Annotated in this window: 40 protein-coding genes and 5 pseudogenes (1 of these 45 running past the window's edge); 21 read left to right on the top strand and 24 right to left on the bottom strand. The window is 60.8% G+C overall.

The features are described 5' to 3' along the window. Positions 1-815: 815 nt before the first annotated feature. The 6 genes from ade to OKQ63_RS22550 form a co-directional block, all read right to left on the bottom strand. Entirely contained in the window at positions 816-2,606 is a 1,791-nt protein-coding gene (gene ade / locus OKQ63_RS22575) for an adenine deaminase (RefSeq protein WP_264214088.1), read from the bottom strand. Positions 2,607-2,620: 14 nt separating this feature from the next. Next, positions 2,621-3,553, bottom strand: coding sequence for an ABC transporter permease (locus OKQ63_RS22570; RefSeq protein WP_264214087.1), 933 nt, complete (start codon positions 3,551-3,553; stop codon positions 2,621-2,623). Continuing rightward, positions 3,546-4,616 (bottom strand): ABC transporter permease, encoded by a 1,071-nt coding sequence (locus OKQ63_RS22565; protein ID WP_264214086.1) that lies wholly within the window; start codon positions 4,614-4,616, stop codon positions 3,546-3,548. Before OKQ63_RS22565 ends, OKQ63_RS22570 begins: the two co-directional genes overlap by 8 nt. Beyond that, complete coding sequence (locus OKQ63_RS22560) at positions 4,613-6,121, bottom strand: ABC transporter ATP-binding protein (RefSeq protein WP_264214085.1); 1,509 nt, start codon at positions 6,119-6,121, stop codon at positions 4,613-4,615. Before OKQ63_RS22560 ends, OKQ63_RS22565 begins: the two co-directional genes overlap by 4 nt. Positions 6,122-6,175: 54 nt before the next feature. Next, complete coding sequence (locus OKQ63_RS22555; protein ID WP_264214084.1) at positions 6,176-7,189, bottom strand: BMP family lipoprotein; 1,014 nt, start codon at positions 7,187-7,189, stop codon at positions 6,176-6,178. Between the two features lie 85 nt (positions 7,190-7,274). Continuing rightward, the gene (locus OKQ63_RS22550) at positions 7,275-9,038 is read right to left on the bottom strand and encodes an adenine deaminase C-terminal domain-containing protein (RefSeq protein WP_264214272.1); all 1,764 of its coding nucleotides are present in this window, start codon (positions 9,036-9,038) and stop codon (positions 7,275-7,277) included. Between the two features lie 192 nt (positions 9,039-9,230). On the opposite strand from OKQ63_RS22550, the gene OKQ63_RS22545 reads away from it, so the two are divergent. Further along, complete coding sequence (locus tag OKQ63_RS22545; protein WP_264214083.1) at positions 9,231-10,082, top strand: helix-turn-helix domain-containing protein; 852 nt, start codon at positions 9,231-9,233, stop codon at positions 10,080-10,082. Positions 10,083-10,670: 588 nt separating this feature from the next. Here the strand turns inward: OKQ63_RS22545 and OKQ63_RS22540 are convergent. Together OKQ63_RS22540 and OKQ63_RS22535 are read right to left on the bottom strand one after the other, a co-directional pair. After that, positions 10,671-12,914: an N-6 DNA methylase gene (locus tag OKQ63_RS22540; RefSeq protein WP_264214082.1), complete on the bottom strand. Its 2,244-nt coding sequence runs from the start codon at positions 12,912-12,914 to the stop codon at positions 10,671-10,673. 273 nt (positions 12,915-13,187) lie between these two features. After that, a complete protein-coding gene (locus OKQ63_RS22535; protein ID WP_350356314.1) occupies positions 13,188-14,060 on the bottom strand; it encodes a LysR family transcriptional regulator in 873 nt (290 codons plus the stop codon). Between the two features lie 207 nt (positions 14,061-14,267). Between OKQ63_RS22535 and bla the strand changes: the two genes are divergently transcribed. From bla to OKQ63_RS22515, 5 genes and pseudogenes are all read left to right on the top strand, one after another. Further along, complete coding sequence (gene bla, locus OKQ63_RS22530) at positions 14,268-15,146, top strand: class A beta-lactamase (protein ID WP_434086068.1); 879 nt, start codon at positions 14,268-14,270, stop codon at positions 15,144-15,146. A 530-nt stretch (positions 15,147-15,676) separates the two neighbouring features. Continuing rightward, positions 15,677-16,099, top strand: a complete 423-nt coding sequence (locus OKQ63_RS26060; protein ID WP_286672693.1) for a tyrosine-type recombinase/integrase — start codon at positions 15,677-15,679, stop codon at positions 16,097-16,099. Positions 16,100-16,194: 95 nt separating this feature from the next. Next, a pseudogene (locus OKQ63_RS22520) lies at positions 16,195-16,317 on the top strand (IS91 family transposase); the annotation flags it as partial. Next, a pseudogene (locus OKQ63_RS26265) lies at positions 16,302-16,472 on the top strand (IS91 family transposase); the annotation flags it as partial. The pseudogenes OKQ63_RS22520 and OKQ63_RS26265, both read left to right, overlap by 16 nt. Positions 16,473-17,158: 686 nt before the next feature. Beyond that, positions 17,159-18,826, top strand: coding sequence for an ABC transporter substrate-binding protein (locus OKQ63_RS22515; protein ID WP_264214081.1), 1,668 nt, complete (start codon positions 17,159-17,161; stop codon positions 18,824-18,826). A gap of 59 nt (positions 18,827-18,885) precedes the next feature. Here OKQ63_RS22515 and OKQ63_RS22510 read toward each other — a convergent pair whose 3' ends face one another. Next, complete coding sequence (locus OKQ63_RS22510) at positions 18,886-19,815, bottom strand: LysR substrate-binding domain-containing protein (protein WP_264214080.1); 930 nt, start codon at positions 19,813-19,815, stop codon at positions 18,886-18,888. Between the two features lie 234 nt (positions 19,816-20,049). On the opposite strand from OKQ63_RS22510, the gene OKQ63_RS22505 reads away from it, so the two are divergent. The 4 genes from OKQ63_RS22505 to OKQ63_RS22490 are packed head-to-tail and all read left to right on the top strand — an operon-like array spanning position 20,050 to position 25,649. Next, positions 20,050-21,654: a fatty acid--CoA ligase gene (locus tag OKQ63_RS22505; RefSeq protein ID WP_264214270.1), complete on the top strand. Its 1,605-nt coding sequence runs from the start codon at positions 20,050-20,052 to the stop codon at positions 21,652-21,654. Continuing rightward, positions 21,651-22,337 (top strand): dimethylsulfoniopropionate lyase, encoded by a 687-nt coding sequence (locus OKQ63_RS22500; protein WP_264214079.1) that lies wholly within the window; start codon positions 21,651-21,653, stop codon positions 22,335-22,337. The genes OKQ63_RS22505 and OKQ63_RS22500 overlap by 4 nt, the downstream gene beginning before the upstream one ends. Before the next feature lie 10 nt (positions 22,338-22,347). Further along, entirely contained in the window at positions 22,348-24,468 is a 2,121-nt protein-coding gene (locus OKQ63_RS22495) for a 3-hydroxyacyl-CoA dehydrogenase NAD-binding domain-containing protein (protein ID WP_264214078.1), read from the top strand. After that, positions 24,465-25,649, top strand: coding sequence for an acetyl-CoA C-acyltransferase (locus tag OKQ63_RS22490; RefSeq protein ID WP_264214077.1), 1,185 nt, complete (start codon positions 24,465-24,467; stop codon positions 25,647-25,649). Before OKQ63_RS22495 ends, OKQ63_RS22490 begins: the two co-directional genes overlap by 4 nt. Positions 25,650-26,135: 486 nt before the next feature. On the opposite strand, the gene OKQ63_RS22485 is transcribed toward OKQ63_RS22490, so the two are convergent. From OKQ63_RS22485 to OKQ63_RS22440, 10 genes are all read right to left on the bottom strand, one after another. After that, a complete protein-coding gene (locus OKQ63_RS22485; protein ID WP_264214076.1) occupies positions 26,136-27,332 on the bottom strand; it encodes an IS91 family transposase in 1,197 nt (398 codons plus the stop codon). Positions 27,333-27,344: 12 nt separating this feature from the next. Continuing rightward, positions 27,345-28,223 (bottom strand): tyrosine-type recombinase/integrase, encoded by an 879-nt coding sequence (locus OKQ63_RS22480; RefSeq protein ID WP_260094651.1) that lies wholly within the window; start codon positions 28,221-28,223, stop codon positions 27,345-27,347. 615 nt (positions 28,224-28,838) lie between these two features. Further along, the gene (locus tag OKQ63_RS22475) at positions 28,839-29,981 is read right to left on the bottom strand and encodes an amidohydrolase (protein WP_264214075.1); all 1,143 of its coding nucleotides are present in this window, start codon (positions 29,979-29,981) and stop codon (positions 28,839-28,841) included. 104 nt (positions 29,982-30,085) lie between these two features. Beyond that, positions 30,086-30,883: an ABC transporter permease gene (locus OKQ63_RS22470; RefSeq protein ID WP_264214074.1), complete on the bottom strand. Its 798-nt coding sequence runs from the start codon at positions 30,881-30,883 to the stop codon at positions 30,086-30,088. Next, positions 30,880-31,740, bottom strand: a complete 861-nt coding sequence (locus OKQ63_RS22465) for an ABC transporter permease (RefSeq protein WP_264214073.1) — start codon at positions 31,738-31,740, stop codon at positions 30,880-30,882. The genes OKQ63_RS22470 and OKQ63_RS22465 overlap by 4 nt, the downstream gene beginning before the upstream one ends. Before the next feature lie 67 nt (positions 31,741-31,807). After that, positions 31,808-32,968, bottom strand: a complete 1,161-nt coding sequence (locus OKQ63_RS22460) for an ABC transporter substrate-binding protein (RefSeq protein ID WP_264214072.1) — start codon at positions 32,966-32,968, stop codon at positions 31,808-31,810. Positions 32,969-32,990: 22 nt separating this feature from the next. Continuing rightward, entirely contained in the window at positions 32,991-34,046 is a 1,056-nt protein-coding gene (locus OKQ63_RS22455) for an ABC transporter ATP-binding protein (RefSeq protein WP_264214071.1), read from the bottom strand. After that, complete coding sequence (locus OKQ63_RS22450) at positions 34,046-36,103, bottom strand: hydantoinase/oxoprolinase family protein (RefSeq protein WP_264214070.1); 2,058 nt, start codon at positions 36,101-36,103, stop codon at positions 34,046-34,048. Before OKQ63_RS22450 ends, OKQ63_RS22455 begins: the two co-directional genes overlap by 1 nt. Before the next feature lie 2 nt (positions 36,104-36,105). Further along, a complete protein-coding gene (locus OKQ63_RS22445; RefSeq protein WP_434086067.1) occupies positions 36,106-37,794 on the bottom strand; it encodes a hydantoinase B/oxoprolinase family protein in 1,689 nt (562 codons plus the stop codon). Positions 37,795-37,923: 129 nt separating this feature from the next. Then, entirely contained in the window at positions 37,924-40,563 is a 2,640-nt protein-coding gene (locus tag OKQ63_RS22440) for a LuxR C-terminal-related transcriptional regulator (protein WP_264214068.1), read from the bottom strand. A 262-nt stretch (positions 40,564-40,825) separates the two neighbouring features. Here OKQ63_RS22440 and OKQ63_RS22435 point away from each other — a divergent pair. Both OKQ63_RS22435 and OKQ63_RS22430 read left to right on the top strand, forming a co-directional pair. After that, a pseudogene (locus tag OKQ63_RS22435) lies at positions 40,826-42,214 on the top strand (IS3 family transposase). A 389-nt stretch (positions 42,215-42,603) separates the two neighbouring features. After that, positions 42,604-43,161: pseudogene (locus tag OKQ63_RS22430) on the top strand (transposase family protein); the annotation flags it as partial. A gap of 23 nt (positions 43,162-43,184) precedes the next feature. On the opposite strand, the pseudogene OKQ63_RS26260 reads toward OKQ63_RS22430, so the two are convergent. Beyond that, positions 43,185-43,301, bottom strand: a pseudogene (locus OKQ63_RS26260) (plasmid partitioning protein RepA); the annotation flags it as partial. 303 nt (positions 43,302-43,604) lie between these two features. On the opposite strand from OKQ63_RS26260, the gene OKQ63_RS22425 reads away from it, so the two are divergent. The 4 genes from OKQ63_RS22425 to OKQ63_RS22410 all read left to right on the top strand — a co-directional run bounded on the left by OKQ63_RS22425 (position 43,605) and on the right by OKQ63_RS22410 (position 47,813). Then, positions 43,605-45,161: a trimethylamine methyltransferase family protein gene (locus tag OKQ63_RS22425; RefSeq protein WP_264214067.1), complete on the top strand. Its 1,557-nt coding sequence runs from the start codon at positions 43,605-43,607 to the stop codon at positions 45,159-45,161. Between the two features lie 67 nt (positions 45,162-45,228). Then, on the top strand, positions 45,229-46,332 hold the full coding sequence (locus tag OKQ63_RS22420) for a mandelate racemase/muconate lactonizing enzyme family protein (RefSeq protein WP_264214066.1): 1,104 nt from the start codon (positions 45,229-45,231) through the stop codon (positions 46,330-46,332). A gap of 15 nt (positions 46,333-46,347) precedes the next feature. Next, complete coding sequence (locus OKQ63_RS22415; RefSeq protein ID WP_264214065.1) at positions 46,348-47,082, top strand: SDR family NAD(P)-dependent oxidoreductase; 735 nt, start codon at positions 46,348-46,350, stop codon at positions 47,080-47,082. After that, positions 47,079-47,813 carry an SDR family NAD(P)-dependent oxidoreductase gene (locus OKQ63_RS22410; RefSeq protein ID WP_264214064.1) on the top strand — a complete coding sequence of 245 codons (735 nt, stop codon included), beginning with the start codon at positions 47,079-47,081 and terminating at the stop codon, positions 47,811-47,813. Before OKQ63_RS22415 ends, OKQ63_RS22410 begins: the two co-directional genes overlap by 4 nt. Before the next feature lie 91 nt (positions 47,814-47,904). Here the strand turns inward: OKQ63_RS22410 and OKQ63_RS22405 are convergent, their stop codons facing one another. From OKQ63_RS22405 to OKQ63_RS22390, 4 genes are read right to left on the bottom strand one after another with little or no spacing between them, the layout of a single operon-like run. Beyond that, positions 47,905-49,245: an NAD(P)/FAD-dependent oxidoreductase gene (locus OKQ63_RS22405; RefSeq protein WP_264214063.1), complete on the bottom strand. Its 1,341-nt coding sequence runs from the start codon at positions 49,243-49,245 to the stop codon at positions 47,905-47,907. Then, entirely contained in the window at positions 49,242-50,741 is a 1,500-nt protein-coding gene (locus OKQ63_RS22400) for an aldehyde dehydrogenase (RefSeq protein ID WP_264214062.1), read from the bottom strand. Before OKQ63_RS22400 ends, OKQ63_RS22405 begins: the two co-directional genes overlap by 4 nt. 3 nt (positions 50,742-50,744) lie before the next feature. Next, positions 50,745-51,662, bottom strand: coding sequence for a dihydrodipicolinate synthase family protein (locus OKQ63_RS22395; protein WP_264214061.1), 918 nt, complete (start codon positions 51,660-51,662; stop codon positions 50,745-50,747). A gap of 8 nt (positions 51,663-51,670) precedes the next feature. Beyond that, positions 51,671-52,381 carry a GntR family transcriptional regulator gene (locus OKQ63_RS22390; protein ID WP_264214060.1) on the bottom strand — a complete coding sequence of 237 codons (711 nt, stop codon included), beginning with the start codon at positions 52,379-52,381 and terminating at the stop codon, positions 51,671-51,673. A 159-nt stretch (positions 52,382-52,540) separates the two neighbouring features. Between OKQ63_RS22390 and OKQ63_RS22385 the strand changes: the two genes are divergently transcribed. The 5 genes from OKQ63_RS22385 to OKQ63_RS22365 all read left to right on the top strand — a co-directional run. Continuing rightward, on the top strand, positions 52,541-53,623 hold the full coding sequence (locus OKQ63_RS22385) for a quaternary amine ABC transporter ATP-binding protein (RefSeq protein ID WP_264214059.1): 1,083 nt from the start codon (positions 52,541-52,543) through the stop codon (positions 53,621-53,623). A 12-nt stretch (positions 53,624-53,635) separates the two neighbouring features. Continuing rightward, positions 53,636-54,571 carry an ABC transporter permease gene (locus tag OKQ63_RS22380; RefSeq protein WP_264214058.1) on the top strand — a complete coding sequence of 312 codons (936 nt, stop codon included), beginning with the start codon at positions 53,636-53,638 and terminating at the stop codon, positions 54,569-54,571. A 39-nt stretch (positions 54,572-54,610) separates the two neighbouring features. Continuing rightward, positions 54,611-55,600: a glycine betaine/L-proline ABC transporter substrate-binding protein ProX gene (proX, locus tag OKQ63_RS22375; RefSeq protein ID WP_264214057.1), complete on the top strand. Its 990-nt coding sequence runs from the start codon at positions 54,611-54,613 to the stop codon at positions 55,598-55,600. Positions 55,601-55,672: 72 nt separating this feature from the next. After that, positions 55,673-56,623, top strand: coding sequence for a GlxA family transcriptional regulator (locus OKQ63_RS22370; RefSeq protein ID WP_264214056.1), 951 nt, complete (start codon positions 55,673-55,675; stop codon positions 56,621-56,623). Between the two features lie 211 nt (positions 56,624-56,834). Next, on the top strand, positions 56,835-57,671 hold the 5' portion of the coding sequence (locus OKQ63_RS22365; RefSeq protein WP_264214055.1) for a LysR substrate-binding domain-containing protein. It continues 78 nt past the right edge of the window; 837 of the gene's 915 nt are visible here — the first part of the coding sequence; it begins with the start codon at positions 56,835-56,837; its stop codon lies beyond the right edge, outside the window.

The raw sequence follows: 57,671 nt of genomic DNA, 5'->3' as shown, positions 1-57,671 counted from the left end.
AAATGCGGGTAGCCGAGTGGCTGGTTTCTCCTGAAGCCGCCGGCCTCAAGGAAATTTCCAGCGCAGACAGGGGCAACATGCCAGCCCCGGCAACGGCCTACACTTTCTCATGCTGGCACCCGTGCCCTTGGCCTTCCGGGTCAATACAGGCCGATGTCAGTGAACTCCTTGCCGAGCAGTGGACGGGATTCAGAAAGGAAATGAAACCGCTTTTCGCCGTATGTGCAGTCCAGGTCGCCCCGTGCGGCAGCGATGCGTGAACAAGCGCCCATTGCAAGCTTGGCCGTTTGACGCAACCGACCGAGGTTTTATGGTGCGGCGCAGCCGGCAGATCCTGCCGTTCGCTGCGGCTGCGAAGCTTTGAAACTGATGAACTCACACATTGCCGGACGGAGCCGCCTTGTGCTCTTGCAGCTATTGCTGCCGCAGAAAACCCGCGCTCACGCAGCACGAAATTTTCGGCAGCGCTGCCAACTTCCCATTTGTGGTCATTCGGCCTGATGCTCCTTCAGCATGCCTGTAATCTGCGCTTCGCTGAAACGGTTTATGAGCATTGTTTGTCTCCTGGCTTGGAGAGCAGGTTAACTTCAAACTGTAGACGTTTGAGGCGAGCAGCTCACGCTGAATTCTCGTTGATCGCAGGCGCAGCGAAAGTTTGCTGCACCCGCTCTCAATTCGCGCTGCGGTAGTAGGGAATTCAGCAGTTTATTTCCTTCGCAATGAAGACCGGAAGCCAATCTCATAGAACACAGAACCAAGTGAGTATTCGCTGCGGGTTCCAGAAGGGTGGGTACGGTAACCGTTCTCCTCCTGATTCAGATGAACAGACCGACCTTTTCGAACTTTGAGACGTCAATGATCCCCAAATCTGAAATCCGGATTTCGGGGATCACAACCAGCGCCATCAGCGAATGCTGCATATAGGCGTTGTTCAGCTTGCAGCCGCATGTGCCCATAGCGGCGACCATCGCCGCGGCTTTCTCGGCGACCATCTCCGCGCGTTCCTCTGACATCAGGCCGGCAATGGCCAGTTCAACGGTTGCCAGTTCCTTGCCTTCGGAGAAGACGGTGATACCCCCGCCGACTTTTCCCAGGTGATTGGCCGCTGCCGCCATGTCCTCCTTGGAGGTGCCAACAACAATCATATGGTGGCTGTCATGTGCGACAGTCGAGGCCACCGCACAGGGTTTGTCGTAACCGAAACCGGATACGAAGCCATTCACCACACCGCCGGTACCTCGGTGGCGCTCGACCAGCGCGATCTGACAGACATCTTTTCCGGCATCCATACTGACCAACCCGTTCTCGACGCTGAGATTGGCCTCCAGTGCCCGTGTCGGGGCTTGGTTTTCAATGACGCCAATGACCCGGGCTCTCACCTCTGCCGCGCCTTCAGGGGCATAAATGTCAAAGTCATCCGCAGCCAGGCGCTTGCCAAGGTTGACGGTGTTCTTGGCAAGTTCCGGGTAGTCGTTGACGGGAATATCTGCTGTAAGCCTGCCGTCTTCCGCCAGCACCTCGCCAGCGGCCATTACAAGTTCCACCGGAAGGGTCGGCAGGTCGGAGGTCAAGATAATGTCAGCCCGGCGACCAGGGGAGATGGAGCCGATGTCCCTTTCCATGCCGAAATGCTGGGCGGTGTTAAGAGTGGCCATCTGAATGGCGGTGATGGGCTTCAACCCCTGCTGGATGGCATGGCGGACCACACGATTCATATGGCCGTCGTTCACCAGCGTTCCGGAGTGGCTATCGTCGGTGCAGAGGAGAAAGTTCCGCGGGTCCATTCCGTCCTCTGTGACCGCCTTGATCTGCTCGGCCACGTCATACCAGGCCGAGCCAAGCCGGAGCATGGCGCGCATGCCCTGACGGATGCGGGCGGCGGGATCTTCCTTGCGGGTGCCCTCATGATCGTCCGCCGGGCCGCCGGCCACATAGCCGTGGAACATCAGCCCAAGATCCGGCGAGGCGAAATGACCGCCAACCGTCTTGTCGGCCAGTTGAGTGGCGCCGATTTCGCCGATCATCTTGGGATCATTCATGGCGACGCCGGGGAAATTCATCATTTCACCAAGGCCGCAGGTCTGTGGCCACCCAAGCGCCTCGGTTACATCCCTGATGCTGAACTCTGCGCCTGCGTTCTCCAACCCAGGTGCCGAGGGCACGCAGGAGGGCACCTGCACCTGTACATTGATCGGCAGGCTGGCGGCATCGTCATGCATCAGCCGAACTCCAGCCAGGCCCAACACATTAGCGATCTCATGCGGATCTATGAACATTGAGGTGGTGCCGTGCGGGATTACCGCGCGGGCGAACTCAGTCACTGTGACCATGCCGCTTTCGACGTGCATATGCGCATCGCACAGACCCGGCACCATGTAGCGGCCCTTGGCCTCGATTACCTTGGTATTTGCGCCGACCGCGTGGCTTGCGTCCGGGCCGACATAAGCTATCCGTCCGGCGGCGATGGCAATATCTGTGTTAGGGATGATCTCGCCCGAGTACACATTCACCCATTTGCCGCCGCGGATGACACTGTCGGCTGGGGTACGTCCCATTGCGGTGTCGATCAGGCGCGGTGCGGATTCTGTCCAGGAAGGAATAGACATGGGAACTCCTGTCATTAGTGCTTGAGATAGGGGACGCCAAGTTTTGCAGGCTGGCCTGAGCGGCTGCGGATCATCACCAGCAGCAAGATCGAGGCCACGTAAGGCAGCATCAGGAAGAACTGATAAGGAATGTCGACACCAACGCCTTGCGCATGGACTGCAACACTGTCCAGGAAGGCAAAGATCAGCACCGCGATCATGGTGCGGACCGGGCGCCAGTTGCCGGCAATGACCGCCACAATAGCCAGCCAGCCCCGGCCGCCGGAGATGTCCGGGCGGAACTGATCCGCAAAGGCCATCATCAGGAAGGCGCCACCTAGGGCAGTCAACGCCGAACCGAACAGCAGCGCGCTGTACTGGCGGGTCGCTACCGACAGGCCTTTGGCCTCCAAGAACTGCGGGTTTTCGCCCGCGGCGCGAGTTTCCAACCCGTAGGTAGTCCGCCGCAGGAAGAACGCGATGAAGGGTACGCTCAGGAAAGCGGCGTAGGTCAGCAGGTGCTGGTCAAACAGGATCGGACCGATCACTGGAATGTCAGACAAAAGCGGCACCGGAAACTCATTGATTGTCGAATAACCGGGCGGTTTGCCGCCGCCCACATAGCTGCGGAACCAGAACAGTGTCAGGCCGCTGGCCAGAAGATTGAAGCCAAGACCGGTGACAAAGTGATCTACTCGCAGGGTTACGGTCATGACGCCGATCAGCAATCCGGCCGCCAGCCCGGAGGCCATTGCCACCATGGCTGCAAGGACGGGAGAGCCGGTTTCCGCCATTACCAGATAGGCGATCAGGCAGCCGAAAAGCATGGTTCCTTCGACACCCATGTTCCAGATGCCTGAGCGTTCGGTTACCAATTCGCCCAGAGCGGCCAGCAGGATCACCGTGGCCACACCCATAGCGGCGGTTATGATCGACATAAGGATATCGGGGGCAAGCAGCTCAGACATGAACAGGCCTCACAATGCTGATTGAGTAACGGACCAGAACTGATGCGCTGAGGAAGAAAAGCAGCAGGATGCCCTGCATTGCAGGCACCAGAGACGGAGGGATGTCGGACAGCACGCTCATGTACAGTGAACCGTTGGCCAAGGCGCCGAACAAGAGCGCTGCGATCACTGCGCCAATGGGGTTCAGCCCACCAATCATGCCGACGATGATGCCGGTAAAGCCAAGGCCTGCCATCACATCGCCGCGCAAACGGTAGTTGACGCCAAAGATCTCGGAAACCCCTGCCAGCGCTGACAACGCACCGCTGAGGCACATGACAATCAGCACGGTGCGGGTGACGTTTACGCCCTTGAACCGCAGCGCGGTGGGGTTGAAGCCAAGGGCGCGGATCTCAAAGCCCAGCGGCGTTTTCTTGATGATCACCCAGCACACCGCGGCCGCGGCCAGGGCGAGCGGGAAACCGATATGCAGCTTCACACTGCCGACCAAAAGCGGCAGGTGGAAGTTTTCATCAAACACCGGCGTCTGGTGGTAAGAGGTGGAACCTTCTGCAGTCCACGGCCCGCCTGCCAGCAAATACGAGAGCAGATAGACGACCACATAGTTCAGCATCACGGTTGAGATGATCTCATTGACACTGAATCGGGTCTTCAGCCAGCCGCACAGCCCGCCGAGAGCGCCGCCGCCGACCATCGCGGCCAGGATGATAATTGGAATTGCGATCAGCCACGGGGCGCCGCCCAGATACAGACTGGCCCAATAGCCGCACATGGCACCGGCAAACATTTGCCCTTCCTGGCCGATACTCCAGATCTCAGCCCGGAAGGCAATCACGGTAGCCAGGCCAGTAAATATCAGCGGCGTCGCTGCAACCAAGCTTTGCAGCACTGCCTCCCAGCTGCCAAAGGCGCCTTCGTAAAGCGCACCAAACCCTTCGGAAACGCTGGCGCCGCTTGCGGTTATCAGCAGGGCCGAAGCGCCAAAGCCCAGGAGCAGCGCCAGAACATAGGCTGCAAGCTGCGCCTGCCAGCCTGCGGATGTGCGGGGGGTAATGGTGATCATGCGGCCTCCTCCATCGCTTGGCCTGCCATCAGCAGGCCGATTTCTTCGAGATTGGTTTTTCCGGCCTCGACGATCCCCATTAGGCGGCCCTGAAACAGCACTCCGATCCGGTCGCAAAGGTTCATCAAGTCTTCCAATTCGGAAGAGGCAATCAGCACCGCAACGCCTTCAGCGCGCTTCTCCAGAAGTTTGGTGTGGATGTATTCGATGACACCTACATCCAGCCCGCGTGTCGGCTGGTTGGCGAGCAGCACTCGTGTCGCAAGCCGCTTTTCCCTGGCCAGGATCACCCTCTGGGCGTTACCGCCCGACAGGTTCCCTGTAGGAGTTTCCGCGGAGGGGGCCGAGATCTGGTATTCCCTGATCATCCGCTCCGCGCTCATACGCATCTTGGGGAAATCAAGCAGCCCGCCGCGGGCATAGAAACCGCGGTGATCGCCTAGGATCAGGTTCTCCTCGATCGAGAGTTCTGGCACCAGCCCTTCGACAAAGCGGTCGTCGGGGATGTGCCCCAGCCCCATGTCTTTAATGACGCGAGCATTTAAGCCGCTAATCTCGGCCCCATCCAGAGTGATCCGCCCGGAAGCAGGTACGCGCACCCCGGCGATCACCTCCATCAGCGGGTTCTGGCCATTGCCGGCAACGCCGGCGATCCCGAAGATCTCGCCTTGATGGATTGTTAGCGAAATATTGCTCAGTTCCGGCTTCTGCCCCTTCTGACCAACAGTGACATTCTCGAGCATCAGCCGTGCCGGGCCGACAGGAGAGGCCTGCCGTACCTTCGGCTCCAAATCGCGTCCAACCATCATCCTGGTCAGCTCTTCGGGGGAGGTCTCAGAAGTGGAGCGGATGCCGGCCACCTCCCCCTGGCGAAGAACGGCCACCCGGTCAGACTGCATCACCTCGTCAAGGAAATGCGAGATCAGGATAAGCGCCGCGCCATCTGCCTTGAGCTTTTCGATGATACGGAACAGCTTTTTGGAGTTCTCGATGTCGAGCGTGGCGGTCGGTTCGTCCAGGATCAGCAGGTCAGCATCAAAATATAGCGCCTTCAGCAGTTCGGCCCATTGCTGCTCGCCTACCGAAAGGTCCCGCACCAGCGCATTGGGGTCGATATCGATGCCGTAGGTCTCACAGATCTGCCGAAGCTTGGCTTCCGCCTCGCCGTAGTTAACCACCAGCCGCTTTTCCGATCCGATGACAATGTTCTCCAGCACGGTGAAGTCCGGCACCAGCACAAAGTGCTGATGAACCAGCCCTATCCCTGCGCGAATAGCATCGGCAGCCGAGCTCATCTTGAGCGGTGCGCCCTTGTAGATAATCTCGCCTTTGTCCGGCGGGAACAGGCCGGTCAGACAGGCCGAAAGCGTTGATTTCCCGGCGCCGTTCTCGCCAAAGAGGCACAGTAGTTCCCCGGCGTGCACAGAAAAGCTAATGTCATGGTTGGCGCGGACCGGGCCAAAACTTTTGCAAAGCCCGCGGGCTTCTATGGTCGGTATGGGCATCGTCAGAATCCTGGGTAAGCCGGCTTCCCGCGCGGCGGGAAGCCGGGGTATCGGTCAGTCGGAAGCGGGCAGTGACAGATCGACAGGGATCGCCAATTCGCCTGAGGCGATTTGCGCGGATAAGGTGGCAATCTCCTCCTTCAGCTCGGCGGACAACTTGTCCTCATAAGCGTGGAAGCTGGACAGAGCGCTGCCGCCGTCGGCCATAGGGACCCATTTCTCGGAGGTGTTGCCGTCATAAGGTGTGCCATTGGCGGCATAGTTGTACCATTCACCGATGACCCAGTTGATGTCTTCGGTCCAGGAGATCAGCGCACTGGCAACGACCGAGTCCGGCGAAGTCTCACCGTGATCGACATAGTTGCCAAAACACATGATGCTGGATTTTTCACAGGTCTCGAAGCTTTCGACCATTTGGAATGTCAGATCCGCCCCGGCGGCAATTTGTGCGTTGGTAAACTGTTCGGCCTTGGCCGGATCGTACCAGCTTTCAATAAAGGCGACTTTGCGCTGGACCTCCGGGTTTACCGAGCGGGCACCTGCAAAGAAGCTGTTGATCTGGTCGTTCACGTCTTCGGAAGGGAACTGGCCGACTACACCGACAACATTGTTCTCGGTTAGTCGGCCAGCCAGCACGCCAAGTAGGTAGGAGGGCTCGTGCGCGCGCTTGTAAACCCAATAGGCGTTGCCGCCCAAACCTTCGTTCCCGGCCCCCACCAGGACAAACAGAATTTCCGGATACTTCTCCTGCAGTGCCTTGACCTGGTCGGAGTAGCTGCTGTGCGCCCAGATGATTTGGTAGCGGCCCGATTTGGCCAGCAGCTCCATTGCATCGCCAGCGTCTTCACCCCATTTCCCGTTGATATTCTTGTAAGAGATATCAAGGCCGTGCGGAGCGGATTCCACCACCCCTTCCAGGTCGCGCAGCAAAGTGGCGTCCCAGGCCGCCTCTGGGCCAGTGGCCAGGATCAGGCCGATGCCCAGCTCCGTTGGTTCTTCGGCGGTGGCACTTCCCGCCGCTGCGGCAATCGACAAGGCAGCAATGGCAGCGTGTTTGCGAATGTTCATAGGTTCTTCCTCCCGTGTTGTCATTTCTTCGCTGGCTGCGGCCCGTCCTTGCCCTCTCCTCCGCAAGTTCGGGCCGCGGCCGAGATCAGGCCGGTTCCAGAACCGGATCGAAGGTCTTGAGCGCTACGCAGTCGACGGCACCAAGATCAGTGATCGCAAATTCCGGAATGGCGGTGATGGACAGGACGAACATGTTCATGAAGGGCCACTCCAGCCGGCAGCCTGCCTCACGAGCAGCCGCGTCCAATGCCTCTTCCTTGGCGGCCATTTCAACGGGGTCGATATCCGAGACGATCCCCCCAATCGGAAGTTCCAGGCCTACGGTCACTTCACCGTCTTTGACAAAAGCTTGTCCGCCGCCTTTTTCGATCACCCAATTGATCGCCGCGGCCATGTCCTCAGGATTGGTTCCGATGCAGACGATGTTGTTGTCATCCGGCGCGGTGGAGGTGGCCATGGCTCCGTATTTCAGACCAAATCCCGAAACAAAGGCGACCGGCTTGTTAGTGGTCTTGCCATAGCGTTCGACTACGCTGACATAGAGCACATCCTGTTCGGTATCCGGCAGCACAACGCCGTCACTGGCCCGCAGTACCGCCTCACGCCGGTTGCGTACAAAAGGCACTTCCGTTGACATGTTCATTGACAGAACTTTGACTGCATCCTCATCCGTGCGGACCCGCAGCTCGGCAGGGGAGACGGGAGCGACTTTCATGGTCTCGGTCAGGAACTCCGGGCGTTCCGGACGGGCCACGGGTTCCAGCATCTTGAGGTCCTGCGCCACAAACTTGCCCTTGGCGATGACCTGTTGAACGTTGAAGCTCTGCGGACTGTCTACCAGCACGATATCCGCTTGGCGGCCCGGCGCGATCAGGCCGACCTTATGGTCGATCTGGCAGGCGACAGCGCTGTTGATGGTGGCCATCTGAATGGCTTCCATCGGCTCCACCCCGGCGCGGATCGCCATTCGGACCATATTGTCCAGATGCCCGCGTTTCAGGACATCCGTGGCCACCACATCGTCGGTGCAGAAGCTGACCCGGTGCGCCGCTTCCGGCGCGTGTTTGGTGGCCAGCTGAATGTTTTCTTCCAGGAAATGGCTGATCGAGCTTTCGCGGATCAGGATGAACAAGCCATTGCGCAGCTTCTCCAGCGCCTCGGTTACCTCATAGCTTTCATGATCCAGCCGGATACCTGCGCTGGCGTAGCCAGCCAGTTTGGAACCCTTGCACATCGGTGAGCAGCCGAACACCGGCAATTTGTTCTTGCGGGCGATCTCCAGCGCTTCGATCACATGATCGTCTTCTTCCTGGATGAACTCACGCACGGTTTCCCAGATCCCGATGCACTCCGGCCAGTCATGGGTGGCGCGGTGATCATCGGGGCTGAAATAGTGGTTCACGGTAGAACGCGGCATTGTGTAGGGCGTCTTGCAAGGCGCACCCCAGTGGATTGTCATGGGCCCCGCGTTGGCTTCATCCAAGAAGTGGCGCACACCCTCGAGTCCAGAGACAACCAGGATCTGGTCCAGCCCGGATACAATCGAGGTTGTCCCGTACGGCACAACCAGATCAGCAAAGCCGGAGACCGACAGTTTTGAGCATTCCACATGCAGATGCCCGTCGATCATGCCCGGCGCCAGATAGCGGCCGCCGGCGTCGTGAAACCGGGTCTCAGGACCCTTGCAGTGATCTACATCGCCGATCGCCACGACATACCCGTTCTTGATCGCAACTTCCGCCGGATAAATCTCGGAGGAGGCTACATTGATTAACTGGCCATTGGTTATCACTAAATCGGCTTTAACTTCGCCGTGTCCGGCCCGGATCAGTTCTTTGATTTCCACGATATTGTTCTCCCGTTTTCATAAACAGTCAGCGAGAGACGTGGTTTTCTCAACGGGATTAACGTATCTCTTATCGTGATTGCTTGTCTGAAGTGAACATTCATGAACCAAGTGGCTATGTTGCTTGGCGCCGCCATTGCCAAGAGGATCCCTCAAATGCAGTATCGGATTACTTGATTCAGTGAGGAGTCACAGATGAGCGCCGCATCTGCCACCTTATCCATTTCGAACTTGGTGGGGCCGGACGCCACCTTCGCCTTTGGAGAAAGCACCTACCGGGAAGGTGAAGTCTTTGGGCCCATGACCGGCTTTCAAATGGAGGCCGTCTATCTTCGTACTGGACAAGTCGAAATCCGCAGCGATGGCGCTTCCTTCCAGTTGTCCTCGCCTGGTATCGCGTTGGTTGCCTCTAGGCACACTTTGGAATACCGCTACGGTCCGGCCAGCATGTGCAATGTGTTGTGGTGCCAGTATATCTCGGGCGGCCTGGACGCTGCTCGGGTTGTCGCTTTCGCCCCTTTCTGCGGTCCAATGCAGGTTTCGCCGGCAGCCGCTTCGCTGATGAAGATAGGCGCAAATATCCCCACTGGCATCTACGGGGAGATGCGGAGTTTTTCATCCGCTCTGGGCGTTGCGGTTCTTGAGGAACTGTTGGCACGCAAGACCCTGGAGACAACCTCGGCTGACATCCCCCGCCAGGCTCAGCTGGTCCGCCGTTACATCGAAGAGCACCTGAGCGAACCAGTCACATCTGCCGTCCTGGCCAAAGTGTCAGGATTGTCGCCTCAACATCTGAACAGGCTGTACAATGCCGCCTTTGGAGAGAACCCGCTGGACTATTTGTGGCGGCTGCGGGTGCGCCGCGGAGCCTATTTGCTCCAGCACACCGGCATGCGCATCAGTCAGATCGCGTATCAGACCGGCTTCAAGACACCAAACCACTTTTCTCGTCTGATAAAGGAAAGATATCAGTTTTCGCCGCGTGAACTACGCGCTCAGAAATGGTGTGGAGAAGTGCCCGATGCAGATGAAGCGATTGGTCAGTGATTTGAAGTGATGCAGCGCATGGGCGGTTTGAAATCCGCCCTGCAGCTTGGCTTTGAATGACCGATCTTGGGAAGGCTGATGCGGGCGCAAAGATGTTTTGACACTCTTTGCACGTGTATTCGCATCGGTGGCTTAGGTCCGGATTTTCCCTGCCTATCAAGACTTCGCTGCGCTTGGCCCGAATGGCCGCTCTTCGTGCCTCTCGGCGGCGATGAAAAGGATGCATTCGCGGCGTAGTTCGTTCTGCGAGCGCGCAGCAAAATTTCAGCATTTCCGGTGTGGGTTCACTGCCGCCTTGCGGCGGCGCAGCGCCGGGAGACCGGCCCAAGCTTGTCCCAAGCCAACAGTGATCGGCTCAAGCCAGCCCGAACCGGACTCGACGGGCGTTTCTCGAGAGCTACCTTTTTCTCGGTAAGAGGCGAAAAGTGTGAATTCGCCGCGGTTGCGATGGCGAAATGGCTCAGCCAAGAAAGCGGACCTTAGCGTGCTGCTGTTGTAGGAAAGAATTCAAGCTAAGTTGTACCGGCGAGCCAGTCCGCTTTTGAGGCTGTAATCGGTGCTGAGAGTTCCTTAATCCTCAAAACTGCGTCACCCCAATCCGTAGAACTTCGAAACCTGCTCCTTGATGGCTTCGCGCAATGCGTTCGTATCGTTCAATCGGAGCTGCTTGATGCCCGAGATGTTGAAGCCAATGTCTGCTCTTGCATCTCCAATGGAAGCGTTGTGGACGAGCAGGAAGTTTTCGTGGCTCAAGCCTTTGCCTTGGTTAAGGCCCATCAGGTAGCCGATTTCGTGATAGACGTTTTTGTTTCCAAGCGTGAGGTCGGCAATTAACAGCCCGGAGTCCTCGATCAACCTTAGAATTTCGGCGTTGATCTCATAGGAAAACCCGGTGTCGAATTGGTCAATCCGAATGGGCATTATTGCAATATCGAGGTCGTGCTTATTGTTCAGATCGTTGATCGCGCTTTCGATAGCTTCAAAGTTGGGCTTAGTATCTGCGCTGAACTGCATTGAAACGAACACCTGCCGTTTCCGCGATTGCGCGATCTTGCTGAAGATCTTGATCAGGTCAGCCGCGTTGATCGAGCGCAACTCGTACTGGTGGGTCCGAAGCACCCAGTTGGTGAATTGCTCATAGCTGCCGCGGCTACGGTCTTCCGTGAGGTGGAAAAAGAGGAAGGCTGCGAACAGGCCCTGTGCCGTGGACGATTGCAGGCGCGGGTCGTTGTAGGTGTCGTTGATCCGCTTCATGGCTTCAAAAACAGCTTCCGTATCGAGCTCAGTCTTCGGGTCAATCTGACCGCGCACATCCTGCAAGGATTGGATCACGACCGACCGGACACATTCGTCCTGCCCATCACTCTTGCCGAAGACATTCTTCAGGTTGGACAGGTAGGAAAAGTCCAGCTTGTCTTTGAGTTGGCGGCATTGGAGATACTCCGCCCCGAAGCGATCGCTCAGGTCGGTGTCGGAGAAATCTTCCGGCGAATCGACGATACCCTTGAAAACCTCTTCTGAGGTCAAAGGCAGGGCCTTGGAGTTGATGTTGTGGAAGAGCGCCTTTTCGTTTCGACGGGCATCTTTAACGGACCCGAAGAATACCAGACAGAAGGGCGCGGCATAGCGGTCGAGCCCGGCATCGTCCATAGCCTCGAAGGCACTCAAACGGTGGTTGCCGTCGATCCTTTTGAAAAGCTGCTGGCCTTCGGGCACGGTGATCTCATAGCGCGTCAAGTCATCATCGCCCACCTTCTTTTGCTTGACGGTGGCGTTCTTCAGCTTGGCGTCAATCCAGTCGATATCCTTGCTGCCGAGATCGTAGTCTTCAAGATAGCGCTTCTCGCTCAGCTTCACCTTTGCGCCGAAGGGCGGGTTCGTGATGATGAAATCGAACTGGTCGGCTTTGAAGCCTTGGTTCTTGGTCCGCTCCCGCATGGTGCCGATCGGTTCCAGCCCGTCAAAGGCGATGACGTTGGTGTGCCCGTCGTCATGGATGATCATGTTCATTTTGGCCGTGCGGGCGATACCTTCGGATATTTCTATGCCGTAGAGGTTGTTCTCGGCGAAGTCGTGCCAATGCTTGTGGTGTTGGACCGAGGTCGGTTCAAAGTAGCCTTCTTCTGCCATCCGGTCCGCTTCGCGTCGCACCTTGTCAAGCGCATGAAGTAGAAAGCCGCCACTGCCGCACGAGGTATCAAGCACTTTGTCTTCGTTCCCGATGGGCAGAGCATCGACAATGAACTTTACGATGTTCCTGGGGGTGAAGTACTGGCCAAATTCACCCCGGAAGAATCCGGTCATGAAGGTCTCAAAAGCCCGGCCCTTGCTGTCGAGGTCGGTCTTCCCGAGGTTCGTTCCCGCTAAGTAGCCGACCACGGTTTGGAGCTCGGAGTTCGAAAGCCTGATGTCTTCCTTGAAGACTTCAGGGTCTTTTTCACGGCCTTTCTGGTACAGCGCCTGAATGCGTTTCTTTAGGGCGTCGCCTTTGTCGTCCGTAAAGACCTGAAAGTCGTAGGGCTCGCCAGCTTTGCGGGGCGTACGCTCGTCCCAGATTTTGCAGAAGATCAACTTGTCGAGCTCATCGAAAGCCTCAGATGGATTTCGTTTGCCTCCCGCCCAAAGCGCATCGTGTGCCTGCTTGAATTTCCGGGTCAGTTCGTTCTCTTCGACGACTTCCAGCTCGAAACCGTCTATGCCGCCCTTCTTGAACTTGGCACGGGAAGCTTCTTTTTGGTCCACCCATGGCAGGTCAGCAAGCCGGTTCTCGACCCGCTCGGCCCCGCCGAAACCAGACACCTTGAAATAGTCATTTCGGATGCCCGATGTCATCCAAAGGAAATCGGCCCTTAGAGAATTCGCATATGCGATGCACGGACGGCCCTTTCCCGACCTTTACCGCCCAGTAGTCGCTGCAGTGCAGCTTCAACAGACAAGCCATTTGTGTGCAGCGCAGCATTTTCAACGTGCCAATGTCGGTACAGCGCAACATAGTTGCGCTTCCGCTGCATCTTCACTTGCGTCAGCAGCGTGCGGTTCGCGACCTCAGTGGAAAGTCCCTCCGCCGGGTATCAGTCGTTTGCCTGGCAACACGATTATCGCCACTCATTGCGCTGTCTCTGCAAGCCAGGCTTCAAATGCCAGGGCTGCGGCGGATGCCTCTTTGGAGGCCAGACGGGTAATCCAGTACCTGCCGGTTGCGATCTCCACTTCGAAGGGACGCGTCAGGCGGCCATCGGCCAGCTGCGCCTGAAACATGCTGTAAGGCAATAGAGCCACGCCCATACCCTTTGCTGCCAGTTCCGCCATGGCGATCGAGGAGTCAAAGACCGGGCCGTCGAGTTTGGAATATTTTGCACCCGCTTCCTGAAACCAGATCGGCCACTCGTCGGAGCGGTAAGATCTCAGCAGCACCTGGTGTCCCAGCGCATCGGGCCCCGCCAGCCGGGAGGCAAGCAAAGGGCTGCAAAGCGGTGTAAGCGGGGTTTCCATCAAGGGGTGTGCAGTCAGCCCCGGCCAGCGCCCGTGGCCAAAACGGATTGCAAGATCCAGACCCTCGCGCGCAATGTCCACCCGGTTGTTGTTGGTGAACAGGCGGATGCTGATCCCTGGGTAACGCTGCTCGAACCCGGGCAGTTGGTCTACCAGCCAGCCAACGGCAAAGGTGGTCACGACGCCAACATTGAGTGTCTCCTGATACCGGCCATCCAGAAAGCGGTCCAGAACGCCGCCGATACGGTCAAAGCTGGAGGTCAGTACCGGCAGCAGCGCTTCCGCTTCGGATGTCAGCAGCAGCCCTTTCGGCGTGCGGTGAAACAGTTTGACGCCAAGCTGGTCCTCCAGCCGCAATATCTGATGGCTTACCGCCGCCTGCGTCACGCACAGCTCGACCGCCGCATTTGTGAAACTGCCCTGCCGGGCAGCAACCTCAAATGTGCGCAAAGCGTTCAGGGGAATATTCGGGCGGTCCATAGCCATTACTTTTTCTAATGCGGCATCTGACTATTAGTCGTTTGCGCTGGAAATTGGAAGCGAATAGCCCGCACCCCATGACATGAAGCAATGCCAAGGGGTGTCCGCCGCCTGCCGCAGCGCTCTGAAGATCCGCAAGTGACCGTCCGTTTCGCCCTGCGGGGCGGATAAGTCAGTGCGTTTATTTGAAACCTGAAAACACGGAGAAGACCGATGAAGAAACAATCCTGCGAACTGCTGCGGCTATTCGCACTTGGCAGCGCCATCACGCTCGCTACCGCGTGTGACATGGCAGCACAGGGGTTGGAAACTGTTGTTGCAGCCTGGGAAGAACGCCTGGATGCGCGTATCGGTGCCGTGCTGCACGACACCTCATCGGATTGGGAAATTGCGCTGCGCCCGCTGGAGCGCTTCCCCATGAACAGCACATTCAAGTCCCTTCTTTGCGGCGCGGTTCTGGCCCGCGTTGATGCCGGCGAAGAAGATCTGAACCGGCGCATTCATTTCGATGAGAGTGACTTGGTGACCTATTCTCCAGTTGCCGAACAGCACTTGCCTGACGGCCTGACAATCACGGAGCTTTGCGAGGCCACAGTTACGCTCAGCGACAACACCGCCGCCAATCTGCTGCTTGGCGCGATTGGCGGCCCGGCCGGCCTCACAAGCTTTCTGCGCGAAACCGGCGATCAGACCAGCCGTCTTGATCGTTGGGAAACAGAGCTCAACGAGGCGGTGCCGGGGGACCCGCGGGATACGGCGATGCCTTCCGGAATTCTAAAAACGCTTGAGGCCCTGCTCTATGGCGATGTCCTCAAGCCTGCCTCCTCGGCCCAACTGCGCCAATGGATGATAGACGACAAGGTCGCCGATGCACTGATCCGGGCCCATCTGCCGGAGGGGTGGGTTATCGGTGACAAGACCGGTGCAGGCGGCCACGGCTCCCGCGGCATTGTCGCCTTTATTGAACCGCCGGCCGGCGGCCCCTACATGGCGGCCGTCTACATCACCGAAAGCGATGCCGACTTTGAGCTGCGCAATCAGGTGATCTCGGAGATCGGCGCAGCCATGATTGCCGAAATCGAAGCCCGGTAGAAACTGCAAAAAGGGGAGGCCGGTACTTGGCAGCTGTCCTCCCCCCTCCTTTCTGACATCAAAACTTGAGAAGCATCGTGAGAACAATCACGCGGCGGGGCTTCCTGGCAGGACTTGCCTGCGCTCAGGCAATTTCAGCCCACGCCGGAGCAACCGCGCACGGATACAGAACGCTGTATCCACGGACCTATGACGATGGGCTGATCCCGCGCTTTTCCTTTGAGGTGAGAGAAATGAGCCTCGGCGGGCGTCTCGGGGCGCATGTCCTGGATCTGGAGACCGGCCGGACCAGCAGCTGGTCGTCAAATGCTGAGTTTGATGCAACGCCAGTCGCCGGTCCGACGCTGATTGCAGCGGCGCAATGGGCCGTTGCTGAGGACAAGCTGCAAGGGACCGGACGCTACAGCACGTATCCGGCCGCAGGCGCGTCGCACCGGGCCGCACCAGATGATCTGTGTTCCTCAATGGCCGCGGCACCAGACCCGGCAACCACGGCGGCCCTTCACAAGATCCTCGCGGACAGGCAGCTGTTGTCCGGTTTCCTGCGGCACTTGGATGGCGGGCGGAAAGAGCCGGAGTCTGCGACGGCCGGGGTGATTTCCTGCGCTGCAGAACCATCGGTTGCAGCCACGCCGCGGGATATTGTGGAAAGCCTCAAATATGTTTTCAGCATGGTGGGAAACGGTTCGGCTCACCAGCTCTTGCGTCAAAATGCGTGGATGTCCGGGCCTGATCGCGCGCTCCTTCCCGGCTATTGCGGGCGGCATCTTTCGGCCAGACAGATCTCGCGGCTGTTCAAACAGGCGGCGCTGGCGGTCGGGATCACCAAGCCGGTCACTCAGCACACATTGCGGCACAGCTTTGCGACGTATCTGCTGGAGCGCGGCGTCGGCATCCGGATCATTTACTACCCGGCAGTCGATTGCGCAGCAATCTGCCGGGAGGGGGCATGACCCCGGCGGTGGAGAGCCCGTTGGACGGCCTGACCGCGGCGAAGCGCAGGAAGGGCAGGAAAGGCGCTTCATAGACTGCGTCGTCCCGGCCGAAGCTGGAGGTTGCGGATATCTTCCGGGTCCATGGTTCTGCCTGGCGGGCGGCCAATGCGGGCTATATCAGCCTCGGCCAGTTGAAGGTGATGAACGCCATAAGGCGCTGCCGCACGGCAGCGCTCACGCGCACGACGGCACGGCCGGTGACGCCGATGCACTTGCCCGCGTCTTCGCGCTGCCATGCCCCTGCTGCGGCGGGCACCTGATCATCGTCGAGACGATCCCGCAGGGACGGCAGCCCAGGGCGCCGCCAGGAACAGGGAGGGCTGCTGCATGACACGCGCGCCAAGGACCGGAAGTCCAATCGCCGCTGCTCGCGATACCGCTAGCGGCCAATCCGGCATGCCTGCAGCCCGGATAGTAGTGGTGGTGAGGTTGCCGGGCCCCGCGAGACGCGGCGCATGCCCCTCAAAGCTCACAAAATCCGTGCCGAAGCTGCCTGTAACGAGCGCAATCGGCTCAACCTGCAGAGCAAGAACCAAGGCAATCAACCGCTTCAAATCCCCATAGAGCCAGCTGGTCTACTCAATTCCAATACCGCGATTTCCCGCTTGCGCACGTCTCCGACGCCAGGCAACGCCGCACATCATTCAAACGTCGCGCGTGGCGTTCGAGAAACCTGCAGAAAAACGGACATTCACAGGAAGGGTCACACCTCCCACAGGTTCCCGGTAGCAGTCGTGCCGGTGCCCATATTCGGCAACTTTGGAACGAGATCACCTCTGCATAAGTTCAGCTCCAAGCCGCCGACGGTTACTGATTGTACATGATCCAAAAATCTTTTCAGTTCTTCGAGCGCGGGCCTGCCGATACAAATTGCCATTACAAATAAGGCATAACTTGGCTTGGACTTTTGTTTCACCCCAGGCGTGCCAACGACAATGGGAAGTAAGTGTTCATGATTTCAGCAAGCCCTCCGGCTCTGATCACGGCGTTTGCCTCCCGCCAACCCGGGAGGAAATCATGAAACATTACAAGTCCGGCTGTGACATACTGCCCGCAACCGTCGAAGACTCTGCTCACAATGCAAAGTGTCGGAATGACGAAGTCAGCCGGCGTGAATTTCTTGCCATGGCGACAACGTTCGGGGCCACTACCGCAACAGCCTACGCCATGCTGGGCATGAATGCGCCGGCGTTCGCGTCAGAAACACCAAAGACCGGCGGAACGCTGCGGATCGGGATGGTAGTCCGCGAAGGCAAGGATCCGCGGTCTTACGATGACAGCCCGCAAGCCAACATCAGCCGGGGCTGGCTTGAGTATCTGGTGCGCTACACGCACCAGTTCACCTTTGAGCCGATGCTTCTGGAAAGCTGGGAAATCAGCGAAGATGCAAAGACTTACATTCTGAATGTGCGCCCCGGGGTGACCTGGCACAATGGCGATCCTCTAACAGCAGAGCATGTCGCGTACAATATTGAGAGGTGGTGCGATAAGGGGGTTGAGGGCAATTCCATGGCGGGCCGGTTCGGGACACTGATTGATCCCGACACCTCAAAGGCGGCTGAGGGAACCATCGAAGTGGTCGACGCCTCGACCGTCCGGCTGAACCTGCCGAACCCGGATATTACACTGATCGCCGGCATGGCGGACTATCCTGCTGCTATCGTGCATCCTGACTCCGGCAGTGCAGATCCATTCAAGGCACCACTGGGGACAGGTCCCTACACCCTGGAAAGCCATGAAGTCGGCGTCAAAGCCGTGCTGGTCCGCAAGGACGGCCACACGTGGTGGAACGAAGGCGAGGGGGCTTATTTGGACAGGATCGAATACCTGGACGTGGGAACCGACCCGACCACCATCCTGTCTTCTTATGAAGCGGAAGAAATCGACGCCAACTACGAATCCAGCGGTGATTTTGTCGCGGTGCTGACCGGACTGGGCCTGCAGCAAAACGAAGCCGTGACGGCCGCGACAATTGTCATCCGCCCCAATCAGGTCGCCACGGTGAATGGCAAAAAACCCTATGCAGACGCACGTGTGCGCCGCGCTTTGTCAATGGCTGTCGATAATTCCGTGTTGCTCGAATTGGGGGTCAACGGGTTGGGGATACCGGCACAGAACCATCATGTCTGTCCGATTCATCCCGAGTATGCCGAAGTCGACCGGATACCTCACGATCCTGCCGCGGCCATGGAGCTTCTCAAAGAAGCCGGCATGGAAGACTATGAGCACGAGCTGATTTCGATCGACGATGACTGGCGCCGTAACACAACCGACGCCATGGCTGCGCAGTTGCGGGAAGCCGGGATCAAGGTGAAGCGAACAGTTGTTCCTGGGGCATCTTTCTGGAATGACTGGGCAAAATTTCCGTTCAGTTCGACCAATTGGAACATGCGCCCGCTTGGCGTGCAAATTCTGGCCCTGACCTACCGGTCCGGAGAAAACTGGAACGAAACCGGGTTCAACAATGCTGAGTTCGACCGTTTGCTGGCAGAGGCACTGGCAACCCCTGATGCGGACAAGCGCAGGGGAATCATGGCCAAGCTGCAGAGGATCTTGCTGGATGAAGGCGTTGTAACGCAGCCCTATTGGCGTTCCCTTTACAATCACTGCCGTGAGAATGTGAAAGGAATGGGCATGCATCCGACCTTTGAAATCCACATGGACAAGATCTGGCTGGACAGCTGATTCCAACCATCTGCCCACCGGCCGTTCACTTGCGGCCGGTGGTTCCTGAATGGCGTTGCCTAAACGTCTGCCGGGATGCTTCTCATTGTCGGGTCAGCTTCGATTTCCTCTTCAAGCCACTTGGTGAACAGAGCCAGTTTCGGGTTCGCCGCACTGTTTTTGGGAGTCGCAAGGTACCATTGGCTTGGCTCTGGAACGGAGAGACCGAACGGCCGTACCAAGCGCCCTCTCTCAAGGTCACGGACGCAGAACGGCGCTCTTGCCATTCCAATCCCATGGTTTTTCAGGACTGCCTCACGAACCAGCGGATAATTGTCAAAAACGGATCCGAATTTCATGTCGCCGCGGCTGAGGCCTGCCGCCTCCAGCCAGCAAGTCCAGTCATCCACATCTGACGGCGTGGTCGGGACGCCCAGCAGCAAGAAGCTCTCCAATTCATCAAGTGTCATGCCCTTGTCCGGATCACTCAAGGCCTCGGGAGCGCACACCGGGTAAATGTCGGTTTCAAACAACGGGCTGTAGTCAAATCTCTTGTCAAAAGGCGGAGCATTGAAGATGCCGGCGTCAAATCTGTGCGCGTCATAGTCACCGTCTTCAAAGGTTGAGATTATGCGCACACGGGTGTTCGGATTGTCCTGAAGGAAATCGGCAAGCCTGGGCTGCAGCCACATTGTATTGAAACTCGCATAAGACTGAACGAGCAGCACATCGGGCTCGTCCGGCGCCTGTATGCGCCGGGTGGCCTTGATTATCCCCTGAATGTGTTCACGGACCGGCGGATAATACTGTTCGCCGGCCGGCGTCAGTTCGACGGACCGGCTTGTGCGTTCAAGCAGTTGAACCCCGATTGAAGTCTCCAGTGCCTTGATCTGATGGCTGACGGCCGCGTGCGTCACGCAGATCTCGTCAGCGGCCTTGCGAAAGCTCTTGTGACGCGCCACGGCTTCAAAGGCGCGCAGAGAAACCAATGTTGGCATATGGGTCGTCACCGGCGGGCCTCCTTGATGAATGCAGCCTGTCATCCTTTAGATCGCCTAACTGGCGGCGAAAATTACGGCGGCGGGTGGCATTGAATATTTGCCCAACTTTACAGGCGGTCAAACGGTATTTTCACGTTCAACGCACCGGTTAGAAATCCTTGATGAAGGCAAAAATCTTTCAATTCTTCGGCTCGTTGAGAGATGCCAGATTGGCAGGTGAAGAAAGCCAAGGATTCCTTCTGTATGTCCGCCACGTCACCTTCGCCGAATGCATATGGCTACCCGTTGCTGATCAAGCAGCTGCTGACGCGTTCCAGTCTGGTCTCCGCCACGCAAGAGATCGTCAGCGGCTCCAATATGCGGCTGACCTATGCTCAGCTCAACGACCGCATCGGCCAGCTTGCCAATGCCCTCAAGGCCAGTGGGATTGGCGAGGGCATGCGTGTCGGTGTCATGGACTGGGATACCCACCGCTATCTTGAATGCTTCTTTGCGGTTCCGATGATGGGCGCTGTGCTGCACACGATCAACGTGCGTTTGTCACCTGCGCAGGTTCTTTACACGATCAACCATGGCCAGCCGGACCTGATCATAGTGCATCAGGATTTCATGCCGCTTATTGATGAGATCAAATCGGGTTTTGACCGGGACATCATCATTGTCCCCATCGGAAACGGAGACGGTTACGAAGACTGGATCGGGGGCGCTCCAACCGGGTTTGAGTTTCCGGATTTTGACGAAAGCCGGACCGCAACACTGTTCTATACGACTGGCACCACAGGCAACCCCAAGGGGGTGAGCTATTCGCATCGTCAGCTGGTGCTTCACACATTGGGCCTGATCGCTGGTTTCGGCGCATTTCCCGGAAACGCCGGGTTTCACCGCGGCGACGTCTACATGCCGCTGACACCTCTGTTTCATGTCCATGGATGGGGATTTCCATATGCCGCGACGATGATGGGCGTGCGCCAAGTCTATCCCGGCCGCTACACGCCAGACGAAGTTCTGCGGCTGATTGCTGCTGAAAGCGTCACTTTTTCCCATTGTGTGCCCACCATTCTGGCCATGGTGCTCGACCATCCCGGCTGCCCGCAGACAGACCTGAGCCAATGGAAGGTGATCATTGGCGGGGCCGCCTTGCCGCGCGGCCTGCAGGACCGCGCTGCTGCGGCTGGCATATCATTGCATGCGGCTTATGGGATGTCCGAAACCTGTCCGTTTCTGACGGTGGCAGATCTGTCCAGCGATGATCCGGAGAGACAGGCGCAAACCGGCTTTCCCGGCCCGCTTGTCGACCTTCGTGTTGTGACGCCGGATATGAAGGACGTCCCGCATGACGGTGAAACAACCGGCGAAGTTGTTGCCCGGGCACCCTGGCTGACCCAGGGTTATCTCGGTAACGAGCAAGCCTCTGACGAACTGTGGGCCGGCGGGTATCTGCACACCGGGGATGTTGGGTACATCCGTGAAAATGGATCGTTGCAGATCACTGACCGGCTCAAGGATGTGATCAAAACCGGCGGCGAATGGATTTCGTCACTGGCATTGGAAAACATAGCCTCCGCTTGTGCCGGCGTCGAAGACGTGGCCGCGATTGGTCTGCCGCATGCAAAGTGGGGCGAAAGGCCGGTGCTGGTTGCACAGCTTGCAAAGAATGCTGAACCGGATCAGGTGCGCCAAGTCATCCTGGAAGAATTCCAGTCGCGCGCTGACATGGGCGACCTGTCGAAGTGGGCGGTGCCAGACCGAATATTCTTTGTCGAACGGCTTCCCAGGACCAGTGTTGGCAAGCTCGACAAGAAGGTCCTGCGGCAAGAGATTTCAACAGGCGCGGATGTGAAATCATGACAGACAAGCAGCACCGTATTCAGGCCCTCATCCGAGCTATTGTCGCGTATTTGGAGACCCACCGCAGCGATGCGCCCGGTGTTGATCTGACGCTGGACAAGCTTGCAGCCATGGACCTTTCCTGCGGGCGGCAGCGTGATGTCCCCCCCCGGGAAACCCGTCATGATCAGGTGCTGACACAAGCCATCGCCGGCATCACCGAGCCCAAGCTGCTTGAAATCGCAAGATGCCTGTCTGCGGCCAAGGATGACTTGGTTTGGCGCGAGGACAACGCGCAGTTCTATCCGCCCGGCGCCGACCTGGGAGAGGGGTATATTAAGTGCAACCTGCATTCCTTGCTGATTGGCGCCGACGCCTGCGGGCATCACCACCCGGACTTCAGCCTGGGCATCTTCATGCTGGGTCCGCGGACGTTGTACCGCGACCATAACCACGACGCGCCTGAGCTTTATCTGAACCTGTCCGAGAGATCCGGCTGGCGGTTCAGATCCGGCGAATGGCAGGACTATCCTGCTGGATCGCTTATCTGGAACGCCGCGGGCGAGCCCCATGCCACCCGGGTCTATGATCAGCCGTTCATCTCGGTCTTTGTCTGGCTTGAGAACGTGAGTTCGCGCTGCAATGTCATCCACTTCGACGATTGGGCCGAGATCGAACAAGGTCTTGCCCAAAAGTCCATCTGAGGTTTCCAAAATGTTTTCTATAGAACGCAGCGGCAGCGTTGCAGTCATCGAACTGAACGCTCCGCCAGTGAACGCCCTTGGCCTGAAGATGCGGCAAGCACTGTCTTCGGCCATTCACGAGTTGCACGCTGACGAGCAAGTCAAGGCCATCGTTTTATCTTCGGCACTGCCGCTTTTTTGCGGCGGCGCTGACATCGCCGAGTTCCGCACAGGGGCAGTCTGGGACAAACCGGATCTGCCAGACCTGTGTGTAACAATTGAAACCAGCAGGAAACCTGTTGTCGCGGCCATTGCGGGCCCTGCAATGGGGGGCGCGCTGGAGATCGCACTTGCCTGTGACTACCGTGTTGCCACGCCGGAGGCGTTGATGGGCCTGCCCGAGATCAAACTGGGGTTGCTGCCCGGTGCCGGCGGCACCCAAAGACTGCCACGGATTGCCGGGCTGGAAACGGCGACACGGATGATCCTTTCCGGTGATCCCGTGAATGGAGACTATGCCCTGTCTTGCGGGCTGGTCGACGAACTGTTCGAGAGCGGCCAGGATTTTCGCGCGCATGTTCTGGACTTCGCCGCCAGGATTACGCGTGAGGAGGCTCCGAAGCGCAGTTGCGCGGATATGGTCGTCGCACACCCTGATCCGAAGGGTTTTCTCGCGGGTTTCCGGACCGAGATCGTGCCAACATCCAAAAACCTTGTCGCCCCTGCACGGTGCCTGAAATCGCTTCAAGCCGCATGCGAATTGCCGCTGACCCAGGGGCTGGCACAGGAAAAGGCAGGATTTGCCGAATTGCTCGGCACACCTCAATCGCGCGCGGGCCGCCACCTGTTCTTTGCGGAACGTGAATGCACCAAGGTTCCGGGCGTTGCACGCGGGCAGCGGCCACGTGACATTGCATCGGTCGCCGTGATCGGCGCGGGAACAATGGGGCGCGGCATCGCCATCGCCTTTCTTCAGGCGGGGTTTCCGGTTACGCTTTTGGAAACCACACAAGGCGCGCTGGAACAGGGGCTGGATCAGGTTTCGAAGCACTTCCAGCGTGCAGCCGACAAGGGACGGCTCAGTCCCGATCAGGCAGAGGCTTTTGCATCCAACGCCACAGGGACGCTCAGCTATGCAGACCTCGCAGATGCCGACCTGATCATCGAAGCAGCGATTGAAAACATGGATGTCAAACGCCAGATTTTCGAAGCGTTGGACCGGCACGCGAAACCTGGCGCGGTACTGGCCTCGAACACATCGACGTTGGATCTTGATGAAATCGCGGCGGTCACGTCCCGTCCGGAGGATGTGATTGGTCTTCATTTCTTCAGCCCGGCAAATGTCATGCGCTTGCTGGAGGTGGTGCGCGGCGCCAAGACCGCACCCGATGTCATTGCGACGGCCATTACGGTTGCAAGGAAGATCCGAAAGCTCCCTGTCACGGTGGGCGTGTGCTACGGCTTTGCCGGAAACCGGATGCTGGAGCCATACTTCCGCGAAGGGTCCCGTCTGCTTCTTGAAGGCGCAACGCCGAAACAGGTGGATGACGTCCTTGAAGGCTTCGGCATGGCCATGGGCATTCACGCGATGGCAGATCTGGCCGGGGTCGATGTCGGCGCCCGCGTGCGTCAGGAGCGGCGAAGTGAAATTGCGCATGATCCGGCATACCAGGCAGTCCAGGACAGGCTTTTTGAATTGGGACGACTGGGTCAGAAGACCGGGCGTGGCAGCTATCTCTACGAGGGCCGGACACGGGTTGAAGATCCCGAGGTTGTTCAAATCAGCAAAGAACTGGCCACACGGCATGGTGTAGCGCACCGACACATCGACGATCAGGAAATCCTTGAGCGGTGTCTGTTTCCCCTGATCAACGAGGGCTTTCTGATCCTGGAAGAAGGCATTGCCACGCGCCCTGGCGACTGCGACCTGATCTGGGTCAACGGCTATGGCTTTCCCAACTGGCGCGGCGGCCCGATGCAGTATGCGGATGAAGTCGGATTGCCCCGCATTCTGGACCGCATGAACCACTACCGGCAATCGCTGGGCGCCTATGGCGAGATGTGGTTCATGCCTGCGCCTTTGCTGGAGGAACTCGCAAACACGGGCGTGACACTTGCAGAGCACTTTGAGGCCAAAAAGGGAACATCATGAGAGAAGCCGTTATCGTTTCTACCGCACGAACCCCTATTGGGGTTGCCTTCAAGGGTGCGCTGAACAACATCAAATCCCCAACCATGATGGGGCACGCCATTTGCCATGCGGTTGAACGTGCAGGAGTGGACCCCGGATTGATCGAAGATGTTGTGATCGGGTCGGTCCTGACTGCCGGAACTGGAGGGCTGAATGTCGGCCGCTTATCCGCGCTGGCGGCTGGCCTTCCTGTCGCCGTGTCAGGTCAAACGATCGACAGGCAATGTTCATCGGGATTAATGGCCATTGCGACGGCCGCAAAACAGATCATCGTGGATCGGCAGAACGTTGCGGTTGCAGGTGGGCAGGAGAATATTTCCGCCGTGCAGAATGCCTATCTGAAATGGGCAGGCGAGGAGAAGGACCCAAGCGTTACCGCCCAGTGCGAACATGCCTATATGCCGATGCTGATGACAGCTGAGAATGTGGCCCGGGTATATGGGATAAGCCGCGAAGCTCAGGATGAATACGCAGCTCTTTCGCAAAAGCGGACTGCACGGGCGCAGGCCGCCGGCGCCTTTGACGACGAGATTGTCCCGATCACCTCCTCCAAGCGGGTCAGGAACCGCGAAACCGGGGAGGAGACCCTGGAAGAGGTGACCTTGTCCAAAGACGAAGGCAACCGGCCGGGCACAACGGCCGAAACACTGGGTCAGTTGAACCCTGTTGTGGAAGGAGGCGTCATCACAGCCGGCAATGCAAGCCAGCTTTCAGACGGGGCCTCGGCCTGTGTCCTGATGGAACGGAAAATGGCTGAGCAGCATGGCCTTACCCCCCTCGGCATCTATAGAGGCATGGCAGTTGCGGGCAATGCGCCGGAAGAGATGGGCATCGGCCCGATCTATGCAATACCGAAACTGTTGAAGAATGCAGGTCTCGGTATCGATGACATCGGGCTTTGGGAACTGAACGAGGCATTCGCTTGCCAAGTGCTCTATTGCCGCGACCATCTTGGCATTGATCCCGAGCTATACAACGTGAACGGCGGCGCCATATCGATTGGCCATCCCTATGGTATGACGGGTGCCAGACAGGTTGGGCATGCTCTGCTTGAGGGCAAGCGTCGTGGAGTAAAACATGTCGTTACGTCCATGTGCGTTGGCGGAGGCATGGGGGCCGCGGCATTGTTTGAAATTGCCTGACCCCCGGCAAATGGAGTTCCAGCCGAACGTTGTCTGGTCGATAAATTGAAAAAGGGCCTGTGCAGAAGCCTTCATTTACAGGTGCCGTGTTTCGCTATGGCCGAAATATGCAAGTAGCTGTCATTGAAGCGACTGCTTCGAAAGACAGCTTTGTCTAAGATTTTTCGATGCGGGCCAGTTGGTTAGGTTGGGCTTGGCGGGGTGGTCCGCGTTGACAAATCTGACAAGGTGGAAGCCGCGGGATGTGTGTGCTGCGCTATGGGGAAAGCGCAGGCATCCGCCATGGATATTGGTGGAAGTTTCGCGGGGTTTGCTGAGCTTGGGCGATTGGCGGCACGGCCTTTGGGGCAGTGTCTGGAAACTTCGCGGGTCTTGCCGGGGCGGTTTTCATCGTCTTGAGCTGCGAGCACGAGCGTAGGCCAAAGCGCACCGTTGACCAGCATGGGAAGTTTCTGATCTCAGAGCGGTTGTGAGACGGGCTTTTCATCATGCGGCCTGCAATCTTGGTGGTGCCCGGGATCGCGGAATCTCGCCGCGCCGGAAGGTTTCGATGATGCGCATGGGTCCGCCGCAATCGGGGCATGGTTCGCGCAGGGCCAGGGGTTCTTTGAGGTCGTCTTCTGGCTGGTCCGGTTCGCCAGAGCCCGCCGTTCCGAGAACCGCGCGGACCCGGGCGACTTTCTCTTTGCGACCACTGCCCGCGAGGAAGCCATAGTGTCGGATGCGGTGGAACCGGTCGGGGAGGACATGGATCAGAAAGCGGCGGATGAACTCGTCGGTTGCAAGTCGCATCACCTTCATCCGGTCCCCGCGCTTGATCCGGTAATCCTTCCAGCGGAACGCTACGGTGTCGGCGTCAGCGCTGACCAGGCGATGGTTTGAGATTGCCACGCGGTGTGTGTACCGGCTCAAATAGGCAAGCACCGCCTCCGGACCACCGAAGGGCGGTTTGGCATAAACAACCCAGTCGATCTTGCGCAGCGGGGCCGACCATTCGGCGAAGGCGGGTGCGTCTGCCAATCCCACAAGATCTCCGAAGAGTCTCAAGTGCCCGGCACCGTGCAGAGCCATCAGCCCGTCCAGAAACAACCGACGGAACAGCCGCGACAGCACGCGCACATGCAAAAAGAACCCTGGCTTGCACGCAACCCACCTTGTGCCGTCCGGCGACAGGCCGCCACCCGGGACGATCATGTGGATGTGGGGATGATGGGTCAGAGCCGAGCCCCAGGTGTGCAGCACGCTGGTCAAGCCGACACGGGCGCCGAGGCGCTTGGGATCGGCGGCGATTGTCATGACCGTTTGAGCGGACGCTTTGAACAGCAGGCTATAGAGCGCCCGCTTGTTCCAGAGAGCAATCCGCGCAATCTCGGCCGGCAGGGTGAAGACCACGTGGAAGTACTCCACGGGTAGAAGGTCCTCGGCGCGTGCTGCCATCCAGTCTCGCGCCGCTGGTGCCTGACACTTCGGACAATGCCGGTTCTTGCAGCTGTTATACGCAATATGCTGGTGGTTGCACTTGGTGCAGGCCGCCACATGCCCGCCGAGCGCCTCCGTTCGGCAGGCTTCAATCGCTGACATGGCCTTCAACTGCGCCAGGTTCAGATGCCCGACATTGGCCCGCCGATAGGCAGGACCGTGGGTTCGAAAGATGTCAGCAACCTCCAGCTTCGGGCGCGGCACTGCCCGCGCGCGTCACTCCGACCTTCGGTCCCGGAGCTGCACCAGCAACTCGTAGGGGCTGTCGGTGTCGCGGATCAGCTTGGTCGCGACATGGGTGTATTGCGCCGTCGTGCTCAGCTTGGCGTGCCCAAGCAGAACTTGAATGACCCGCACATCTGTTCCGGCTTCTAGCAGGTGGGTTGCGAAGCTGTGGCGCAAACTGTGCAGCGTGCTCCTCGGCTTCTTGATCCCAGCCAGATGCTTGGCTGCGCTGAAGGCACGATGCAATTGGCGGGGTGAGAGCGGATTGATCCGGGGCTTGCCTGGAAAGAGCCAGCCATCCGGCCGCGCCTCGCGCCAATAGTCGCGCAGAAGCGCCAAAAGGCCAGGCGACAGCATTACCTTGCGATCCTTGCCGCCCTTGCCTTTCTCGACATGGATCAGCATCCGGTCGCTGTCGATATCGGTGACCTTGAGATTGCAGACCTCCGACGCCCGGAGCCCGGTGCCATAGGAAATGCTGAGTGCAGCGCGGTACTTCAGCCCCGGGCCGGGCGCGACCTTCAGCAGCTCGAACACCTCTTCGGCGCTGAACACGACCGGTAGCTTCCTTGGCTCCGTGCGGTAGTGCAGGCATTGCTTCATCTCCGGGCGCTGGCATGTCGTTTCAAAAAAGAACCGCAGCCCGACAAGCCGCACATTGTAGGTCGAAGGGGTGACATTCGTGTTCACCATATGCAGCTGGTAAGCGCGCAGGTCTTCGGGCGTTGCAGTATCCGGCGATCGGCCAAGAAACTCGGCAAAATATCGAACGGCCCTGATATGCGCTTTCTGCGAACTCTCCCCGAGCCCTTTGATCCGCATATCTTCGATCATCCGCTCTCGAAGCGGTGTGGTCTTTGTGTCCGCCATGGGACCCTCCTGTCTGTTGATTGAGAGACCCCAATCGTCAGACAGACACGCCCATTCCCAAAATCTCAGTCGTCAGATCATCCCGCAACGGTATCACCGAGCGCCCCTGCCGCGGTAGCGGCTTCGTCCTCGTCCGGCGTTGCGTCAGTTCATGTTCGGCGCAGCCAAGGGCGGATCACCCTGGACTAACCGTTCGCCCGGGGCGCGGCGAACTTGCGGCATGAGCCCCACTTTATCGATCGAGCAGTTGCAGCATTTCGCAGCTGCAGCGAAATCGCGCGAGAAAGGCTCCCCCTGCCGGACCTTGGCGCAGCGCAGGAAAGCTGCAACGCAGCTTCCCTGAACCCGACATTGATCGCAGGTGGCGCATTCGGTTTCGTCAGATGTGTCCAATGCACGTCGACAAGGCTTCTCAGAGTGAGCCTGCCGCCGATACGGGGCACCTTTCGCGGGCGTGCCACCCGCTGCGATTATCACGTCGAGTGATATGATGCGTGCCAGGTGCAGCCAAGCGGAGCGATTGGATTGAACTTGGTACAAAACATGAAATCCAAACCGCACGCCGGTTGCATTTTGCCCCTCGCATCGAAAGGTTCACCGCTTCAGCCAAGGCAATTATTCTGTGGTTGACGCGCGGACCAGCTCTGTCAAGAATCCGATGCCAGTCTCCAAGATATCGTCATTGAAATCGTAGCGGTTTGAATGCAGTGGCGGAATATCTCCTGCACCGATGAAGACATAAGCTCCCGGGCGTTCCCGCAGCATATAGGCAAAATCTTCGGTTCCCAGTTTGGGTTCGACCCTGTCCGAACTGTTTGATGCTCCCACCAAGGCATTCGCTGCTTGCATGGCCTGGGCAACAGAAACCGCATCGTTGACGGTCACGGGGTAACCGGGGTGAGGCGTAAACTTGACACCGCACCCATGGCTCCGCGCGAGCCCGGCCGCAAGATCATGCATTCGAGCGATGATAAAACCGGTGAGTGTATTGTCCAGCGTCCGGAGCGTGCCGCCGATCCGGATTTCCTCGGGCAATGTGTTGTGGCTGTTTCCGCCTGATATCCTGGTCGGCGAAATGGTTGCGCCCGAAATCGGATCGGCCCTACGGGCAATGATCGCGTTGCAGCCCTGGATGAATTCGGCGGCGACAGAGATCGAGTCGATGCCGAGGTGCGGCCAACCGGCATGCGCACCCTTTCCCTCAATGACGAGGTCCCAGGACGTCGCCGCGGCCATGATCGGCCCTGTTCGGGTCATGAGGGATCCGGGCGCTTCGCCCGGCATGTTGTGAAGTGAAAACACGCGGTCGAAGGGAAACTCCGTCAGCAGCCCCTCGTCGATCATCCGTTTTGCACCGCCGCCGAATTCTTCCGCGGCCTGGAAGATCACAACCACCCGGCCCGGGAAATTCCGGCGGGCCGCCAGCAGCGAGGCGGCAGCCAGCAGCATGGCCATGTGGCCATCGTGTCCACAGGCATGCATAACCCCCGGATTGCGTGATCGATAGGGCAGGTTCGACTTCTCCTCAATCGGCAATGCGTCCATTTCGGCCCGCAATGCGATACTGGGTCCTGGCCTTCCGTCGCCCTCGATCACCGCCGCGATACCGGTTTCCGCCAATCCCCGGCTGGGCGACAGCCCGAAGGACTGCAGCCGCTGGGCAATGAACTCTGCCGTTTCGTGTTCGGCAAACTGCAATTCGGGATTCCGGTGGATATGCCGCCGCCAGTTCTTGGCTTGTTGAACAGTAGCGGCCATTGCAGTGTCTGCGCTCGGGGGCATCACGAACCTCCTTTGGATGGGGCAAAAAAGAGGGCCGCGGCGCGAAGGCACGCGGCCCTTCAGTCGGGGAGGAAGACAGGTCAGGCGCGCTTGCGCCGTGCCGAGAGATACATGAAAAGCGCGACAGCCAGGACCGAGGCCATCAGGATGAGGCCCGACAGCGCGTAGATCGTCGGCGAGGCGCCGGAGTTCATCTTGCCGAAGAGGACCAGAGGCAGGGTATTCTGGCGCCCGACAAGATAGCTGGACCGGGCGAATTCGTTGAGGGACAGCAAGAAGGAAAAGATCACTCCGCCAACGATGCCGGGGATGATCAATGGCAGGATGATCTGCGTCACGCGCTGCCACCAGCTGGCACCCAGATCGGCGGCCGCGAGCAGATAGGACCGGCGCACGCTGACCATGCTGGTCAGGATAACGGTAAAGGCGAATGGCAGCGCCCAGAGCAGGTGTCCCATGGCGACGGTTCCCCAGAACGGAACCACTTGCCACCGGTTCAGGATTACCGACAGTGCGAGGCCCTGGATCAGGCCCGGCACGAACATCGGCATGAGAACCAGCAGAAACCAGGCATTCCGAAGTTTCCCGAGCTCCAGGTAGGCCAGTGCCGCGGCAAGTGCGACCGAGACCGAGATGACCGTGGTCGCCGTGGCGATCAGAAGGGATTCCCGCAGCGCGGCAAGCAACCCGCGTTCATTGGCCAGTTCGACATACCACTTGACGCTGAGGTCGCCGAGCGACGGCAAGGCGGGCTGAAGCGCGGGGTTGAACGAGACGCCGACGAGATAGAGGGGTGGCAGGTAGACAACGACAAGCGCCGCCGCCGTCAGAAACCCGATCACCACGCGAACGGTGCGATTTTCGAAACCGATTGTCATTTGAAATCCTCGAACATCTTGGTGAGGCCGAAAACCCGGTTGCCGGCCAGCACGATTGTGAACAGCGCCACGATCACCACCGCCGAGATCGCAAAGGCGAGCGGAAAGTTCACCACGCGCATCACGTCATTGATCATGATCGAAATCATCGGTGCGCCAGCCCCGCCCAGCATCTGCACTTCGGTCGAAGACCCGGCCGCCATGATAAAGACGAACAGGAAGCCTGCGAAGATCCCCGGCTTGGTCAGCGGAATGATGATCGTGAAGAGCGTGCGCAGGAAACCCGCGCCCAGGTCCTGGCTCGCAGCAAGGAAATTCGGCTCGACTTTGCGCAGCGACAGCAGCAGTGGAAAGATCACGAACGGCAGATACGAGGCGATCAGACCGATCATCACCGCAAAATCGCTGAACAACAGCCAGTCCAGCGGCTCGTCGATCAGGCCGATCTGCATCAGAAAGTTGTTCACCATCCCGGTCCGGCCAAGAACCAGCCGCCACGAAAAAGCGCGGATCAGGTAGGAGGTGAAGAAGGGGATGGTGAACGCCGCCATCAGCACGAAGGACCAGCGCGGCGTCGCCACGAAATGGATCGCCATCGCCGACGGGTAGCCGACAAGCAGGCAGAAAAAGGCCGCGAGGAACGCCTTGCCGAAGCTCCCGACGATGACGCTCCAGCGCCCGGCATCGCCGATCGCTGCATATGCATCCAGAGACAGGGTCGGCTGGATCCAGTACGTGGCGGGATCCCACGTCCAGAAACTCCACACCAGGATAACGGTGAGCGGCACCGCCCCTAGCAAGAGGATGAGCAAGAAGCCCGGTGAAGATAACGCAAGTCCGCGTCGGATCAGAAACATGGTCGGCTGTCCTTACTGAATGCGGGAAAGGACCACGCCGCAGCGACAGCGGCGCGGTGGTGATGGCTCAGCTGTTGCGCAGCTTCTGCCACCACTCTTCGTACAGCTGGAAGTTGTCCGGCCGCGTGTTCTGCCAATAGACCTTGCCTGAAAACTTGTTGCGGACGTGGTCCACGGTCTTCCTGACCGCGGCCGGGTCGAACTCGCCTGGGTTGGCCTCGGCGTAGGCGACATTGTTGTCGCTTGGCACGACGTAGCCGCGCGATTGCGACAGGTTGGCGCCGTAGAAGCCGGAGTAAATCCAGTTTGCGAATTCATGGGCTGCGTCGCCCAGCCCGCGCTCCACCGCACCGCGGTGCAAAAGCAGGTTGTTGCCCCAGCCTTCATACCCCTCGACCGGGGCGGCATAGGCCACGTCAAGGCCGCGTTTCTGGCCTTCGAGCACGATCGGCTCCCAGCCGGTCATCGCGTCGACCTCTTCGTCGGCGACCAGTTGCACACCCTGTTCCCAGCCGCTCCAGAACGTGCGGAACTGGCCGTCGCGCTTGTGTTTGATCAGGAACTCCATGACCAGGCCAAGCTCGTCCTCGGTCAGGTTTCCAGGCTCGACGATCGGCGCGTTTTCGGATTCCTTGAGGTACATGGCGGTGAAGATTGCCGAATTGATCCAGGCATCTTCCATCGCGACCCGTCCCTTGAGCTTGGGGTCGAAGATCACGCCGTAACTGTCGACGACGCCCAGCTTGTCCTTGCGGTAGATGATCGAGTCGGCGTTCACTACGCAGGGCAGCCCGATCTGATTGCCATCGACGGTGAGAAACGGAATGTCCTTGGCCCAGGACCAGACCTTGTCCCAGTTCGCGATCTTGCCGGTGTCCCAGGGCACTACGGCGCCCTGCGTCGCCAGTTCCTTTTCGGCGCCGCCCTGAACGCCGCTGACATCGTAGATGGCATTTGCATTGCCCGCGACCAGCCGTGCGACAATCGGGCCAGGATCGTTTCCGTTGTCCGAGAACGAAATGTCGAGGCCCGCGCTTTCCATCGCGCGCTGCCAGTCATTGCCGATATCGAGCGTTCCGGTGCCCCAGAAGGCAACGTTCCCGCCAGCCTCCGCTGCCGCGGCCGGCAGGACGGAAGATGCCGCGAGGCCGGCGATACCGCTTGCCGTCAGTTTGAGCATCTGTCTGCGGCCGAGGCTGCCGTGCAAATGGCTTTGAAGTCTGTTCATTTGTTATCTCCCGTGTTGCAGGTCAGTTCATCACCGGAACCAAGGCCCCGGCCTGAAGTCCCAGAGTGGTGGCCTTGCCTGTGTCCATGCCGTCCGGCATCGCGTCGACCGAGATTTCCGCGGTTAGTCTGGTGTTGTCTCTCATCGCCAAGGTGCATTCGTAGTACCGCCCGCGAAAATGACGCTCGATCAATGTCGCCGGGATGCCCTGTTCGCCGGCCTCCAGGCTCAACCGGTCGGATCGGATCGCGATCTTGCTGGGAAGAACATCACCTTGGTAGGCGGGGATCTCCGAGCGGCTCCCGTTGATCAGCACGGCAAGACCGGCGCCGTGCTTTTCGACACGGTCGGGGACGACGATGGATTCCAGCCCGACGAACCGTGCCACGAACTCATTTGTCGGCCGGTGCAGGATTTCGTCGGGGGTTCCGACCTGGACCAGCCTGCCGTGATGCATGATCGCCATCCGGTCCGACAGGCTCAGGGCTTCGTCCTGGTTGTGTGTCACCAGCACGAAGGTCGCGGCGGTCTTCTGGTGCAGACGTCCGAATTCATCGCGCATCTGCTGGCGAAGACGCTCATCCAGACCGGTGAGCGGTTCGTCCAGCAACAGGATGCCGGGTTCCATAACCAGGGACCGTGCCAGCGCGACGCGCTGCCGCTGACCGCCAGACAGGGCCATGATGTCACGGTCCTGATAACCGTCGAGATCGACCAGCTGCAGGGCATTGCGCACCTTGCCGGTCCGCACCGGCTTGGCCTCGCGGCGGACCCGCAGGCCGTAGCCGACGTTCTGCGCAACGGACATGTGCGGAAAAAGGGCAAGGTCCTGGAACACGGTGTTGCAGGGGCGCCGGTTGGCCGGCATCCGCGTGACATCCGCGCCATCGAAAAGGATCCGGCCGTTTGTGGGCTGATCGAAGCCCGCGATCATCTTCAGAAGGGTGCTTTTGCCCGACCCGGACGACCCCAGCAGGGTAAAGAACTCGCCCGCCTTGATCTCGAGCCGGAGATTGTCGACAGCGACGACGTCTCCGAAGCGGCGGCTCACCTTGTCTATACCAATCGAAATAGCCATTATGTGTCGCCTTTCTCAGTGACAATCAGAAGCCCGTGTTCATTGCGCTGCACCGTTTGGCCCGTCAAAACCAGGGTTGTCGTGGTTGGCTCTTCAATCAGCGCAGGTCCTGCGATTTCGAGCCCCGGCGGCATCTTCTCACGATGGAAGACGTTGCAGTCTGCCCACCCCTGTTCGGCACCCTCGAAAACCTTGCGCAGCCCGGTTTGTGCAGTTTCCTTCGTTAAGCCGTCGCCATTCACCACCGGGCAGGAAATCACTGGGCTCTGAAGTTCTGCAACCAGATGGATGCCGGTGATCTCGATGGCGGTCCCGACGAGATCGAAGGAATAGGCCGTCTTGTGCGCGGCGTGGAAATGGTCAGCGATGGACGCCGGATCGAGCTCGGTGCCGATGTGGGTCGTGACCGAATGTTCCTGCCCCCGGTAGCGCAGCTGGAGCGCCACAACGAAGGTCAGGGCCTCATCCGTGTCCTGTCCGAAATAGCCGGTTGCGGACTGGCGCAGCGTGTTCAACTCCCGCTCCAGCGGCGCGATGGCCTCCGCCCCGAGTTCCCGGAACCAGGTTTTGCGCATGTCGACGCGCGGCTTTGCCGCCAGCATCCCCCAGGCTGAAAAGATACCCGCATGGGGGGGGATGACAACCCGTTTCGCATTCAGTTCGCGTCCCAGGCTGGCGGCGAACAGGGGCCCGCCGCCGCCAGTGACCACCAGCGTGAAGTCGCGCGGATCGTAACCCCGCTGGATGGTCACCAGTTTCAGGGCGTTGATCATGTTCGCTTCGGCCAGATCAAGGATCGCCTGCGCGGTGTTTTCGACGTCCAGCCCCAGGCGTTCGCCCAATCCGGACATGGCCTCCCGGGCCGCTTCGACATCGAGCCTGATCTTGCCGCCGGCGAAGGTGTCCGGGTTGATCACCCCGGTCAGAAGCTTTGCGTCCGTGACCGTGGGTTCCGTTCCGCCGAAGCCGTAGCAGACCGGACCGGGTTTGGAACCGGCGCTTTCCGGGCCGACCGTCAGGGCCCCGAATTCATCGACCCGCGCAATCGATCCGCCACCGGAGCCGATCTCGACAATATCCACGACCGGAACCTGGACCGGGTATCCGGGCGACTGCCGGCTCCACTCCATCTTGTATTCGGAAAACACCCGAGGCTTGCCGTCCACGATCACCGAGCATTTGGCCGTTGTACCGCCCACATCGAAGGCGAGAACATTCTGTTCACCCAGAAACTCGCCGATCCGGACAGCACCGGCCACACCGCCAGAAGGGCCGGATTCCACCAGGTTCAGCGGCGCGTCCGACGCCTGCCGGAACGACGCCACGCCGCCGTTCGACAACATCGCGTAATGGGCGCAGCGCACGGTGGCATCTATCAGTTTGGTTTCAAGCTTCTGGAAGTACCGCGAGATGATCGGTTTGACATAGGCGTTCAGCACCACGGTGTTCGACCGCTCGTATTCCCGCCAAAGGCTCGAAATCTCGTGGCTGCAACAGATCGTGGTGTCCGGCAGACGGTCCGAAAGATATGCGGCGCATGCGGCTTCGTGTTCCGGGTTGGCATAGGAATTGAGAAACAGGATCGCGACCGCTTCGACGCCTTCCGCTTGCAGCGCCTTGGCGACGCGTTCCATGTCATCCTGATTGATCCGTTCCAGCACAGAGCCGTCAGCGCCGATGCGTTCGCCGATCTCGAACCGCAAGGCGCGTTCGACGTAGGGTGCAGGCGTGTGGAAACGCAGGTTATAGAGGTCCGGCCGGGTGCCGCGCCCGATCTCCAGAACATCCCGGATCCCCCGCGTCGTGACAAGCGCGGTCCTGACGCCCTTGCGCTCGGTGATCGCGTTGATCACTGTGGTGCCTCCGTGAACGAAGAAGCCGACCTGTCCAGGCTCCAGCCCGTCCGAAGTCCTGGCCGCGTCGATCGTATCGACCACCCCACGGGACTGGTCATCTATCGTGGTCAGGCTTTTGGCGGAATACACCTGTCCGGTCTGCTCGTCGTATCCGAGAAGATCGGTAAAGGTGCCACCTACATCAGTTGCCAGTCGGATCATGTTCAGTGCCCCTCGTAACCATAGATTGAACGCGCGTCGTCCAGGGTGATCAGTTCGTTTCGCAGGTCCCGGTCAATTGCGTCGCGCGCTCGCAATGCCGGGTCGCCCCAGCCGCCGCCGCCGCCGGTGATGATGCGTACGACGTCGCCTTTCATCAGCGTGCGTTCGCTCAGTCTGCCGTAGGATGTGACCTTTCCCGTGCCGGCCTCAATGACTTCAAACCGGTTGACCGACCCGTCGCGGCCGCCTTCGGCGCCCCAGGGCGGCGTTTCGCTTCGCCCGAAACTGCCTGTCAGCATGGTCTTGTCGGCCAGGATTTCATAATCCCTGACAACGCCGAAACCGCCGCGGAACCGCCCGCCGCCGACGCCGCCCTCGACGTTGAAATCATAGCGCCGCACCCGAACCGGAAATTTCGCCTCAAGCAGTTCGATGGAATAGTTGTAGGTGTCGCCATCCGTCAGCGAGATCAGCGCATTGGCACCGTCCTCATCTTCGGAGGCGCCCCAGCCGCCATGCGTGGGTTCGATATGGATGAATTCCTCGCCGGTGGCGCTCCGGCCGCTCAGGTAGATCACGCACAGCGATGAGTAGGACCCGGCCGAGAAGCGTTCCGGCATATGGCTGGCAAGCGCCTTCCAGACCAGTTCGGATGCCTGTACGGAACCTTCGTAATACCATCCGGTGGGCGATGGTTTCTCCGCAGTGAATATCGTGCCGTTCGGAGCTTTGATCGTAAGTGGCTGGAACCAGCCTTCGTTTGACGGCTCTTGCGGGGCGACCATCGCCTTGAACACCGACTTCACGGCGGATTGCAGCGCACCTGCGCCGCAGTTGATGGGTCCGGCCACAGCAGGCGGGCAGCCGGTGAAATCCACCTCCACCTGATCGCCCTCGATGGTGATCCTGACTTGCACGTGGATCGGGCCGGAGGTCACGCCATCGCCGTCGATCACATCTTCCGCACGGTAGACACCGTCTGCCAGTTGCCGGATCGTGGCGCGGCTGCGCAGGGCCGAACCTTCAATGATCGCGCCGAAGCTGGCAGTCAGCAGATTGGCGCCGTAGCGTTCCAGCATTTCTCCGATCCGGGTCTCTGCGATCCTGACCGTTGCGATCTGCGCATTCAGGTCGCCCATTGCGATGTCCGGCAGACGCGTGTTTTCGCGGATGATGCGGACGATCTCATCATTGATGACATCGCCGCGGGCCAGCCGGATGCGCGACAGGCGCAGGCCTTCCTGGAAGGAGGAGGTGGCATCGGGCGGCAGGCTGCCGGGTACCGCGCCGCCGACATCCACCCAATGGGCGACATTCAGGGCATAGGCAACAAGCCGGCTTCCCTGAAAGATCGGGCGAATGATCGCGAAATCGCAGGCGTGCGTGCCGCCGTGATACGGATCGTTGGTTACGTAGATGTCGCCTGGCTTCATGTCGTCCTTGTAGGTTTCGACGACCGACCGGAGCTGAGTGCTGAACGTTCCGGTGAACAGGGTGATCCCGTTGGTCTGCGCGACCAGTTCCATCTTTTCGTTGCAGACGCCGCACGCGAAATCCAGCACCTCGTAGATCACCGGGCTCATACTCGTGCGTTGCATGACGACGGCCATTTCGTCGACGACAGACAAGAGCTTGCCCTGGATGATCTCCAGTGTGACAGGATCGACTTTGTCTTTGGTTTGCAGTTTCACAGGCATCCCCTTCCGTTGTCAGAGCCCCTGCTTGATTCGGGCTTAACCATGCTCAAAGCGTAGAGGACGGGGAAAAGGCGGCACCCTACCCGTGTGGGTGGGGCGCATCAAGTTGTTGATTTTGCTTACTTATGATCGGCCGAATGCGGCAGAGAGCAACCCTTGTTCGCGGCACGTGGTGATGGCCGCTGTGCGGGTGCTCACGCCGAGCTTTCTGAAAATGTTGCTCAGGTGAAACTTCACGGTGTTGACCGTGACGGACAGGTCGCGCGCGATTTCCTTGTTGGTCTTGCCCTTTTCAAGCAAGCTGATCACCTGAGCTTCCGTGCCGGTCAGATGAACCAGTTCCGATGGTGCCGCCCGGGCGCCGGGGTAGTGGCATGCAATCAGGTCCGACGGGGGCGCCAGCCGGCGGTGGATCAGCGACTGAGGATCAAGGCCTGCGATATGCTCTGACATAAACCGGGCCAGAACCGGCCCCTCTTCAACGAAAGGCAGCCGGTACAGGTCAACCCGGTGGGTCAAGGCCAGGCGCTCCAGGTCAGCGCGTGCCTTGCCGGTATCTTCCATCGCCACCAGGGTCCGTATTTTCTGCAAGGACAGACGAATGCTGCGCTGTGCATTCCGGGCAGCGGCGGGGTCTGCCAGCAGTGCATCCAGCAGCGGCAACGCTTCGCCAAAGGCCCCTTTGTCCAGCAGGAGCCGGGCCTGCAGGGCCTCCGAAGGACTGCCGCGCAGATTTACCGGATCATAGGCCGGACTGGACACCTTGGTGCCGGCGGCAAGACCCAGCAGTTGCTCCGCATCCTTGGTTTGACCGCTCTTGAGCAGGATCTCTATGCGCAGCTGTCTGACGAGGCCCAGCAAACGGTGGTAATGCCGGCGATGAGCAATGTCCTCGGCCTGGGAAAGTATGACCTCTGCCTCGGTACTGTCGCCATCGGCAAGGGCCAGCCGTATCTGTGAAACCAGAAGCGAGGCCAGTGGATCAAACCAGCTGTCCCGTTTTCCCAGCCGGATGAACGCCTCGCGCAGGAATGCCCTGTCCGGGGGATTTGCGCCCTGTTCGATGATGGTCTCTGACAGCAGGGCCTGGGTCATCAGGGTCAGATCCGCTGTCGCTCCCAGTTCTTCAACGCAATGCTCGGAATGCTGCTGGAGCGTGGCGCGTGCGTTGTCCATCTGCCCCCCGAAAAATTCTGCCTGCCCGATGTGCAAGGGCAGGTGAGCCGCACCGAAATCCGACCGCGCGTCACGGAATGCAGCAACCGACAGCCGTCCATAGTGAATCGCTGCCTTGAAATTCGCAGCTTGCAGCGAACAGAAACACAGAAGGTTCTGTGTCAAGGCAAGCCGAACGGCATCCACCTCGGTGTCCTTGGAAATGTCCTTTTCCAATTGCTCGATGGCCTCGGGCGATGTCTGGCGATCACTGTAGAGATCCATCAAGGCGCTGATGAGCCTCAGCTCTGCTGCTAGAGCCAGGTCCGCCGGGTCCGCAACTGCCGCAATCTTCTCCAGAAGGTCGAGCGCCAGGTCGATCTCGCCTCGTTTTGCGGCTGACACAGACAGGCCCAGCACCGTCCGAGGGTAATTGCCATAGAGTTCGCGGGGCATTTTCGCCAAGTCCCGGAACTGGCGTGGCGTGCCTTCTTCGCCCCTGTAGACCAAGCGCCACCCGCCGCCCCGTTCCGCGATGCCCGCGGCAAGGGCAAGATCGCCCGTGGACAGGCCGTAGCGAATAGCCTTGCGCCACTCGCCGGAGGATTCAAGGAACGCGGCGGCGTTTGCCTGCAGGGCGCGCATGTCCACCCGCTTGCTCTGCGCACGCGCCTTCAGAAACTCCGACACCACGCCATGCAAACGGATCTCTCCGGGTTGCTTGCCGGCGATTTCGGTTGGCAGCGCAAGGGTTGCGATCAGATCGTGCAAGCGGTCGGCCCGTGCGCGGCCCAGGACGGCCCCGGTGACATCCGGCCGGAGACTGTCGAAGGCGGCTGCGGTATAGAGGAGGGCCCGGTCCTGTTCCGAGGCGCCGTCGACGATCAATTGCGACAGATAGGACGCCATTTCCCGCTGCGTTCCGGAAAAATTCAGCAGGTCGGAGATGCCGATCTTGCGCTCCCGCAGGAGGATCAAGGCAAGTTGCAGCGCGACGGCCCATCCGTCCACTTTTTTCCAGAACGCGGTCCAGATGGCCTTGTCGAGGCCGGTGCCGGCCATTTCGCGAAGAGCATTTGCCTCGCGTTCCGAAAACTTCAGGCTGCGCTGATCAAGTTCAACGAGCCGTCCTCGCAATCGCAGAGCCGACACCGGAATATCGCATGCAGCCCGCGATGCGACAACGATGGTGACCGGCGGCCGTGGCTCCAGATGCGCAAGGGTGGTGAGGAGTTTTATCGCAGATGCCGACTTGTAGCGGTGAAAATCGTCGACAATCACGAAGGTGTGCCCCGCAAGGGAGGTTAGTTCCTGAACGAAACGGTCTGTAAATGTTTCGAATGCGTCATCGCGATGCGGCAGCTCGAGTTCTGCGCTCAGTCCGCTGACGCCGATGGCATCCAGGAGATTCTGCAGCAAATCCGGTTCGTCGGTGTCGGCCCCGGGCTGGACATGAACCTGCCGCAGGCCCCGGCACGAAAGTTGCTCCCGGAGTTGACGCAGAAGGGTGGTCTTGCCGCTGCCCGCCGGAGCCTCGATGGTGATGAGGCTCGCGGCCGGGGTCCTTGCAAAAGGTTTGAGAAGATCCTCTCTGGGGACCTCAAACATGTCGATTGCTCTTGAACATAACGGCTCTTCTTTCCAAGACAGCTCTGGAACTCGCCCTGGCAAGTGAGCTCTGAGCCTTCAGGTTCCTGTTAAGACCGAAGTATGCTCCTGTTGGCTTCAGACTGTCGAGTGCCCGCAGGATATCGCTCGCGAAGTTTTAATATTTCAACGAACTGGCAGGGGAATGGCAGTCCACCGGACGTGCTCCCCTGAAAAGTCCGCGATTTGAAGTTAGCCTGTTCTCCAAGCGAGGAGACAGACGATGCGGAAAAGCCGTTTCAGCGAAGAGCAGATCATTGGCATCCTGAAGGAGCACCAGGCCGGAATGGGGGCGAAGGAACTGTGCCGGAAGCACGGCATCCACCGCCCGGCAGGGCATTGCGCAGCAATGTCCCGAGAGGGGGCGATGGCACTTTCTGCAAAAGGCGTTCGAAGTATGGCGGCATGGAAGTGTCCGAGGCCAAGAGGCTGAAGGCTCTGGAGGTCGAGAACGCCAAGCTCAAGAAGATGTTGGCCGAGCACATGCTTGATGTGGCAACGCTGAAAGAGATGCTGGGAATGGCAGCAGGCGAACGCCATGCGTTCGAGTGAGCCTGCGAACCCTTTTGAGGCCCGGTGCAAGGCGGAGAGCCGTGGACTGGGCCATGACAGAGAAGAACTACAACCAGCGGCGGGCCTGGGCCCTGGCCGGGATCGATCCGCGCGTCCATCGGCGTGGATCAACCAGGCCTGCGGACGCCGAGTTGCGAGAGAGGCTGAAGGAGCTGTCCAGCGAACGGCGGCGCTTCGGCTATCCACTGCCCGGCAGTGGTTTGCTTGCAAACCATGAGAGGGGCGGCTGCACCTGCTGCTCGGCCGCGAGGGCTGGAAGGTGAACTGGATCGAAGCCCGTAAGGCAGACGATCCGGGGGATCGTTTGTAGGGTGTAGCGCTCTACCGGATCTACCGCGAAGAGGGGCTGAGCGTGCGCAAGCGCGGCGGGCGAAAACGCGTCATTGGGACGCGTGCGCTCATCACTGCCCGGCAGGCGCATGCGCAGCATGCTGCCGAGAGGGGCGATCCCGCAAGGGCCGAACCAGAGATGGTCGCTGGACTTCGTCTCGGACCGCTTGTCCGCCTCTCGGGACATTGCTGCGCAATGCCCTGCCGGGCAAGGGATGGCCGCCGTTTCCGGGTGCTCTGCGTCATTGACGACTTCAGCCGGGAATGCCTGGCCGCGGTCGTGGACACCTCGCTCTCCGGCCAGCGGGTTGCCCGTGAGCTCGATAATATCGCCCGAACGCGTGGCTATCCCTGCATGGTGGTCAGCGAGCGAGCTTTGTCCGCCATTGGTCCGAGGACAATGGCGAGCGGGACCGAACTGACGTCGAATGCCATTCTGAAATGGCAGGAAGACCGGAAGGTCGAGTGGCACTACATCGCGTCAGGCAAGCCCATGCAGAACGGCTTTGTCGAAAGCTTCAACGGCCGCCTCCGGGACGAGTGCCTGAACGAGCACTTGTTCGCCAGCCTGCGCCACGCCCGAGAGTTGATCGCGGCCTGGCGTGACGATTACAATCACCATCGCCCGCATACGAGCCTCGACGGGCCCACCCCGTGGGAGTATCACCAACGGTCAGTAGAGGACCAAACCCTGAACAGGGCGAACTAATAACCGCGGACTCTGCGGGGAGCACGTCATGTGCTGTATCCTTCAACGAAAAGTTGACTGTCCTTGATGATCCCGCGATGCACTTGACTGCCGTAGGTGAATTCACACCGCGTACCATCTTCTGGCATTCCAGATCGCGATCCATTGTTGTTTTCATTAGTAGTATATGAAGCCTTGGAAAAGCCTTTCCGTCGGATTGGAGCAATCCAGACGCGCCGGGCTGCTTTGAAAAGCACTTCAGCGCGCTGCTGTATTGTGTCCTCATCCCAATGGTTCCATTCATTCAAGTCTCGGTTTAGCGCGAGACTTGAATGAGCGCGGATGGCGGGCTCTTGGTCGCACACCCGGCAGGCGATTGCGGAGCAATCTGCCGATAGGGCACGCACGCCATCCGAGCCGCAATACAGCGACCGCAAGCTTCGACCGCAGCGTTGAGCCGGGACCTCGGTATCAACCCGAAGACGGCCGCGAAGTGGCGCAAGCGCGAGACGGCCGAGGATTGCAAGACCGGTCCGAAGGAGCCTCGGTCGACCGTTCTCAGCGAGGCTGAGGAGGCATTGGTGGTGGCTTTCCGTCGGCACACGCTCCTGCCGCTGGATGATTGCCTATACGCCTTGCAACCATCCATTCCGCACCTGACCCGGTCAGCGCTGCACCGCTGTCTTCAGCGGCATGGGATCTCACGGTTGCCGGATGTCCAAGAGGACAAGCCCAAGCGTCAGCGCTTCAAGCGCTACCCCATTGGCTTCCTTCACATGGATATCGCCGAAGTGCAGACAGCCGAAGGAAAGCTCTATCTCTCCGTTGCCATCGACCGGACCAGCAAGTTCGCAGTCACCCAACTGGCCGGAAAGGCCGACCGGCGGACGGCTTGGGAGTTCCTCGAACACCTTCTGGAAGTGGTTCCTTGCCGGATCCACACGATCTTGACTGAGCGAGCCATTGAAGTTCAGGAAGGACAGAACCCGCACCTTGTCGCCCTCGCGGTGTGCACCTCGGGGAATTTGCCGTCAAAATGCAGCTTGCGCAGGAAGCTGGGGGAAATGCCCAGCATTTCCGCCGCCTCGCCGGCGCTGAACAGCCGCAGCTCCTTCCTTGCGTCCGGCGAAAAATCTCTGCCTCATTGTGCATGATCCGCTACGGCTGGGGCCGGGCGGGTCGCGTCAGCCCGGACCGCCCGGCGGATTCTGCCGTAACAGGGTCTAATAACGGTGCAATCAGGCGGCCGCCGCTGCTGAACGCCGGTGCCGGGAGCGGTCTGCGGCCGCTGCCCTGCCAGCCCAAGCCGGTTCCATCGGATGGAATGTCGGTTTTTGCAACCGTATTTCGGAATCCTGCAGGTGAAACCGCATTCATTCGGGGAAACTCGCCGTCAAAGGAGACCTCTGCCATGACTGAGCAAGCCACTGCCCCCCGCGCACGCTCCGGCGGCCGCACTGCCCGCCGCGCCCTGCGCACCGCCCCGAAGTTCGACATGCTGCCGGGCCTCGCCCGCAACATCCCCCTGTGCGAGGTGATGGACGGCGCCCAGGTCGAAATGATCGACACCGCGTCGATGGACATACTGGAAAACGTTGGCGTTCAGTTCCGCGACCCCATCGCGCTGGAGGACTGGAAACGCGCCGGCGCCAAGGTCGAGGGCGAGCTGGTCTATCTCGACCGCGGCCTGGTGCGCGAGCTGATCAAGACCATCCCCAGCGATTTCACCTATCACGCGCGCGACCCGAAAAAGAATGTCCGCCTGGGCGGCAGGCATTCGATCTTTGTGCCGATGACAGGCGCGCCCTTCCTGCGCGACCTTGATGACGTGCGCCGCAACCCGATGCTGGACGACCTGGCGATGTTCCACAAGCTGGCGCATATGATGCCGGCCCTGCATTCCTCGGCGCACCACATCGTCGAACCTTATGATCACCCGATCAGCCAGCGCCATCTGCGCATCACCTATTCGTCGATGAAATACTCCGACAAGACGTTCATGGGCATGACCACCAGCCCCAAGAACGCCGAGGACGTGATGGAGATGTGCGCGATCCTGTTCGGCGAGGATTTCCTGGAGGACCACCCGGTCACCACCGGCAATTGCAACGGCAACTCGCCGCTGGTTTGGGATGAGACCATGCTGGGCGCCATGCGCGCCTTCTGCAAGCGCAACCAGCCGGTTCTGTGCTCGCCGTTTGTGCTGGGCGGCGCCAACACCCCGGCCTCGGTTCCGGCCACGGTGGCGCAGCTCAATGCCGAGGCGCTGAGCGCGCTGGCCTATACCCAGGTGATCCGCAAGGGCGCGCCGGCGATCTATGGCCACTACCTGTCGACCGTCAGCATGAAATCCGGCGCGCCGATGGCGGGCACGCCGGAGATCAGCCTGATGAACTTCATGATCGGCCAGATGGCGCGCTATTACGGGGTGCCGTGGCGGACCTCCAACACGCTGGGCGGGGCCAAGACGTTTGACGCGCAGGCGGGCTACGAATCGGCGACCACCCTGTCGGCAGTGATGCATGCCGGCGCCAACTACATCTGGCATTCGGCGGGCTGGAACGAGGCCGGTATGCACTGCTCGGTGGCCAAGTTCATCGTCGATGCCGAACAATGCGCGATGGCCTACAGGATGGCGGAAGGGCCGAAATGGCACGATTTCGATCAGGCGCTCTCGGCCGTGCCCGATGTCGGCCCCGGCGGCCACTATCTGGGCCACCCGCATACCCAGGAGAATTTCCAGGAGGCGTTCTTCATGCCGGAGCTGTTCGACAACAACTCGATCGAGCAATGGCAGGCCGAGGGCAGCGTCGAAATCACCGAACGCGCTCTCAATCGCGCCAAAAAGCTGCTGTCCGAGTACCAGGAACCCAAGCTGGACGAGGCCAGGAACGAAGCGCTGCTGGACTATATCGCGCGGCGCGAGCGGGAAATCCCCGCCGCGGACGAGCTGAACCAGAGCTACTGATCTTTCCTCCCCCGACTGGCCCGCCCCTGCGAAAGAGGGCGGGCCTTTTTTCCAACAGGGCACGCACATGAAAATCGCAGAAATCCATATCTATCAGCATGATCTGCCGGTGAAGAACGGCCCCTATACCATGGCCAATGCCGAGGTCTGGGCGCTGGACACCACGCTGGTGAAACTGGTGGCCGACAACGGGCTGACGGGCTGGGGCGAGACCTGCCCGGTGGGGCCTACTTACGCCGATTCCCACGCCGGCGGCGCCCGCGCGGCGCTGATGACGATGGCCGAGGGGCTGATCGGCGCCGAGGTGGCGCCGGTAACCCTGCACCGGCGCATGGACGGGCTGCTCAATGGCCACAATTACGCCAAGGCTGCCATCGACATCGCTGCCCATGACCTGTTGGGCCGACATCTGGGCGTCAGTGTTTCGGAGCTTCTGGGCGGCGCGGCCACGGACCGGGTGCCGTCCTATTACGCAACCGGCGTCGGCGCCCCGGACGACATCGCCCGGCTGGCCGCCGAGAAGCTGGCCGAGGGCTATCCCCGCCTGCAGGTCAAGGTCGGCGGACGGCCGGTGGAGCTGGACATCGAAACCATCCGCAAGGTCTGGGAGAAGATCGGCACCTCTGGCATGCGGCTGGCGGTGGACGGCAACCGCGGCTGGACCACGCGCGACGCGCTGCGTGTCAGCCGCGAATGCCCGCAGATCCCCTTCATCCTGGAGCAGCCCTGCAACACGCTGGAAGATCTGCAGAAAATCCGCCCGCAGATCTCTCATGGCCTCTACATGGATGAAAACAGCACCAGCCTGAACACGGTGATCACCGCGGCCGGCACCGGGCTGGTCGACGGCTTCGGCATGAAGCTCACCCGCCTCGGCGGCCTGCAGCCGATGCGCGCCTTCCGCGATATCTGCGAGGCGCGCAACCTGCCGCACACCTGCGATGACAGCTGGGGCGGCGACATCATCGCCGCCGCCTGCACCCATATCGGCGCCACCGTGAAGCCCGGCTTGCTGGAAGGCGTCTGGCTGGCGGCGCCGTATATCGAGGGCAATTACGACGCGGAGAACGGCATCCGCATCGAGGGCGGCCATATCAACGTGCCGCAAGGGCCGGGTCTGGGCATCATCCCGGACGAAAGCCTGTTCGGCGCCCCGGCGGCCTCGTTCTAAAGGAGACAGAACAGTATGGAATTTCGGGGAAAATGCGCTCTGGTCACGGGGGCTGCGGGCGGTATCGGTGCCGCCATCGTCCAGCGCCTGCGCGCCGCGGGCGCCAAGGTCGCCGTGGCAGACCGCGACACCAGCACAGCCGAGGCCGAGGCGCATCTGCCGGGCGATCTCCTGGACGCAGACTATGCCAACGCGCTGCCGCAGGCGGCGCAGCTGGCGCTAGGGGGCTTGGACATCGTCATCAACAACGCAGGCGTCATCACCCGCGGTGCGGTGACCGAAACTTCGGATGCCGACTGGCACCTGTCGATGGGGGTGAATGTCGAGGCGCCGTTCCGCATCTGCCGCGCCGCGATCCCGATCCTGGCGCGGTCGGGCGGCGGCGCCATCGTCAACACGTCGTCCTGCTGGGGCGGCAGGAACCCGGGGCCGGACCATGCGCTCTACTGCATGACCAAGGCGGCGATTGCTTCGCTGACCCAATGCATGGGGATGGACCACGCCCATCAGGGTATCCGCATCAACGCGGTCTGCCCGAATGAGGTGAACACGCCGATGCTGCGCACCGGGTTCGCGAAACGCGGCTTTGACCCGGATACCGCGGTGGCGGAGCTGGGCAAATCGGTGCCGCTGGGCCGGATCGCCGAGCCGGAGGATATCGCCGATGTGGTGCTGTTCCTGGCCTCCGATGCGGCGCGCTACATGTGCGGCGCGCTGGTTGAGGTGAACGGCGGGAAACCGGTGTCATGAACCGGTTTCAGGGCAAGGTGGCGCTGGTCACCGGCGGGCGCAGCGGCATCGGCCAGGCGATTGCGCGGCGCCTGCGCGATGAAGGCGCCCGCGTTTTCACCGCGCAGCGGGGACCGGATGCGGAGTTCGAGGGCCTCCCCGCCGATTTCACCGATCCGGACAGCCCGGCCGAGGTCGTGGCGGAAGTCATCAGCAGGGCAGGGGGGATCGACGTGCTGGTCAACAACGCCGGCATGATGCAGGAGGTGCGGGTTGAGGACATGTCCCTCGCCGATTGGCAGCGCACTCTGACGGTCAACCTGACCGCGCCCTTCCTGATGATCCAGGCGGCGCTGCCGCACTTGCGCAGGACCAAGGGCAGCATCGTCAACACCGGCTCGATCGAGGGGCTGGGCAGCAACCCCGGCCATGCTGCCTATTGCGCCGCCAAGGCAGGGCTGCACGGCCTCACCCGAGCGGTGGCGGTGGATCACGGGCCCGAGGGCATCCGCTGCAACGCTGTTGCGCCCGGCTGGATCGACACCGAGCTGAACCTGGATTTCATCGAAGCGATGCCCGACCCGGCGGCCTTCCGCCGCGGCATCGCCCGCATCCACCCGGTTGCGCGCACCGGCAAGCCGGAGGACGTGGCGGCGCTGGTGGCCTTCCTGGCCTCAGAAGATGCGGGCTTTATCACCGGCCAGATCTATACCGTCGATGGCGGAAGGATGGCAAAGCTCAGCCTGCCTTAAAACGAAAGGGAACTGGACCTAAACCCTATTCACCTTTGCAAAAATACTCCGGGGGAGGCCGCAGGCCGGGGGCAGGGCCCCCTCCCGCCCTCTATTCCTTCCCGGAGCGCCATTCCTTCCACATCAGGTAGGTGTTTGCTCCAAGCGAGGCAAAGGGTTCCGGCGGCAGCTTGGGCGGCATCGGCTGCGCCAGGAAGCGGCTGGCGATGTCCGATCCGCCCTGCACCGCCAGCTCCGCAACGCCGATGCCCTGCAACGTGCCGCGGGCAATGCCCAGGCCGTTCTGGCAGCAGGCCGAGTAAACGCCCCGGTCCAGCTCCCCGAAGGCCGCTGATCCGTTGCGGCTGAGGCACAGCATGCCGGCCCAGCGGTGCTCCATCCGCACGCCGTCCAGCTGCGGAAACCGTTCCTTGAACTTGCGGTCATGCACCCAGCCCGCGTTGCGCAGCCGCATCGGGCTGGTCTCGATGCCGGGGTGGAAGCTGGAGCAGGTGCGGATCAGGATCCGGTCGCCGCAGGAGCCGGAAATCCGCCGCACCGATGTGCCCATCGGGTCCGCGGGCGTCACCGACCAGCGGGATGCGCCGCCGAGCCGCCTGACCTGCTCCTCCGTCAGCCGTTCTGTCATCGAGGCGTAAAGGCAGATGTGCATCAGGCGGCGCTGGTAGAAACCGAAGCTTTCCAGGTGGCCGTTGTTGGCCAGGATCACGGTGCCGGTGGTAACGCGGCCCTTGGGCGTGCTGACCAGCCAGCCGTTCCCCTGTTTCGCAAACCCCGTGACGGGGGAGGTCTCGAACACGCTGATCTGCCCGGCCAGATGCGCCGAAAGCGCCCGGATATAGGCGGCGGGCTGGATCATCACCGTGCCTGGCGCATAAAGGCCGGAGGTGTAATGCGCACTCCCGGTCAGCTCCTGCATCTCCTGTCGGCTCAGCAGCTGATGCGGCTCCCCAAGCCGCTCCAGATGGGTGGCGAAATCGCGATTGTGCCTGTCGCCCGCCGTGGTGGCGGCGGCGTTGATCTTGCCTGCGGGATCAAACATCTCCTGCGGCAGGGCGCAGTCCTCGGCCACGCCCTTGGCGAAATCGATGGCCATGCGGTTGAAGGCAATCGCCGCCCGGTCCGCGTCCAGCGCGTCGCCTGCGTAATTGTCAGATGACAAATCATGCGGCAGGTCGATCATGAATCCGGAATTGCGCCCCGCGGAGCTTTCGGCGAACTGTCCGGCCTCCAGCACCGCCACCTTCAGCGACGGGTCCAGCTGGTGCAGGCGGCGGGCGGCGGACAGGCCGGCAAAGCCGCCGCCGATGATGGTCACATCGGCGGTCAGATCGTGGTCCAGCACCGGCAGGGCGGCCTGCGGCGGCAGGATGGCATTCCATCCCGCCGCACCGGTCTGCCGGGGCAGTCGTTTGGCAGTGTAGGCGCTCAATCCACGGCCTCGTCTGCGTCGTCGGCCAGGTCGATCCAGATGGTTTTCAGCTGGGTGTACTGGTCGTGGGCATGGACCGAGTTGTCGCGGCCGCCAAAGCCCGACTGCTTGTAGCCGCCAAACGGCGTGGAGATGTCGCCCTCGCCAAAGCTGTTCACCGTCACCGTGCCGGCCCGGATGGCCCGCGCGCCGCGGATCGCACGTTTGGCGTTGGCGGTGAAGAGCGAGGCGCACAGGCCGTAGGGCGTGTCATTGGCGATGCGGATGGCCTCGTCAAAGCCGGTGACCTCGATCACCGACAGCACCGGGCCGAAGATCTCTTCCCGCGCCAGGGTGGCGTCATTGCCGGGCACCTCGACCACGGTGGGTTCGACAAAGGCGCCGTCGTAGGACTTGCCGCCCAGAACCACGTTTTCCGCCTGCTCCAGATAGCCGCAGACCTTGTCGAAATGCGCCTTGCTGACCAGCGCGCCCATGCGGGTTTCCGGGTCCAGCGGGTCGCCGACGTTCCACTGTTTGGCATGGTGCGCGATGCGCTCCAGCACCTCTGCCTTGACGTCCTTGTGCACGATCAGGCGGGAGGAGGCAGAGCAGTTCTCCCCCATGTTCCAGAAGGCGCCGTTCACGATGTGGGCGGCCACGCGGTCCAGATTCTCGGCGTCGTCCATCACGATGGCGGGGTTCTTGCCGCCCATCTCCAGCACCACTTCCTTGGCGTTGCTTTCCGCCGAGTAGGTCAGGAAGCGCTTGCCGGTCACGGTGGAGCCGGTGAAGGAGACCATGTCGATGTCCATGTGCCGCCCGATGGGTTCGCCCACCTCGGCACCGCCGCCGGGCACAATGTTCAGCACGCCGCGGGGCAGGCCGGCTTCCATCGCCAGTTCTGCCACCCGCAGCGCGGTCAGAGTGGTCTCTTGAGCAGGTTTCACGACCACGGAGCAGCCCGCGGCCAGCGCCGGGCCGATTTTCCATGCCAGCATCAAGAGCGGGAAGTTCCAGGGCAGCACCAGCCCCACAACGCCGATGGGCTCGCGCACCACCAAGGCGATGTGATCGTCCGACGCCGGAGACACCTGATCATAGATCTTGTCGATGGCCTCGGCGTGCCATTTCAGGCAGTGGATGGTTTCCGGCACATCGACGGTTTCGCAGTCATAGATGGTCTTGCCGCTGTCGAGGCTTTCCATCACCGCCAGTTCGCGGGCGTTGCGGGTCATCAGTTTGCACAGGCGGATCAGCACGTCCTTGCGCGCAGACGGGTGCAGTTTCGACCAGCGGCCATCGTCAAAAGCCTCGCGCGCCTTTTCGACCGCAAAATCAACGTCCGCAGCGCCGCAGGCCGCGATATCGGCCAGTTTCCCGCCGGTGGCCGGGTTCACGGTCTCAAAGGTCTTGCCGGACGCGGCCGGGCAGAATTTGCCGTCAATGAACGCACCCGTGGGAAAGTCCAGATTGGCGGCGATGGATGTGTATTCGTCCTGAGTAAGCAGCGTCATGGGTCAGCCCTCCGCCTGAATATCTGCGATTTTCTGTTTCAGCACGCGCACGACTTGCTCCAATGCGCGTTTGTCGTCCTTGTTCAAACCTTTGAGCGGCGCGCGCATCGGGCCGGTTTCGATGCCGTTCAGGGTGACACCGTACTTGATGGTCTGGATGAACTTGCCGCCCTGCTCCAGCACCCGCATCAGCGGCATCATTGCCGACATGATGCGGCGGCCCTTGGCAAAGTTGCCCTCCACCACGCAAGCCTTATAGAGCGCGACGTGTTCCGCGGGCAGGAAGTTGGAGCCGCCGCAAACCCAGAAGGGCGCGCCCCAGGCAAAGAATTCCAGCGCCTGGTCGTCCATGCCGCAGCCCATTTGGATGTGCGGATAATCGCGGGCCAGGAGGTGCACCCGGTTGATATCGCCGGAGCTTTCCTTGATGCCGCAGAAGTTGCGGCTGCGCCCGACGCGGTCGAGGAACTCCTCGCCCATCATGGTGCCGGTGCGGTGCGGGTAGTTGTAGAGCATCACCGGCAGGTCAGCGGCCTTGTCGATGGCCAGCGCATTGAGGGCATTTTCGCGGTCGGTCGGCACCGAGTAGGGGGGCGAGGCCAGCAGGATCGAATCCGCGCCGATGTCCTTGGCGCCCTCCGCCAGCACGATGGAATCGCTGGTCAGCATGGCGCCGGTGCCGACAACCAGCGGCAGCCGGCCCTTGAGCCGTTCATGGGTGAAGCGGGCCAGTGCGATGCGCTCCTCGACGGTCTGGGCATAGTTCTCGCCGGTGGAGCCGCCGGAGATCAGCCCGTGCACGCCGTGCTCGATCAGGTACTCGATGACATCGGCCAGCGCGTCCCAATTGATGCTGCCGTCCTCGAAATGGGGCGTCACGACGGGGGTGTATATCCCCTCAAACCGGAGAATCGGGGTCATCTGGGTCCTCATGCAGGGGTTTTGCGCGCCACCGAACCCAGCGGCACGTCAAGCCCGGCGGGCATGACGAACAGCTCGATCTGGTCGCGCGACAGGTTCCAATGGTCAATTGCCAGCTGCCCCGCCGCCGCCTCGTCCCCCGCCTCGATGGCGGCGATGATGGCGTCGTGCTGGGTGCTGGCCTCGCCCAGGTTTTCCGCCATCTGGCGGTCCTGGGGGCGGTAGAAGGTCATGCCGATGCGGGCATGATCGATCAGCAGCCGCTGAAAGGAGGGGGCGAGATAGATGTTGTCGGCCATCTCGCCGGTGATCTCGTGGAAGCGGTTGTTGGCCATGGCCCGTTCCGCACCCGAGCCGCTGCGCAGGGCGGCCTTGAAGTCCTCCTGCGCTGCTTTCAATTCGGCGATCTGGCCTTCGGTGGCGTTCTTGGCCGCCAGCTGCAGCACCGCGCCATAGATCATCGGCGCGGCCAGGAAGAAGTCCCGCAGGGTCATATGCGACATCTCGCTGACCCGCGCACCGCGGTTTTCCCGCAAGTCGACATAGCCCTCGCCCGCCAATTGGCGCAGCACCTCGCGCAGCGGGGTGCGGGACAGCTCGAACTCCTCCGACAGCTTCGATTCGTCGAGATCCGCGCCCGGCCGCAGGCCAAGCGTCATGATGGCCGTTTTCAAATGGCCATAAAGCGCTGCTTTCCTGCTTTTGGACGCGTCCTTCATCTCAGTCTCCATCGTTGCATCTGAACCTGTGCGGGCAGGATGCCTGGCGGCACAGGTCTGTGCAACCTGATTGCTCATTTTGTGTTAGGAGAAAATACAATTTGTGTACAGAGGAAAAATATGCTGTATGCGGAGAAAGTTTTCGGAGGAGGGGAACAGGTGACAACGCAACCGGACGAGGCGGTGATCGACTGCCGCAATCTGTGGAAGATCTTTGGCCGCCGCGCGGATGAAGCGATGAAAGCCGTTCAGGAACAGGGGCTTGGAAAGCTGGAAGTGCGCGACCGGTTCGACTGCGTGGTGGGGGTGCAGGACGCAACCTTTACCGTCGGGCGCGGCGAGATCTTTTGCATCATGGGGCTGTCCGGTTCCGGCAAGTCGACCTTGATTCGCCATGTGAACCGGCTGATCGAGCCGACCTCCGGCCAGCTGTTCATCGAAGGGCAGGACGTGAACGGGCTGTCCGCCAAGCAATTGCGCGAAGTGCGGGCGGAGAAGATCGGCATGGTGTTCCAGAACATGGCGCTGATGCCGCACCGCACCGTGCTGGAGAATGTCTGCTTCAGCCAGGAGGTGCGCGGCCACGACGTGAAGGAGCGCCGCGACAACGCCATGCGGGCGATTGATGCGGTGGACCTGAACGGCTGGGACCAGAAATACCCCGATGAGCTGTCGGGCGGCATGCAGCAGCGCGTCGGGCTGGCGCGCGCGATTGCCGCCGATCCCTCGATCCTCTTGATGGATGAGCCGTTTTCGGCGCTCGACCCGCTGATCCGCCGCCAGCTGCAGGACAAGTTCATGTCGCTGTCGGCGGAGATGAAGAAGACCACCCTGTTCATCACCCACGACCTGGACGAGGCGATCCGCATCGGCGACCGCATCGCCATCATGAAGGACGGCGCGCTGGTGCAGGTCGGCACGCCGGAGGACATCGTCACCAACCCCGCCGACGAGTATGTCGCCGATTTCGTGGCGGGCATTTCCAAGCTGGAGCTGATCTCGGCCGCAAAAATCATGACCCCGTTCGAACAATACGAGCAGATGAACGGCCCCGCCAACAAGGACGGCTGGCCCGAGGCGCATCCCGGCCAGTCGCTCGACGATCTGGTGAATCTGTCGGTCCGGAGCCAGCACCCGGTGCTGGTCAAATCCGATGGCCGCACTGTCGGGGTGGTGACCAAGAACGCCCTGCTGCGCGGCATCCAGGGCGATGTCGCTGACGCCGCCGGCCTGAAGCACTGAGGAGGCAACACCATGGCAGAGAATAATTTCAGCATCCTCGACCCGTTTTCTTCGGTTGATCTGGGGCTGGCGGACTCGGCGGACGGGGTCAAGCAGTGGGCAATTGCCAACCGGGCGCTGATCCAGCCGGTCAAGAAGTTCTTCAACGAGATGATCGTCGGCATCGACACCGCGCTGAATGCGGTGCCGCCGCTGATCATGCTGGCGATCCTGGTGCTGATCGCCTGGCAGGCTGCGGGCCGCCGGGTGGCGATTCTGGTGGGCGTTGCGATGTTTGCGCTCGGCTTCCTGTCGCCGGGAGCCTGGGGGCTGGCGATGACCACTCTGGCCATCGTCGTCTCGGCGGTGATCCTCTGCTTCCTGATCGGTTTGCCGTTGGGGATCCTGGCCGGTAAGAATGACCGGTTCGAGGCCGCGATGCGCCCGGTGCTGGACACCATGCAGACCATTCCGGCCTTCGTCTATCTGGTGCCCGTCGTCATGCTGATCGGCATTGGCAATGTCTCCGGCGTGATCGTGACGATCATCTTTGCGCTGCCGCCGCTGATCCGGCTGACCTCGCTGGGCATCCGCGGGGTGAACGCATCGGTGGTGGAGGCGGCGCGCGCCTTCGGCGCCAGCCCGCGCCAGATCCTGTTTAAGGTGGAGCTGCCGCTGGCCACCCCGACCATCCTGGCCGGCGTCAACCAGACCATCATGCTGTCGCTGTCGATGGTGGTGATCGCCTCGATGATCTCGGTCAAGGGGCTGGGCAACGAGGTGCTGCGCGCCATGGGCCGGCTGGATGCGGGCAAGGCGCTGGTCGGCGGCCTTGGCATCGTGATCCTGGCCATCGTTCTGGACCGCATCACGCAAGGAATGGGCCAGTCCGGCCGCGACCGCGGCCACCGCCACTGGTGGCAGGGCGGCCCCGTCGGCGCCGTGCTGCGGCTGGCCGGCAGGACCTGACCGTCTTTTTCAACTGAACATCCAAGGGAGGACTTACATATGTTCAGGAATACCGCTCTGGCTGCGCTGGCAGCCTCCACCATGCTGGCAGGCGCTGCGCTGGCCGCGGACATGCCGGGCGAGGGCGTCACCGTGCGCCCGGTGATCCAGCCGACGGTCGAGGAATTCTTCCAGGCCCGCATCGTGTTCCAGGCGCTGCGCGATCTCGGCTATGACGTGGCCGAGCCGGAAGAGGTGCTGGCCCAGACCATGCACCTGGCGCTGGGAACCGGCGACGCGGATTTCACCACCGCGTCCTGGAATAAGCTGCATGACAACTTCTTTCAGGAATCCGGCGGCGATGACGTGCTGGAGAAGGTCGGCCACCTGATCGACGGCGCCCTGCAGGGCTATCTGGTGAACAAGGCGGCTTATGACGCCGGCGTGACCAACCTGGGCGACCTGAAGGACCCGGAGGTGGCCGCCAGGTTCGACGCTGATGGCGACGGCAAGGCCGATCTGGCGGGCTGCGTGCCGGGCTGGGGCTGCGAGCGGGTGATCGAGCACCAACTGAGCGAGTTCGGCCTGCGCGATACCGTGAACCACAACCAGGGTGAGTATAACGCGATCATCGCCGACACCATTGCCCGCAATGCCGGCGGCGAAAACGTTCTGTACTACACCTGGACCCCCTATTGGGTCTCCGGCGCGCTGGTGCCCGGCAAGGACGTGGAATTCCTGGCGGTGCCCTATTCCTCGCTGCCCGGCGGGGCAACGGCCGAGACCACATTTGACGGCAAGGACCTGGGTTTTGCGGTGGACAGCATCCGCATCGTGGCAACGGACGAATTCCTGGCCGCCAACCCGGCGGCGGCCAAGCTGTTCGAAGTTGCGCAGATCAGCATCAATGACGTCTCCATCCAGAACAAGAAGGTGGCGGATGGCGAGGACAGCTCGGACGATATCGACCGCCACGTGGCCGAATGGATCGACGCCAACCGCGCCGCCTATGACGGCTGGCTGGACACGGCGCGCGCGGCGGCCAAGTAATAGCGGGCAGACCCGTAGCCAGGGACTGCGCGGGGAGGCTCTCGCGCAGTCCGTTTTCCTGTGAGGCAAGCCATGAAAAAGACGCAGCATTTTGCCTTTCTGCTGGTGGAGGAATTCTCGCACCTCGCCTTTTCCTGCGCGGTGGAGCCTTTGCGCATCGCCAATCTGGTCAGCGGCCAGGATCTCTATGACTGGTCGTTCGGATCCGAAAACGGCGAGACCGCAACCTGCTCCAACGGCTCGGTGACGCTGGTGCACTACGGCTTTGATGCGATCCCGAAATGCGACCGGCTGTTCGCCCTGTCGGGCATCCATATGCGCAACCATGTGACCAAGCCGCTGCTGGCGGCCTTGCGGCGGGAGAAGGCGCGCGGCGTCGCGGTCGGCGCACTGTGCTCCGGCGCCTGGGTGCTGGCCGAGGCCGGGTTCCTGAATGGCATGCAGGCGGCGATCCATTGGGACTACCACGACAGCTTCATGGAGGCCTTTCCCGAGGTGAACCTGGTGCGCAGCGTGTTTGTGGCGGAGGAAAAGCACATGACTGCCTCCGGCGGCACTGCCACCGCGGATCTGATGCTGCATCTGATCGAGCGCGCCCATGGCTATGACCTGGCGGTCGCGGTGGCCGATCAGATGGTCTATAACGCGGTGCGCAATGCCACGGCGGAGCAGAAGGTGTCGCTGCAGTCGCGCAACGGCATGCGCAATGCGCATCTGGCGCGGGCGATCCAGATCATGCACGACCACATCAGCGATCCGGTGTCGCCGACGGTGATTGCCGATGACATCGGCATTTCCACCCGCCAGCTGGAACGGCTGTTCGGCAAATACCTGAACACCTCGCCCAAGAAGTATTTCATGGAGATGCGGCTGGAACGCGCCCGCAACCTGCTGATCCAGACCGAGGCCTCGGTCACCGATGTGGCGCTGTCCTGCGGCTTTGACAGCCCCGGCCATTTCTCGCGGGTGTACAAGGCCGCCTTCAGCGTGACGCCGATGCTGCAGCGCGGCCGGATCGGCTAGGCGGGCGGAAACCGGCGCGGTTTCCGGCCATGAAAAATCGATTTTTCATGGCCGTTCCGCTTCAAAGAACGTTCCACTGGAACCTTTTTTGAAGCTTCACTCCTTGCAGAAAAACGGCGGGCGCGGGGCGAATTCTTTGCTGGCCTTCAAAGCTGCATTTCCCATATTGGAATGAAGCCCTTTCATCCGAGCCACCAGCCAGGAACCGCAGATGTCCCGCCGCCACTACAACCTGCCGCCGCTCACCACCCTGGCCGCATTTGAGGCCGCCGCCCGGCATCTGAGCTTCAAGAACGCCGCGCAGGAGCTGTCCGTCACCCCCGGCGCCGTCAGCCATCAGGTCAAGGCGCTGGAAGCAGAGCTGCAGGTGCCGCTGTTCCAGCGCAAGCACCGCGGCGTGGAGCTGACGGAGGAGGGCGAGGCGCTGTTTGAAACCTTGGCCTCGTCCTTTTCCAAGATATCCCTCAGCCTCAAGACCATCCGCGACCGCCAGACCGGCGACACCGTGACCATCGGCTCCACCTCCGCCGTCGCCTCGCTGTGGCTGTCGCCTTCGGTGGTGCGGTTCTGGCGGCAGCATCCGGATGTGAACGTCAATCAGATCGTCAACGACCGACCGCTGCGCAGCATGCCGGATGTGGATTTCTACATCCGCTACGGGCGTGAGCGGGACACAAAGCTGGAACAGACCGAGCTCTACCGCGACCATTTGGTGCCGGTCGGCAATGCGGAGCTGGCAGAGCGCCTGACCGGCTGTGCGCTGGAGGAACTGGCGCAGCAGCGGCTCTTGCATCTGGACTCCGATGACAAGAGCTGGACCACCTGGGCCGACTGGTTCCAGCAGCTGGGATACGGCGGCCCCATCGCGCCGGGCGTGCGGGTCAACAACTATGCGGTGGCGCTGCAGGCCGCACAGGACGGCGTCGGGCTGGTGCTGGGCTGGCAGCGGCTCTTGAACCCGCTGCTGGCGGCGGGCCAGCTGGTGCCGATCGGCCCGCATGTGCTGGCCGCCCCGCACGGGTTCCACCTGGTGGGCCGTCCCGACGCG

The organism is Leisingera thetidis (genome assembly GCF_025857195.1).
GTDB lineage: Bacteria > Pseudomonadota > Alphaproteobacteria > Rhodobacterales > Rhodobacteraceae > Leisingera > Leisingera thetidis.
The sequence above is the reverse complement of the archived record's forward strand: the minus strand, read 5'-3'. Positions and strand labels throughout refer to the sequence as shown.

Coding starts and splice junctions, on each gene's coding strand:
- ade (WP_264214088.1), bottom strand. CDS start 2,606: ATGTCTATTCCTTCCTGGACAGAATCCGCACCGCGCCTGATCGACACC.
- OKQ63_RS22570 (WP_264214087.1), bottom strand. CDS start 3,553: ATGTCTGAGCTGCTTGCCCCCGATATCCTTATGTCGATCATAACCGCC.
- OKQ63_RS22565 (WP_264214086.1), bottom strand. CDS start 4,616: ATGATCACCATTACCCCCCGCACATCCGCAGGCTGGCAGGCGCAGCTT.
- OKQ63_RS22560 (WP_264214085.1), bottom strand. CDS start 6,121: ATGCCCATACCGACCATAGAAGCCCGCGGGCTTTGCAAAAGTTTTGGC.
- OKQ63_RS22555 (WP_264214084.1), bottom strand. CDS start 7,189: ATGAACATTCGCAAACACGCTGCCATTGCTGCCTTGTCGATTGCCGCA.
- OKQ63_RS22545 (WP_264214083.1), top strand. CDS start 9,231: ATGAGCGCCGCATCTGCCACCTTATCCATTTCGAACTTGGTGGGGCCG.
- OKQ63_RS22540 (WP_264214082.1), bottom strand. CDS start 12,914: ATGACATCGGGCATCCGAAATGACTATTTCAAGGTGTCTGGTTTCGGC.
- OKQ63_RS22535 (WP_350356314.1), bottom strand. CDS start 14,060: ATGGCTATGGACCGCCCGAATATTCCCCTGAACGCTTTGCGCACATTT.
- bla (WP_434086068.1), top strand. CDS start 14,268: ATGAAGAAACAATCCTGCGAACTGCTGCGGCTATTCGCACTTGGCAGC.
- OKQ63_RS22515 (WP_264214081.1), top strand. CDS start 17,159: ATGAAACATTACAAGTCCGGCTGTGACATACTGCCCGCAACCGTCGAA.
- OKQ63_RS22505 (WP_264214270.1), top strand. CDS start 20,050: ATGTCCGCCACGTCACCTTCGCCGAATGCATATGGCTACCCGTTGCTG.
- OKQ63_RS22500 (WP_264214079.1), top strand. CDS start 21,651: ATGACAGACAAGCAGCACCGTATTCAGGCCCTCATCCGAGCTATTGTC.
- OKQ63_RS22495 (WP_264214078.1), top strand. CDS start 22,348: ATGTTTTCTATAGAACGCAGCGGCAGCGTTGCAGTCATCGAACTGAAC.
- OKQ63_RS22490 (WP_264214077.1), top strand. CDS start 24,465: ATGAGAGAAGCCGTTATCGTTTCTACCGCACGAACCCCTATTGGGGTT.
- OKQ63_RS22480 (WP_260094651.1), bottom strand. CDS start 28,223: ATGGCGGACACAAAGACCACACCGCTTCGAGAGCGGATGATCGAAGAT.
- OKQ63_RS22475 (WP_264214075.1), bottom strand. CDS start 29,981: ATGGCCGCTACTGTTCAACAAGCCAAGAACTGGCGGCGGCATATCCAC.
- OKQ63_RS22470 (WP_264214074.1), bottom strand. CDS start 30,883: ATGACAATCGGTTTCGAAAATCGCACCGTTCGCGTGGTGATCGGGTTT.
- OKQ63_RS22465 (WP_264214073.1), bottom strand. CDS start 31,740: ATGTTTCTGATCCGACGCGGACTTGCGTTATCTTCACCGGGCTTCTTG.
- OKQ63_RS22460 (WP_264214072.1), bottom strand. CDS start 32,968: ATGAACAGACTTCAAAGCCATTTGCACGGCAGCCTCGGCCGCAGACAG.
- OKQ63_RS22455 (WP_264214071.1), bottom strand. CDS start 34,046: ATGGCTATTTCGATTGGTATAGACAAGGTGAGCCGCCGCTTCGGAGAC.
- OKQ63_RS22450 (WP_264214070.1), bottom strand. CDS start 36,103: ATGATCCGACTGGCAACTGATGTAGGTGGCACCTTTACCGATCTTCTC.
- OKQ63_RS22440 (WP_264214068.1), bottom strand. CDS start 40,563: ATGTTTGAGGTCCCCAGAGAGGATCTTCTCAAACCTTTTGCAAGGACC.
- OKQ63_RS22425 (WP_264214067.1), top strand. CDS start 43,605: ATGACTGAGCAAGCCACTGCCCCCCGCGCACGCTCCGGCGGCCGCACT.
- OKQ63_RS22420 (WP_264214066.1), top strand. CDS start 45,229: ATGAAAATCGCAGAAATCCATATCTATCAGCATGATCTGCCGGTGAAG.
- OKQ63_RS22415 (WP_264214065.1), top strand. CDS start 46,348: ATGGAATTTCGGGGAAAATGCGCTCTGGTCACGGGGGCTGCGGGCGGT.
- OKQ63_RS22410 (WP_264214064.1), top strand. CDS start 47,079: ATGAACCGGTTTCAGGGCAAGGTGGCGCTGGTCACCGGCGGGCGCAGC.
- OKQ63_RS22400 (WP_264214062.1), bottom strand. CDS start 50,741: ATGACGCTGCTTACTCAGGACGAATACACATCCATCGCCGCCAATCTG.
- OKQ63_RS22395 (WP_264214061.1), bottom strand. CDS start 51,662: ATGACCCCGATTCTCCGGTTTGAGGGGATATACACCCCCGTCGTGACG.
- OKQ63_RS22390 (WP_264214060.1), bottom strand. CDS start 52,381: ATGAAGGACGCGTCCAAAAGCAGGAAAGCAGCGCTTTATGGCCATTTG.
- OKQ63_RS22380 (WP_264214058.1), top strand. CDS start 53,636: ATGGCAGAGAATAATTTCAGCATCCTCGACCCGTTTTCTTCGGTTGAT.
- proX (WP_264214057.1), top strand. CDS start 54,611: ATGTTCAGGAATACCGCTCTGGCTGCGCTGGCAGCCTCCACCATGCTG.
- OKQ63_RS22370 (WP_264214056.1), top strand. CDS start 55,673: ATGAAAAAGACGCAGCATTTTGCCTTTCTGCTGGTGGAGGAATTCTCG.